Annotated in this window: 48 protein-coding genes and 1 riboswitch (1 of these 49 running past the window's edge); of the genes, 12 read left to right on the plus strand and 36 right to left on the minus strand. The window is 70.5% G+C overall.

Going from position 1 to position 57671, the window contains the following annotated elements; all coding sequences use genetic code 11:
* Positions 1–163: 163 nt before the first annotated feature.
* From VJN29_RS07010 to dnaE, 3 genes are read right to left on the minus strand one after another with little or no spacing between them, the layout of a single operon-like run.
* Positions 164–1087: a pseudouridine synthase gene (locus tag VJN29_RS07010; protein WP_324142904.1), complete on the minus strand. Its 924-nt coding sequence runs from the start codon at positions 1085–1087 to the stop codon at positions 164–166.
* On the minus strand, positions 1088–2191 hold the full coding sequence (locus VJN29_RS07015; protein WP_324142905.1) for a winged helix DNA-binding domain-containing protein: 1104 nt from the start codon (positions 2189–2191) through the stop codon (positions 1088–1090).
* A 31-nt stretch (positions 2192–2222) separates the two neighbouring features.
* Positions 2223–5816 carry a DNA polymerase III subunit alpha gene (gene dnaE / locus VJN29_RS07020; RefSeq protein WP_324142906.1) on the minus strand — a complete coding sequence of 1198 codons (3594 nt, stop codon included), beginning with the start codon at positions 5814–5816 and terminating at the stop codon, positions 2223–2225.
* A gap of 165 nt (positions 5817–5981) precedes the next feature.
* On the opposite strand from dnaE, the gene VJN29_RS07025 reads away from it, so the two are divergent.
* The 3 genes from VJN29_RS07025 to VJN29_RS07035 all read left to right on the plus strand — a co-directional run bounded on the left by VJN29_RS07025 (position 5982) and on the right by VJN29_RS07035 (position 8148).
* A complete protein-coding gene (locus tag VJN29_RS07025) occupies positions 5982–6548 on the plus strand; it encodes an RNA polymerase sigma factor (protein WP_324142907.1) in 567 nt (188 codons plus the stop codon).
* Complete coding sequence (locus VJN29_RS07030) at positions 6541–7347, plus strand: hypothetical protein (protein ID WP_324142908.1); 807 nt, start codon at positions 6541–6543, stop codon at positions 7345–7347. The genes VJN29_RS07025 and VJN29_RS07030 overlap by 8 nt, the downstream gene beginning before the upstream one ends.
* Positions 7348–7416: 69 nt before the next feature.
* Positions 7417–8148, plus strand: coding sequence for a hypothetical protein (locus VJN29_RS07035; RefSeq protein ID WP_324142909.1), 732 nt, complete (start codon positions 7417–7419; stop codon positions 8146–8148).
* A gap of 10 nt (positions 8149–8158) precedes the next feature.
* On the opposite strand, the gene VJN29_RS07040 is transcribed toward VJN29_RS07035, so the two are convergent.
* From VJN29_RS07040 to VJN29_RS07050, 3 genes are all read right to left on the minus strand, one after another.
* Positions 8159–9091, minus strand: coding sequence for an RluA family pseudouridine synthase (locus VJN29_RS07040; protein ID WP_324142910.1), 933 nt, complete (start codon positions 9089–9091; stop codon positions 8159–8161).
* The gene (locus VJN29_RS07045; RefSeq protein ID WP_324142911.1) at positions 9084–9689 is read right to left on the minus strand and encodes a signal peptidase II; all 606 of its coding nucleotides are present in this window, start codon (positions 9687–9689) and stop codon (positions 9084–9086) included. The genes VJN29_RS07040 and VJN29_RS07045 overlap by 8 nt, the downstream gene beginning before the upstream one ends.
* 74 nt (positions 9690–9763) lie before the next feature.
* Complete coding sequence (locus VJN29_RS07050; protein ID WP_324142912.1) at positions 9764–10228, minus strand: TraR/DksA family transcriptional regulator; 465 nt, start codon at positions 10226–10228, stop codon at positions 9764–9766.
* Here VJN29_RS07050 and VJN29_RS07055 point away from each other — a divergent pair.
* Entirely contained in the window at positions 10218–10895 is a 678-nt protein-coding gene (locus VJN29_RS07055; RefSeq protein WP_324142913.1) for a hypothetical protein, read from the plus strand. The genes VJN29_RS07050 and VJN29_RS07055 overlap by 11 nt on opposite strands.
* A gap of 123 nt (positions 10896–11018) precedes the next feature.
* Here VJN29_RS07055 and VJN29_RS07060 read toward each other — a convergent pair whose 3' ends face one another.
* The 18 genes from VJN29_RS07060 to mraZ all read right to left on the minus strand — a co-directional run bounded on the left by VJN29_RS07060 (position 11019) and on the right by mraZ (position 31445).
* A complete protein-coding gene (locus VJN29_RS07060; protein ID WP_324142914.1) occupies positions 11019–12146 on the minus strand; it encodes a DivIVA domain-containing protein in 1128 nt (375 codons plus the stop codon).
* Positions 12147–12331: 185 nt separating this feature from the next.
* Positions 12332–12616 carry a YggT family protein gene (locus tag VJN29_RS07065; RefSeq protein ID WP_324142915.1) on the minus strand — a complete coding sequence of 95 codons (285 nt, stop codon included), beginning with the start codon at positions 12614–12616 and terminating at the stop codon, positions 12332–12334.
* An 89-nt stretch (positions 12617–12705) separates the two neighbouring features.
* Positions 12706–13179 (minus strand): cell division protein SepF, encoded by a 474-nt coding sequence (locus tag VJN29_RS07070; RefSeq protein WP_324142916.1) that lies wholly within the window; start codon positions 13177–13179, stop codon positions 12706–12708.
* 38 nt (positions 13180–13217) lie between these two features.
* On the minus strand, positions 13218–13952 hold the full coding sequence (locus VJN29_RS07075) for a YggS family pyridoxal phosphate-dependent enzyme (protein ID WP_324142917.1): 735 nt from the start codon (positions 13950–13952) through the stop codon (positions 13218–13220).
* On the minus strand, positions 13949–14698 hold the full coding sequence (pgeF, locus tag VJN29_RS07080) for a peptidoglycan editing factor PgeF (protein ID WP_324142918.1): 750 nt from the start codon (positions 14696–14698) through the stop codon (positions 13949–13951). Before pgeF ends, VJN29_RS07075 begins: the two co-directional genes overlap by 4 nt.
* A gap of 175 nt (positions 14699–14873) precedes the next feature.
* Positions 14874–16175, minus strand: a complete 1302-nt coding sequence (gene ftsZ, locus VJN29_RS07085) for a cell division protein FtsZ (RefSeq protein ID WP_324142919.1) — start codon at positions 16173–16175, stop codon at positions 14874–14876.
* Between the two features lie 317 nt (positions 16176–16492).
* A complete protein-coding gene (locus VJN29_RS07090) occupies positions 16493–17266 on the minus strand; it encodes a cell division protein FtsQ/DivIB (protein ID WP_324142920.1) in 774 nt (257 codons plus the stop codon).
* Positions 17263–18729 (minus strand): UDP-N-acetylmuramate--L-alanine ligase, encoded by a 1467-nt coding sequence (murC, locus tag VJN29_RS07095; RefSeq protein WP_324142921.1) that lies wholly within the window; start codon positions 18727–18729, stop codon positions 17263–17265. Before murC ends, VJN29_RS07090 begins: the two co-directional genes overlap by 4 nt.
* The gene (gene murG / locus VJN29_RS07100; protein ID WP_324142922.1) at positions 18726–19832 is read right to left on the minus strand and encodes an undecaprenyldiphospho-muramoylpentapeptide beta-N-acetylglucosaminyltransferase; all 1107 of its coding nucleotides are present in this window, start codon (positions 19830–19832) and stop codon (positions 18726–18728) included. The genes murC and murG overlap by 4 nt, the downstream gene beginning before the upstream one ends.
* The gene (ftsW, locus tag VJN29_RS07105; RefSeq protein WP_324142923.1) at positions 19829–21181 is read right to left on the minus strand and encodes a putative lipid II flippase FtsW; all 1353 of its coding nucleotides are present in this window, start codon (positions 21179–21181) and stop codon (positions 19829–19831) included. Before ftsW ends, murG begins: the two co-directional genes overlap by 4 nt.
* 5 nt (positions 21182–21186) lie before the next feature.
* Positions 21187–22677, minus strand: a complete 1491-nt coding sequence (gene murD, locus VJN29_RS07110) for a UDP-N-acetylmuramoyl-L-alanine--D-glutamate ligase (protein WP_324142924.1) — start codon at positions 22675–22677, stop codon at positions 21187–21189.
* Entirely contained in the window at positions 22674–23756 is a 1083-nt protein-coding gene (mraY, locus tag VJN29_RS07115; protein WP_324142925.1) for a phospho-N-acetylmuramoyl-pentapeptide-transferase, read from the minus strand. The genes murD and mraY overlap by 4 nt, the downstream gene beginning before the upstream one ends.
* Positions 23753–25204 (minus strand): UDP-N-acetylmuramoyl-tripeptide--D-alanyl-D-alanine ligase, encoded by a 1452-nt coding sequence (locus VJN29_RS07120; protein ID WP_324142926.1) that lies wholly within the window; start codon positions 25202–25204, stop codon positions 23753–23755. The genes mraY and VJN29_RS07120 overlap by 4 nt, the downstream gene beginning before the upstream one ends.
* Entirely contained in the window at positions 25201–26853 is a 1653-nt protein-coding gene (locus VJN29_RS07125; protein ID WP_324142927.1) for a UDP-N-acetylmuramoyl-L-alanyl-D-glutamate--2,6-diaminopimelate ligase, read from the minus strand. The genes VJN29_RS07120 and VJN29_RS07125 overlap by 4 nt, the downstream gene beginning before the upstream one ends.
* A gap of 11 nt (positions 26854–26864) precedes the next feature.
* Complete coding sequence (locus tag VJN29_RS07130) at positions 26865–28721, minus strand: penicillin-binding protein 2 (RefSeq protein WP_324142928.1); 1857 nt, start codon at positions 28719–28721, stop codon at positions 26865–26867.
* A gap of 279 nt (positions 28722–29000) precedes the next feature.
* Positions 29001–29585, minus strand: a complete 585-nt coding sequence (locus VJN29_RS07135) for a hypothetical protein (RefSeq protein ID WP_324142929.1) — start codon at positions 29583–29585, stop codon at positions 29001–29003.
* The gene (gene rsmH, locus VJN29_RS07140; protein WP_324142930.1) at positions 29582–30682 is read right to left on the minus strand and encodes a 16S rRNA (cytosine(1402)-N(4))-methyltransferase RsmH; all 1101 of its coding nucleotides are present in this window, start codon (positions 30680–30682) and stop codon (positions 29582–29584) included. The genes VJN29_RS07135 and rsmH overlap by 4 nt, the downstream gene beginning before the upstream one ends.
* A gap of 331 nt (positions 30683–31013) precedes the next feature.
* Complete coding sequence (mraZ, locus tag VJN29_RS07145) at positions 31014–31445, minus strand: division/cell wall cluster transcriptional repressor MraZ (protein WP_324142931.1); 432 nt, start codon at positions 31443–31445, stop codon at positions 31014–31016.
* A 527-nt stretch (positions 31446–31972) separates the two neighbouring features.
* On the opposite strand from mraZ, the gene VJN29_RS07150 reads away from it, so the two are divergent.
* From VJN29_RS07150 to VJN29_RS07160, 3 genes are read left to right on the plus strand one after another with little or no spacing between them, the layout of a single operon-like run.
* Complete coding sequence (locus VJN29_RS07150; protein ID WP_324142932.1) at positions 31973–32956, plus strand: AAA family ATPase; 984 nt, start codon at positions 31973–31975, stop codon at positions 32954–32956.
* Positions 32957–32963: 7 nt separating this feature from the next.
* Positions 32964–34244 carry a DUF58 domain-containing protein gene (locus tag VJN29_RS07155; protein ID WP_324142933.1) on the plus strand — a complete coding sequence of 427 codons (1281 nt, stop codon included), beginning with the start codon at positions 32964–32966 and terminating at the stop codon, positions 34242–34244.
* Entirely contained in the window at positions 34241–36541 is a 2301-nt protein-coding gene (locus tag VJN29_RS07160) for a DUF3488 and transglutaminase-like domain-containing protein (RefSeq protein ID WP_324142934.1), read from the plus strand. The genes VJN29_RS07155 and VJN29_RS07160 overlap by 4 nt, the downstream gene beginning before the upstream one ends.
* Positions 36542–36803: 262 nt before the next feature.
* Here the strand turns inward: VJN29_RS07160 and VJN29_RS07165 are convergent, their stop codons facing one another.
* The 6 genes from VJN29_RS07165 to VJN29_RS07190 form a co-directional block, all read right to left on the minus strand.
* Positions 36804–38627: an RNA polymerase sigma factor gene (locus VJN29_RS07165; RefSeq protein WP_324142935.1), complete on the minus strand. Its 1824-nt coding sequence runs from the start codon at positions 38625–38627 to the stop codon at positions 36804–36806.
* Between the two features lie 396 nt (positions 38628–39023).
* Positions 39024–39422, minus strand: a complete 399-nt coding sequence (locus VJN29_RS07170; protein ID WP_324142936.1) for a universal stress protein — start codon at positions 39420–39422, stop codon at positions 39024–39026.
* Between the two features lie 92 nt (positions 39423–39514).
* Positions 39515–40747 (minus strand): homoserine O-acetyltransferase MetX, encoded by a 1233-nt coding sequence (gene metX / locus VJN29_RS07175; RefSeq protein WP_324142973.1) that lies wholly within the window; start codon positions 40745–40747, stop codon positions 39515–39517.
* A 19-nt stretch (positions 40748–40766) separates the two neighbouring features.
* Positions 40767–40879: riboswitch (SAM riboswitch) on the minus strand.
* Between the two features lie 84 nt (positions 40880–40963).
* A complete protein-coding gene (locus VJN29_RS07180; protein WP_324142937.1) occupies positions 40964–42115 on the minus strand; it encodes a DUF4192 domain-containing protein in 1152 nt (383 codons plus the stop codon).
* Positions 42116–42218: 103 nt separating this feature from the next.
* A complete protein-coding gene (locus tag VJN29_RS07185) occupies positions 42219–42782 on the minus strand; it encodes a YkvA family protein (RefSeq protein ID WP_324142938.1) in 564 nt (187 codons plus the stop codon).
* On the minus strand, positions 42772–43539 hold the full coding sequence (locus VJN29_RS07190; RefSeq protein WP_324142939.1) for an EcsC family protein: 768 nt from the start codon (positions 43537–43539) through the stop codon (positions 42772–42774). The genes VJN29_RS07185 and VJN29_RS07190 overlap by 11 nt, the downstream gene beginning before the upstream one ends.
* Before the next feature lie 189 nt (positions 43540–43728).
* Here VJN29_RS07190 and VJN29_RS07195 point away from each other — a divergent pair, with 189 nt between their 5' ends.
* Together VJN29_RS07195 and VJN29_RS07200 are read left to right on the plus strand one after the other, a co-directional pair.
* On the plus strand, positions 43729–44877 hold the full coding sequence (locus VJN29_RS07195) for a MalY/PatB family protein (RefSeq protein WP_324142940.1): 1149 nt from the start codon (positions 43729–43731) through the stop codon (positions 44875–44877).
* A 4-nt stretch (positions 44878–44881) separates the two neighbouring features.
* On the plus strand, positions 44882–46651 hold the full coding sequence (locus tag VJN29_RS07200) for a DNA polymerase (RefSeq protein WP_324142941.1): 1770 nt from the start codon (positions 44882–44884) through the stop codon (positions 46649–46651).
* 149 nt (positions 46652–46800) lie between these two features.
* On the opposite strand, the gene VJN29_RS07205 is transcribed toward VJN29_RS07200, so the two are convergent.
* Both VJN29_RS07205 and hrpA read right to left on the minus strand, forming a co-directional pair.
* Positions 46801–47751, minus strand: a complete 951-nt coding sequence (locus tag VJN29_RS07205) for a PAC2 family protein (RefSeq protein WP_324142942.1) — start codon at positions 47749–47751, stop codon at positions 46801–46803.
* A gap of 156 nt (positions 47752–47907) precedes the next feature.
* Positions 47908–51915 (minus strand): ATP-dependent RNA helicase HrpA, encoded by a 4008-nt coding sequence (gene hrpA / locus VJN29_RS07210; RefSeq protein ID WP_324142943.1) that lies wholly within the window; start codon positions 51913–51915, stop codon positions 47908–47910.
* Between the two features lie 111 nt (positions 51916–52026).
* On the opposite strand from hrpA, the gene VJN29_RS07215 reads away from it, so the two are divergent.
* Positions 52027–52668 (plus strand): hypothetical protein, encoded by a 642-nt coding sequence (locus VJN29_RS07215; protein WP_324142944.1) that lies wholly within the window; start codon positions 52027–52029, stop codon positions 52666–52668.
* Positions 52669–52680: 12 nt separating this feature from the next.
* On the opposite strand, the gene VJN29_RS07220 is transcribed toward VJN29_RS07215, so the two are convergent.
* From VJN29_RS07220 to VJN29_RS07230, 3 genes are read right to left on the minus strand one after another with little or no spacing between them, the layout of a single operon-like run.
* Complete coding sequence (locus tag VJN29_RS07220; protein WP_324142945.1) at positions 52681–53910, minus strand: lipid II:glycine glycyltransferase FemX; 1230 nt, start codon at positions 53908–53910, stop codon at positions 52681–52683.
* 5 nt (positions 53911–53915) lie between these two features.
* Positions 53916–54341: a hypothetical protein gene (locus tag VJN29_RS07225; protein ID WP_324142946.1), complete on the minus strand. Its 426-nt coding sequence runs from the start codon at positions 54339–54341 to the stop codon at positions 53916–53918.
* Positions 54334–54696: a hypothetical protein gene (locus VJN29_RS07230; protein WP_324142947.1), complete on the minus strand. Its 363-nt coding sequence runs from the start codon at positions 54694–54696 to the stop codon at positions 54334–54336. Before VJN29_RS07230 ends, VJN29_RS07225 begins: the two co-directional genes overlap by 8 nt.
* 93 nt (positions 54697–54789) lie before the next feature.
* On the opposite strand from VJN29_RS07230, the gene VJN29_RS07235 reads away from it, so the two are divergent.
* Positions 54790–56244, plus strand: coding sequence for an ADP-ribosylglycohydrolase family protein (locus VJN29_RS07235; protein ID WP_324142948.1), 1455 nt, complete (start codon positions 54790–54792; stop codon positions 56242–56244).
* 83 nt (positions 56245–56327) lie between these two features.
* On the opposite strand, the gene VJN29_RS07240 is transcribed toward VJN29_RS07235, so the two are convergent.
* Positions 56328–56918 (minus strand): DoxX family protein, encoded by a 591-nt coding sequence (locus VJN29_RS07240; RefSeq protein ID WP_324142949.1) that lies wholly within the window; start codon positions 56916–56918, stop codon positions 56328–56330.
* A 146-nt stretch (positions 56919–57064) separates the two neighbouring features.
* Here VJN29_RS07240 and VJN29_RS07245 point away from each other — a divergent pair, with 146 nt between their 5' ends.
* On the plus strand, positions 57065–57671 hold the 5' portion of the coding sequence (locus VJN29_RS07245) for a VOC family protein (RefSeq protein ID WP_324142950.1). 89 nt of this gene lie beyond the right edge of the window; the window shows 607 of its 696 coding nt (coding positions 1–607); it begins with the start codon at positions 57065–57067; the stop codon falls past the right edge of the window.

Below are 57671 nucleotides of genomic sequence, written 5' to 3' on the forward strand. Positions count from 1 at the left end.
AGGCCCACGGCACATACCGCGGCTACTCGGCGCCGGAGACGACGGTGCTGCTGCATGTCTTCCCCTCTCGACGGGCACGGAGTTGCCCGGATCCACCGCGAATCTAGCCGGGGAGACGGGAGCAAGGGGCCCGAACGCGGACTATCTTTGCGCGCGTTCACGTTCAGCCCGGCCAGGCCGCGAGGCGCCTGCGCGTCTCGAAGCGCCGGCGGGTGCCGTCGATCGGGTCGTCGAACGCGAGCACCGCGGCAAGCAGCTGGAGCGGCTCGGAGAAGTCGCCGTCGGGCACCTCCCGCTCGACCGGGTACAGGGCGTCGCCGACGATGGGGATGCCCAGGCCCCACAGCTGGCAGCGCAGCTGGTGGGTCCGACCGGTCCGCGGCGTCAGCCGGTAGAGCCCCAGCCCGTCCCCATCGGACACCAGCTCGACCAGCGTCTCCGAGTTCGGTTCGGCACCGGGCACCTCCCGTGCCTGGTGCCTGCCGTGCTCCTTGACGACGTGGCTCCGCCTCACGAGTGGCAGGTCCAGGTCGTCGCGGACGGGCGCGACGGCGAGGTACTGCTTGTGCACCCGGCCCTCCGCGAAGACGCGCTGGTAGGCACCGCGCCAGCGCTGCTCCGTCGTGAACATGAGCACACCCGCAGTGGGCCGGTCGAGCCGGTGCGCCGGGGTCAGCCGATCGTGACCGGTGAGCACCCGCGTCCGGGCCAGCGCCGACTGCGCCACGTGCCGGCCCCGGGGCATCGTCGACATGAAGTGCGGCTTGTCCACCACCACGAGCCGGTCGTCCGTGTGGAGCACGTCGACGGGGAAGGGCACCTCGACCTCGTCCGGAAGGTCGCGATGGGTCCAGCAGACCGACCGCGGCACGAACGGAGCGTCCGCCGGGATCGGCCGGCCCCGGGCGTCGACGAACTTCCCCGCCGCCAGCTTGGCGTCCACCTCGGCGGGAGTCAGCCCCCGCAGCCGCTCGACGAGGTGGTCGCGCAGCGTCTCCCACGGCCCGCCCTGCGGCAGCCGGATCCGCTGCGCGTCGACGCCGTGCCGCGGCGGGAGCGGCGACGCAGGAATGCCGCCACGTGCCACTCAGTCCCCCTCGACGCGCAGCTCGACGTCGCGACCGAGGAAGCGGCCGTATGCCGCTGAGCTCGCTTCCAGCCCACGCAGCGCCTTCGCCGTCAGTCGGGTCAACGGCGTGACGTCGAGCGCGACGGTGCCCTTGCCCTCCTGCCGCCTCCAGACGCCGGCAACCTCGCCGTCGACGACGACCGTCGGCTGGAAGACCAGGTTGCGCCCGGGCACGACGTGGGCGACGTGCTCGTCCGGCAGCGTGACGTCACGCGACTTGTAGCCGAGCAGGAACTCGTCCCACTGCGGCAACAGGTGGACGCCACCCGGCCCATCGACAGCTGCCGTGGCGGCGGCGTGGCTGACCCAGGTCTGGCCACCCACGTCCTCCCGAGTGATGCGATCGCCGATGAGCTCGAGGGCCTCACGGACGAACGCGAGCGTCCCCCCGATCCAGCCGGCGATGTCCTTCTCGGTCACCGGGCCATGGCTGCGGACATAGCGCTCGATGATGGTGGTCATCGCTTGCTCACGGGACGGTTTGCGGCTGAGGGGAACCCACTGATCGATGAGCACGAAGGTCGGCTGCCTCCCCGCGAGCGGACCTTGGCAGAGCAGTCCCGTCATGCAGTGGTGGCCGACGAGATGATAGGTCCGCTGCCCGGCCGGGTCGATGCCGTGGTCGGCGAGCAGCGAGAGGACGTCCGGTCGGCTCATCGGCTCGCCGAGGTGCTCCTCGAAGATGACTCCTGCCCTCTCGACGTCGTCCTGCGTGATGCCGAGCTGGGCGTAGCGCGGGCCCAGGGAGGCGAGCACCCGTGGCGCGAGGAGCTCACACATCCACCGGGCATCCTCGGCCGGGACCCAGTGGATCGTCCCACGCATCGGCCAGGTCCGGACGATCTGCCTGTCGACGACGGCCTGCTCGATCTCCACCAGCGTCAGGCCGGAGCGCACCCCGATCGACCACACGCCACTCGAGTAGTCCTGTGCCTGAAGAGCGCCCATCCAACGGGCCACGGACAGCGCCGGCACGGGCGCCGCGGCGGTACCCAGCGCCGGCATGAGGCCCAGCGCGGCCATCCGAGCGCGACGCAACCGCCTTCGGTCGCCGACCTTCACCGTGGGACCCAGCTCAGCGGCATACGGCGTCCTAGCCGAGGACGGCGGCGCCGAAGGTCGCCTTGAGGTCGCCGAAGAGCGCCGACGTCGCGTTGACCCGCAGTCCGTCGTCGAGGGTCATGAGCACGGACCGACCCGGCTGGGTCAGCTTCACGTGGACCTCCGTCGCGCCGGGGTGCTCCCGGAGGATCTCCTTGAGCCGCTCGGCACGGGCCGCGGTCACCTGACCCAGCGGGAGGGTGAGCACGACCGGCCCGCGCGGGCCCTCCTTGATGTCGGGGAGCGTCAGCTCCTGGGCGAAGATCGAGATCGAGTCGTCACGCGCGCTGACCCTCCCCTTGACCGCGCAGACGGTGTCCTGGGCCAGCATCGTGGAGTACGTCAGGTAGGCGGACGGGAAGAACAGGCACTCGATGGCTCCGTCGAGGTCCTCGACCGTGGCGATGGCCCACAGGTCGCCCTTCTTCGTCCGCTTGAGCTGGAGCCCGGTGATGAGCCCGGCGACGGTCACCGGCGTGCCATCGGGCTTGGGGTCGTCGCCGGTCAGCGAGGCGATCGAGGTGTCGGCGTGCGTCTGCAGGATGTGCTCGATGCCGAAGAGCGGGTGGTCGGAGACGTAGAGGCCCAGCATCTCCCGCTCGAACGAAAGGAGGGTGGACTTGTCCCACTCGCCCACCGGGACGGGCGGCAGGCCGTCGAAGGCGCCCCCTCCCCCGGACCCTCCCGACCGGTCGTCCAGGGCGAAGGCGCCGAAGAGGCTGTCCTGGCCGATGGCCTCCTGCTTCTTCACCTCGACGAGCGCATCGATGTAGCGCTCGTGGACCTCGACCATCCCGCGTCTGCTCTCGCCGAGCGAGTCGAAGGCGCCGCTCTTGATGAGTGACTCGATGGTCCGCTTGTTGCAGACCACTGCCGGCACCTTGGACAGGAAGTCCTTGAAGGACCCGAAGGCGCCCTTCTCCTCCCGGGCCCGGATGATCGCCTCGACGACCGGCAGGCCGACGTTGCGGATCGCCGCGAGACCGAAGCGGATGTCGGTGCCGACGGCGGCGAAGTTGGCGACCGACTGGTTGACGTCGGGCGGTAGCACCTTGATGCCCATGTGACGGCACTCGCCCAGGTACAGCGCCGACTTGTCCTTGTCGTCGCGCACGCTCGTCAGCAGCGCGGCCATGTACTCAGCCGGGTAGTTCGCCTTGAGGTAGGCCGTCCAGTAGGACACGAGACCGTAGGCCGCCGTGTGCGCCTTGTTGAATGCGTAGTCCGAGAACGGGACGAGCACTCCCCACAGAGCCGCGATCGAGGCCTCGTTGAAGCCGTTGGCCTTCATCCCCTCCGAGAAGGGGACGTACTCGGCGTCGAGGACCTCCTTCTTCTTCTTGCCCATCGCGCGACGAAGCAGGTCGGCGTTGCCGAGCGTGTAGCCGGCAAGCTTCTGCGCGATGGACATGACCTGCTCCTGGTAGACGCACAACCCGTAGGTGTCCTTGAGGATCGGCTCGAGCGCGTCGATCATCTCGGGCTGGAGCTTGCCCTTGAGCTGCGGGTCGAGCGGGACGATCTCCTGCTTGCCGTTCTTGCGCAGGGCGAAGTTCGTATGGGCGTTGACCCCCATCGGGCCCGGCCGATAGAGCGCGAGAGCGGCCGAGATGTCCTCGAAGTTGTCCGGCTGCATGAGCCGCAGCAGCGAACGCATACCCCCGCCGTCGAGCTGGAAGACACCCAGGGTGTCGCCACGACCGAGCAGGTCGTAGGTCGCCGGGTCGCTCATGTCCTTGGACAGCGTGTCGAGGTCGATGTCCTCGTCGCGGTTGTCCTTGATGTTGGCGATGGCGTCATCGAGGATCGTGAGGTTGCGCAGCCCGAGGAAGTCCATCTTGACCAGGCCGAGGGACTCGCAGCTCGGGTAGTCGAACTGGGTGATGACCTGGCCGTCCTGGAGGCGCTTCATGATCGGGATGACGTCCAGGAGCGGCTCGCTGCTCATGATGACGCCAGCCGCGTGGACCCCCCACTGCCGCTTCAGTCCCTCAAGGCCCTTGGCCGTGTCGACGACCTCCTCGAGGTGTCGCTCCGCCTCCACGAGGGCGCGGAACTCCCCGCCCTCGTTGTAGCGATCGTGCTCCGGGTTGTAGATGCCGGAAAGGGGGACGCCCTTGCCCATGACGTCCGGCGGCATGGCCTTGGTCAGCTGCTCGCCGACGCTGAACGGGTGGCCCATCACGCGGGCGGCGTCCTTGACCGCCTGCTTGGCCTTGATGGTGCCGTAGGTGACGATCTGGGCGACGCGCTCCTCGCCGTACTTCTCGGTGACGTACCTGATCACCTCGCCGCGCCGGCGCTCGTCGAAGTCGACGTCGAAGTCGGGCATCGACATGCGCTCGGGGTTGAGGAACCGCTCGAAGATCAGGCCGTGCGGGATCGGGTCGAGGTCCGTGATCCCGAGGGCGTAGGCGCACATCGACCCGGCACCCGAGCCACGGCCGGGCCCCACCCGGATGCCGTTGCGCTTGGCCCAGTTGATGAAGTCGGCGACGACGAGGAAGTAGCTGGCATACCCCTTCGAGACGATGACGTCCTCCTCGAAGGCCGCCTGCTTGCGCGCGTAGTCGGGGACGCCGTCAGGGAAGCGACGCTGCAGTCCGCCCTCGACCTCCTTGATGAACCACGACGTGTCGTCCTCGCCCTCGGGCACGGGGAAGCGGGGCATGTAGCGGCCCTCGCCCTCGGTGAAGGACACGTCGCACCGCTCGGCGATGAGCAGCGTGTTGTCGCAGGCCTCCGGCAGCTCGCGCCAGAGGTGGCGCATCTCCTGCGGCGACTTGAGGTAGAAGTCGTAGGCGTCGAACTTGAACCGGCCCGGGTCCATCAGGGTCGATCCGGACTGGACACAGAGCAGTGCTGCGTGGGCCTTGGCGTCCTCTGGCCTCGTGTAGTGCAGGTCGTTCGTCGCCAGGAGGGGCAGCCCGAGGTCCCGAGCGAGCCGGAGGAGGTCCTTCTGCACCCGACGCTCGATCTCGAGGCCGTGGTCCATCAGCTCGACGAAGACGTTCTCCCGCCCGAAGAGGTCGCGCAGCTCGCCCGCCACCGCGCGCGCCTCGTCATACCTCCCGAAGCGCAGCTTGGTCTGGATCTCGCTCGAGGGGCACCCGGTCGTGACGATCAGGCCCTTGCCGTAGGTGGCGAGCAGCTCACGGTCGATGCGGGGCCACTTCGTGTACACCTGGTCGAGGGAGGCGATCGAGCTCATCCGGAACAGGTTGTGCATGCCCTCGGTCGACTCGGCGAGCATCGTCATGTGGGTGTAGGCGCCGCCGCCGGAGATGTCGTCGCGACCGCCATCGCCCCAGCTGACCTTCGTCCGGTCCGTGCGATGGGTGCCAGGGGTGATGTAGGCCTCGACGCCGATGATCGGCTTGACGCCGGTGCCCTGCGCCTTCTTCCAGAACTCGTAGGCACCGAACACGTAGCCGTGGTCGGTCGTCGCGAGCGCGGGCATACCCATCCGCGCCGCCTCCGAGAAGAGGTCGGTGATCCGGGCCGCTCCGTCGAGCATCGAGTACTCCGTGTGCACGTGCAGGTGCACGAAGTTCTGGTCTGGCCTCGGAGCGGATTGGGTCGACATCGGGGTTGAGTCTAAGCCTCGGCGGGGACACTCCCCGGGCGTGTCGCAGCGGGTGTCGCCCGCTGTTCCGTCGGCGCCGCGCGGGCGGCCGGACCGGTGGCTTCGGCGAGCATGGAACCGACCCGGGGCCGACGGTGTACAAGTGGTTGCGGGACCACTGCCCGCGTGGGAGGAGCCATCGAGAAGGACCGGGAGAGCGAGATCCTGGCCCGGGTGCGCGCCGGGGAGCGGGCTGCGTACGCCGAGCTGGTGGTGACGCACGCCCCGCTCGCCAAGCGCGTCGCCGTCTTGGCCGGGGCCGGCCGCGACGCGGACGACGTCGTCCAGGAGGCATTCGTGAAGGCGTACCGGTCATTGACCTCGCAGGCCACCTTCCGCGACGGCTCGAGCTTTCGGCCGTGGCTGCTGCGGATCGTGGTCAACGAGACGCACAACCAGCGACGCGGCTCGGGCCGGAGGGCCGAGCGGGAGCGGCGAGCCGGGTGGCTCGACGCCCGGTCGCTCACGGTGCCGGACCCGGCCGAGTCGGCGCTGTCGGCCGCGCGGCGACGTGCCCTGCTCGACGCCGTGTCCGGGCTCCCAGCCGACCAACGCGATGTCGTCACCTGCCGGTACCTGCTCGAGCTGTCGGAGGCGGAGACCTCGCAGGTCCTCGACCTCCCCGCGGGAACGGTCAAGTCCCGGCTGCATCGCGCCCTGAGCGCCTTGAAGGAGGTGATGGCCGATGCCTGACCAGCTCGATGCCCTCGAGCGGGAGCTCATCGCCCTCGGCCATGACCTCGCGCCCGACCCGCCGCCGGACGGCTTGGTGGCGGCCGTGCTCGCCCGGATCGCCCATGACGACCCCGACGACCCCGTCGCCGAGCCGGCGAAGCGGCGCCCGCCAGAGCGCCGACCTTCCGAGCGAAGCCGCCCGATGCGCCGCCTGGCCTGGGCCATCGCAGCGATGGTCGTCGCCGTCGTCGCGCTCGTCCCCCCGGTCCGGGCCGCTGTCATGGAGCTGCTCCACATCGGAGGGATCGTCGTCCGCGAGGAACCCGGGCCACGTCCCCTGCCGTCGACGCCCGGTCTCGGCGAGCGCCCAACCCCTGGCGAGGGCGCGACCTCGGTCCCCCTCGACGAGGCGAGGCGGGTGCTCGGATCCGACTTCGGGGTCCCGGGGGCGCTCGGGCCGCCGGCCACCGTGTCGGTGTCGCACGAGGGACGGGTAGCGGAGCTGACCTGGGGGGAGGGCGCGGCGGTGACCCGGCTCGACGTCTTCGCCGGGTCTCCTGACTGGGGCTATCTGAAGCGCGTCTGGAGTGCCGTCACCCCGACCGGAGTCAACGGTCGCGACGCCGTGTGGCTGGGCGCCACCCACGAGATCGAGTGGGTTGATCGGCGCGGGGTGACGCAGACGGCGCCACCCAGGCTCGCCGGTCCGACCCTCGTCTGGGTCACGAGTGCCCCGGATGGACGCGACCTGACCTATCGCCTCGAGGGTCCGTCGACCCTGGCCACTGCGCTGGACATCGCCACGACTGTCCCCTGAGCGGACGGAACCACTCCGGCCCGGGCGGTGTAACGAGGACACCGCTCACGACCATCGAAGGAGCACCCCATGCGCAGGTTCATCGTCCTCGTCATCGCCGCACTGGCTGGCCTCGTGCTACTTCCGGCAACCCCTGCCAGCGCAGGTGGACCGACCTCCGTCCTCGTGGTCGACAACCAGGGGAGGCACGCTGCTGGCGCGCTGACGGGCAGTTCCACCTACCACTCCCTGGCCCGGGCGTTGGACATCGAGAACCCGCCGGACGGCCAGCCCAGTCCGGAGGACGGCTTCATGGCGGGCTCGATCCGCCTCACCTGGATGATCCATGACGTTCAGCCCTGGCGCGTGGACGCGCTGACGATCGAGGGTTCGGACGTCTGGGTGAGCACGCTGCTCATGCAGGGCGGCGAGAGCCTCTTATCGGGCGCCGAGGCCCCAGCCCGGGCGGTCAGGCATCGACCCGCGAACACCGCCCTGCTCCTGTCGGCCCTGGAGGATCTCGGAGTCCTGGGCGGCGGTGCGGTCGAGCCGCCCGCGTCCCAGACGCGTTCGACCGCCTCCGTGACCGCTTTGGCCGCGCCACCGGAGCCGGCCAGCACCGGTGTGCCGCCGGCAGCGCTGGCCGTCAGCGCGGCGCTCTCGCTCGTCCTCGGCGCGCTGGTGGGCCGGTCGTGGCCACGTCGACGGGGACCATCTCCGGCTGGAGTGGAGGCGACCCCGGTGGCGCGGGCGACCGCGGGTGCGAGCCCAGCGGCATACGCCACGGGGAGGGAGCATCTCAAAGGTTTCACCCTCCGCTAGAGGGTGACCCTCAGAGGGTGGCGATGGCGTCGAGAGCCCGCTGGAGATCCTCCGGGTACGCGCTCTCGAAGTGGACGTAGGCACCCGTGCCAGGGTGCTCGAAGCCGAGTCCGACGGCATGCAGCCACTGCCGGTCCAGCGCCAGCTTTCTCGCCAGGGCGGGGTCTGCGCCGTAGAGCGGGTCGCCACAGCACGGGTGCTTGATCGCCGCCACGTGAACCCTGATCTGGTGCGTGCGTCCCGTCTCGAGATGGATGTCGAGCAGGCTCGCGTGGCGGAAGGCCTCGATGACCTCGTAGTGGGTGACCGACGGCTTGCCGCTGCGCATCACCGCGAACTTGTACTCGTGGCCGGGGTGCCGCCCGATCGGCGCGTCGATGGTGCCGACGAGCGGATCAGGCAGTCCCTGGACCAGGGCGTGGTAGTTCTTGTCGACCGCCCGCGTCCGGAAGGCCTGCTTGAGCCGTGAATAGGCGTGCTCGCTCTTTGCCACGACCATCAGGCCGCTGGTGCCGACGTCGAGTCGGCTGACGATGCCTTGCCGCTCCGGCGCCCCGGACGTCGAGATCCGGTATCCCGCAGCGGCCAGCCCGCCGACGACGTCCGGGCCGGTCCAGCCCACGCTCGGATGGGCCGCGACCCCGACCGGCTTGTCGACCACGACGAGGTCGTCATCGTCGTGGACGATCCGCATCCCGGGCACCGGTTCGGCCACGACCTTGAGGCTGGGGCTGTCGGCGGGAGCGGGGAGGGACACCTCCAGCATCGCCCCGGGCGCGAGCCGGTCGGACTTGCCCGCCACCTTGCCGTCGACGACGACGAGCCCCTCACCTGCGAGGTCGGCGGCGCGCGTACGGGAGAGCCCGAAGAGACGCGCCACCCCGGCATCGACCCGCTCGCCGCCCAGGCCCTCGGGGACGAGGACGGTCCGGATGTCAGTCATCCGACTGCTTCCCCAGCTCTTCGCTCACCTCTCGCTCGTCCGGCTCCCGTGGGTCGGCGGCTGCTGATGCCGGCTTCTTGTCGCGACGCCCGTCGACGCCCAACCCGAGCAGGGCGAGCGCGATGATGAGCAGAGCGGCGCCCACGATCCAGATGTCCGCGACGTTGCCGATGAACCACCCGTTGTAGTCGAGGAAGTCGACGACATGACCCTCGCCGCCACCTGGCGGACGGACGAAACGGTCCGTCAGGTTGCCCAGCGCACTGCCGAGGAGCAGGCCCAGGGCCAGCGCCCAGGCCCGGGAGCCGAGGTCCTTCGACACGTACACGATGGCCAACAGCACGACCACGGCGATGATCGTCATGACCCACGTGTTGCCGGCGCCGAGCGAGAGCGCCGCCCCCGGGTTGCCGATGAGCTTGAGCTGGATGATGTCCCCGAGGAAGGGCCGCGGCTGGCCGTCCGCGAGGACGTCGAGGGCGATGAGCTTGCTGATCTGGTCGCTGGCGTAGGCGAGGACCGCGACCACGACGAGAAGGGCGAAGAGCCGCCTCCGGCGCGCGGCAGGCGGGTGCTTGGGCGGGTCTTCGTTCTCCACGGGTCCTGGAACTGCGGTGAGGGAGGACACGGCATCGACGCCCACTCGGGGCGTCGACGGTGTCTCGCTGGGGGTCAGTGGCGGGCCTGCTTCTCCTGGCATGTCATGCACAGGGTCGCACGAGGACGGGCCTGGAGTCGAAGTTTGCCGATCGGGTTCCCGCAGTTCTCGCAGATGCCGTACGTGCCCGCCTCGAGCTGCTCGAGCGCATGCTCGGCCTGGGCGAGCCCGGCCCGGGAGTTCGCGGCCAGGGCGATCTCATGAACGCGCTCGGCCGTCTTGGCGCCGGCGTCCGCCTGGTCGTCGCCCGCTCCGTCGCTCGACGCGCGAAGCAGGTCATCGAGCTCCTGCTCGGCGAGCTCGAGCTCCTGCCGGTGCACCTGGATCTCCTCGAGGAGGATGGCGCGGACCTCCTTGATCTCTGCCTCGCTCCACGGGCTCTCGTCGTCCTTGACCCGGAGGCGTTCGGCGAGCCGGCCCGCGCGGGCTGGAGTGGTGCTCCCGGCTGCGGACGTCGACTTGGCGCTCGTGCTCTTCACTGATGCTGCCCTCTTCATCGGTGTGGACCTGGTGTCTGCCGACCGCCTGGAGGGGGCAGCCGCTGCTGCGGAAGTCGGGGTGGCCTTCTTGGTGGCGGCCTTCTTCACCGTGGTCTTCGCGGTGGTTGTCTTCTTCGCGGTAGTTGTCTTCTTCGCGGTGGCCTTCTTCGCGGTTGTCTTCTTCGCGGTTGTCTTCTCGGCCGCTGTCCTTGTGGCTGTCGCCTTCTTGCTCGGGGTCGCCTTGGTCGCGGCCTTCTTGCCCGGGGCCGCCTTGGTCGCGGCCTTCCTGCCCGGCGCCGCCTTGGTGGCGACGGCCTTGCTGGTCGGAGCCGGCCTGCCGGTCGCCGCCTTCGTGGCCGTCGTCCTCGTGGCTGCGCTCTTCGTGCCGGTGGCACCGTTTCCGGCGGTGGCCTTCTTTGCCGGGGTCTTCTTCCCGGCCTTCGGTGTCGCCGCCTTCGTTGAAGTGGCCTTCTTGATCGCAGGGGCAGCACGCTTGGTGCCGGCCGCACGCTTGGCCGACGATGTGGTGGCGGCGGTCGTCCTTGCCGGCGCTGCTTTCGTCGCAGGAGTCGTCGGGGCGCCCGCCCTCGCCGGTGCCTTCCTCGGTGCTGCCATGTGGTCCTCCGTCGCTGGGGCCTTCCACCTTGACAAGTGCCGCCGACAATAGGCGTCAACGAGCCCACAGACAAACGTGAAACGCACAACTCGCCGTTGGGGTTCGATCGTGAGACAACGAACGGCCGCCCGGGTCCATCGGGCGGCCGTTCCGCTGCTGAGGTGGTGGGCTCGTTCAGCCCTGGGCGCTGCCCGTCTTGGCAGCGTCCTGGACGCTGCCCTCCAAGTCGTGCAGCTGGCCCTCGATGTAGGACTTGAGGTTGGTGCGGTAGTTGCGCTCGAAACCGCGCAGCTCCTCGATCTTGCGGTCGAGTGCCGTCTTCTGCCGCTCGAGGTCCTCCAGAAGCGCTGCCTTCTTCTGCTGCGCCTCCGCGACCATTCCGGTCGACCGCTCGCGGGCCTCGGTCAGCATCTCATCGCGCTTCGCCGTGGCTTCCGAGATGATCTTGTCGCGCTGGCTCGTCGCCTCGGCGAGCATCTGCTCGCGCTGGGCTGTCGCGGACGCCGTCATCTCCGCCGCCTTGCGAGTCAACTCGTCATGCTGGGTCTGAGCGGTGGAGATGAGCTCACGGTGACGCGCCTCCGCCTCGCCGACGAGCTGGTTGCGACGGGCCTCACCTGCCGCCACGTGTTCATCGTGCAGCCTCTGGGCGAGCGCGATGACGCCGGCCGCATCCGCGCTGCTGGTTGCTCCCTCTGTCGCGGGCGCGCTCTCCGACTCGGCACGCAGCCGCGACGCCTGCTGCTCTGCGGCCCGAGCGGCCTCCTCGGCCGCCTTCGTCTGCTCGCGGGCCCTGGCCAGCTTCCCCTCGGCGTCGGCAACCTGGGTGCTGAGGGCGTTCAGCTTCGACTGGGCGTCGTTGAGCGCCTTCTCGTCGACGGCGGACCTCGCAGCCGCCTCGGCCCGCTCCGCGTCCGCCTTGGCCCGCTCGATGCGCTCCCGCGCCGCCCGCTCGGCGGCATCCGCCTCGGCCTTCGCCTTCGCAGCCCGGTCCGACGCGGCCTTGAAGGCCCGCTCAGCGTCCTGGATCTTCGCCGTGAGCGCTCCGAGCTTGGCATCGTCACCCGGACGCCCCACCGGTGGCATCGCCTGCGTCGGGCCGTCGCTCCGGACGGCCGGCTGGTTCTTGCTCGCGCGGCAGTCGTTGAGCTGCTTCAGGTAGTCGTCACGCTGCTCGATGAGCGAACGCATCTCCGCCACGATCTCATCGAGGAAGTCGTCGACGTCCCGCTCCTCGTAACCACGTCGGAACTGCGTGGTCTGGAAGTGCTTGTTCAGCACCTGCTCCGGCGTAAGCGCCATGTGTCACCTCGATACAGACGTAATGGTCAGGGGTCAACCTATCTAACGAACCGGTCACGACCCAAAGCCACATGATGCCACTCACAGATCAGCACCCGGTGCAGCCGCGCCACTCTCGTTTCGTGGCCCCGGCATCGTGGCACAGATCCCTGAGACCTGCGCCCGGCCGTGTGCCCGGACCTGCCTCAGAAGAAGCTCGGAACGTTGAGAGCGAACGAGGTCAGCAGCATGAGGACGAGGAAGCTGAGGTCGAGTCGCACGCCACCCAGGGTGGGTGAGGGAATCACTTTTCGCAGCGCCTTGAGCGGCGGGTCGGTGACGGTGTAGACAGCCTCGGCAAGCACCAGGACGAGGCCGTTGGGCCGCCAGGAGCGCGAGAGAACCTGCACCCATTCGAGCACGAAGCGGGCGATGAGAGCGACGAAGAAGGTGAAGACCACCACGCCGTAGATGGTCCAGATCAGGTCCATGCGCTCAGTGTCCCTGATGAGGTGGCGCCGTCAGAAATCGGGTCCTCCGGCTCACCGGCGGCAGGGCCCGAAGTGGTGAGACAGCTGGGTCAGCTCTGGTTGAAGAAGCCACGCGTGGAGGTGGGCTGGATCTCGGGCTCGTCGGCAGCGATCTCGACGTGTGACGGTGAGAGCAAGAACACCTTCGAGGTGACCCGCTCGATGGTGCCGTGGAGGCCGAACACGAGGCCGGCGGCGAAGTCGACGAGCCGTTTGGCGTCCGCATCGTCCATGTCGCTCAGGTTCATGATGACCGGCACCTGGTCCCGGAACCACTCGCCGATGTTCTTCGCCTCGTTGTACGTACGCGGGTGGATGGTCGTGATCCGGTTGAGGCGGTGGACCTCGGGCTCGTTCACGACCGCGGCCACGGCGCGCTTCGTCGGCAGCGGGGTCACCGCCGCCGTGTGATCAGAATCGGCCTCGAAGCGATCCTGGTCGTCGTAGTCGTCATAACGATCGTGACGCGGGTCCTCTTCGCTGAGTCCCAGGTACACCATCGTCTTGCGCAGTGCCCCTGCCATGCCCACTCCCAAGCCTCGGGTTACCGTTGCCCTCGACGTTACAGAAGTGACGGGCGTGAGCCGAGGATTGCGGTTCCGACACGCAGGTGTGTCGCTCCGTGCCGGATGGCCGCCTCGAGGTCTCCGCTCATGCCCGCCGACACCCAGTCGGCGCCGGGATGGACGGCCCGTATGCCGCTCGCCACCTCCCGAAGAAGGGCGAAGCTGTCGTCGGAGTCGGCTTCCATGGGAGCGACCGCCATGACGCCCTTGAGGACGAGACCCGCCCTGTCGACGACGGCTGCGGCGAGCCTCGGCACGTCGGCTGGGAGCGCCCCTCCGCGACCGGTGTCGCCGTCGAGGCTGACCTGGATGAGGACCGAGAGCGGTCGGCCGCGCTCCATCGCACCCGCCGACAGCCCGCGGAGCAGCTTGACCCGGTCGACGGAGTGGACGACGTCGGCATAACCCGCGACGTGGCGAGCCTTGTTGGACTGAAGACGTCCGACGAAGTGCAGCTCGAGACCGGCGTCCCCGCGGAGCGCTGCCCGCACCGCCGCGATCTTCGCCCCGGCCTCCTGGTCCTTGTTCTCGCCGATGGCCCGGACACCGAGCTCGTGGAGCAGGAGGACATCGCTCGCTGGGAAGAACTTGGTGACGACCACGAGGGTGGTCTCGGCCGGGTCTCGTCCCGCCGACTCACAGGCGCCGCTGATCCGATCGCGGACCGACGCGAGGGCGGTCGCCAGCTCGGTGCGGCGTGCTTCAGTGGCCTGCTGGGTCGCCTCGCTCACGCGACGCGCTCCGCGCGCAGCATGATCACGCCCGCGAAGCGACCGGTGACCCCGTCGCGACGGTACGAGTAGAGCTCCTCGTCCTCACGCGTGCAGCCCGCCACCCGCTCGACCGGCACCTCGAGTCTGGTCAGCTGCTCGATGACTCCGGCCGCCACGTCGATCGCCGGGGTGCCGGCCCACGACGTCGCCACGGAGGTGGGGGCGACGGCCGCCGCCGCCCGCACCAGCTCCTGGGGAACCTCGTAGCACCGGCCACACACGGACGGGCCGACGATCGCCGAGATCCGCTCCGCCCCAAGGGAATGCATCGTGTCGATGGCCCGTGGCACGATCCCGTCGAGCAAGCCGGGCCGACCTGCGTGCACCGCGCCGACGACGCCGGCGTGGACGTCGTGAAGCAGCACAGGGACGCAGTCGGCGACGAGCACGGCCAGGGCCAGCCTCGACGTGGCAGAGACGATCCCGTCGGCCCGGGGCGCCGCCCCGGCCCACGGGCCCTTGACCTCGACGACGACGGTCCCGTGCACCTGGTTGATGAACAGGAGACGATCTCGAGTCACGCCCAGCGAGGCGGCCAGGGCAGCCCGGTTGGCCTCGACGGTCCCACGCTCGTCGCCGACGTGCCCCCCGAGGTTCAGGCCGGAGTACGGCGACTCGCCCGTGCCCGCGGCACGTCCGGTGAACGCCACCTCGATGACCGGGCCCCCTTCGACGCCGAGGACCGTCGATCGCCAGTAGAACACTGACCCAACCTACCTTCCCCGTGAATGCTTCCCGCTCAGTGACCAAGGCTGACCAAGGCTGACCAAGGCTGACCAAGACCCGGTTGCGCTGGAAGGGAGCTCAGCGGCATACGGAATCGGTTCCTGCCTCACACGGCTGCGGGACCCGGCCACCGCCGGGTCCCGCAGCCGGAGGTCACTTGAGGAAGTCCGGCACGTCGAGGTCGTCGCTCTCCTCGAAGGTGGCCTGACGGGGCGGCTGTTGGGTCGGCAGCTGCTGTGCATGTCCCGGCACCGGCGAGACGGGCTGCTGTGGGCGGGCGTGGTTGACCGGTTGGTACGTCGGAGCCTGGGGCTGAGGTTGCACTGGAACATGAGCCGGCTCAGCCACCGCCGGGGGCTGTGTCGGTTGCGGCGCGGGGGTGGTCGGGACCGAGACCGGCGCAGCGTGGTGGTTGTTCTGCGCCGGCTGAGGCGTGAGGGGGCGCTGGCCCGACGCCTGTCCCAGCACCTGCCCCAGGGCTCGGTCGTCCTGGCGCTTCGTCGGTCCGCCGCCGTCGAAGCCGGCGGCGATGACGGTCACCCGCACCTCGTCGCCGAGCGCGTCGTCGATGACGGCACCGAAGATGATGTTGGCCTCCGGGTGCGCGGCCTCCTGGACGAGCCGCGCGGCCTCGTTGATCTCGAAGAGGCCGAGGTCACTGCCGCCCTGCACGGACAGCAGCACTCCGTGCGCCCCGTCGATGGAGGCCTCGAGCAGCGGCGAGCTGATGGCGAGCTCGGCCGCCTGGACGGCCCGGTCCTCGCCGCGGGCGGACCCGATGCCCATCAGTGCCGATCCTGCGCCCTGCATGACCGACTTGACGTCCGCGAAGTCGAGGTTGATCAGGCCCGGCGTCGTGATGAGGTCGGTGATGCCCTGGACACCGGACAGCAGCACCTGGTCGGCGGACCGGAAGGCGTCCATCATCGACACGTTGCGGTCGCTGATCGACAGCAGCCGGTCATTGGGGATGACGATCAGCGTGTCGACGTCCTCGCGCAGCGACGCGATGCCGGCCTCGGCCTGGTTCGCCCGGCGGCGCCCCTCGAACGTGAACGGACGGGTCACGACGCCGATGGTGAGGGCACCGAGACCACGCGCGATTCGGGCCACGACCGGGGCGCCGCCCGTCCCGGTGCCGCCACCCTCGCCCGCGGTCACGAAGACCATGTCGGCGCCCTTGAGCACCTCCTCGATCTCCTCCGCATGGTCCTCCGCCGCCTTCTTGCCCACCTCGGGATCGGCGCCCGCGCCGAGGCCACGGGTCAGCTCGCGACCGACGTCGAGCTTGACGTCTGCGTCACTCATGAGCAGTGCCTGCGCGTCGGTGTTGATCGCGATGAACTCGACACCCTTGAGGCCGACCTCGATCATGCGGTTGATGGCATTGACCCCACCGCCGCCGATGCCGACGACCTTGATGACGGCCAAGTAGTTCTGCGGTGCTGCTGCCACGAGAGTGGGCCTTCCTGGAGGTGGTGCAAGGTGCTGCCGTGCTGGGTGGTCCTGGGTGCGGGCCGACACCCTGTCGGCACCCGGACCGGTTGTGGAGCTGGTGTGGAGCTGGTGTGGACCGTGCCGAGCCGGTAGCCCTCAAACCTTAAACGTTGACCTAAAGGTTACGGTTTGGTCACGAACCAGTGCCCTGACGGTATGACGAGGGCCAAGGCGGTTCAACCCACCACGCCGTGTGGCGACGGGGCGATTGTCACAATGCCGCTGGCGTTCCGGAGCGCGTCCGTGGGGTGGCTCGTGGTGCCGGCGCGGTGGTGTCACCGGGTCACCGGCGCCTCGGGGACCGAGACGTCGATGGTCCGGCCGGGCTCGGCCATGAGGACGGCCACGAGCTTTGCCTTGACCGCCGCGTCGTCCGGCCCGCCCCAGAGCACGGTCCGTCGGCCGTCCTTCGTCTCCAGGGTGAGCTCCACCCGATCACCTCGGGCCAGGGCCACGTCGGTCACGGCCTCGCGCAGTCCGCGGTCGAGTGCGGCGAGGGCCTGGAGGACGGCCCTGACCCCCTCCGGCCCGGCGGCACCGGTCGTCGACGAGACGAGCGGCAGCCCGTCGGGCACCTCGGCCACGGTGCGGAACGCGACGCCGTCGCGGTCGTAGAGCTCGAGCGCTCCGGAGCTGCCGCGGACCGCCAGGACGGCGACCCGCGGAGTCACCTCGATGACGACGCTGTGCGGGAGGCGCCGGGCGACCGAGACATCCACCCAGCGGCGGTCCTGTTCGAGCCGGTTCGTCGCGGCGCGAGTGTCGACGCGCATCAGGGGGCCGCCCAGGGACACGGCTGCGACCTCGCGCACCACTCGGGCCTCCGACGACCCGACCCCCCTGACGTCGACCCGCTCCGCGAGGAGCAACGAGCTGAACCACCCGAGCCAAACGGCCCCTCCAGCGAGCAGCACCACAACGGTGGCCACGAGGGCGACGAGCCATGGCCGACGCCGCGCCCGGGCGGCTCGACGCTCGAACCGCCTTCGGGCAGAGGCGAGCCCGCGGCCATAGCCGGGACGTCGGCGTGAGCGGGTCAGCTGCTTCACGGGGGACCACCGCCGAGGAGTCGCAGCACCTCCGGCCCGATCATCGTCACGTCGCCCGCGCCAACCGTGAGGACGAGGTCGCCGGGTCGGGCCAGTCCGACCACGACGCCGGGTACGTCCGACCACGACGGGACGTAGTGGACCTCCGCATCGGCACGCGCGTGCGAGACGGCATCCGCGACGAGCTGGCCGGAGACGCCCGGCACCGGGTCCTCCCGCGCCGCGTAGACGTCCATGACGACGACGATGTCCGCCGCCGCGAGGCCAAGACCCAGCTCGCTGGCGAAGTCCAGGGTGCGGCTGTACAGGTGCGGCTGGAACACCACGATGAGCCGCCCCGGAGGCTCGACGAGCCGGACCGCCGTCTCGACGACCGCGGCGACCTTGCCCGCGTTGTGGGCATAGTCGTCGACGACGACGACGCCACCCTCCTCGCCCTTCGGCTCGAACCGACGCCGCGTGCCGGTGAACGACGCAAGGCCGGCAAGCACCCCGGCGGGGTCCTGACCGAGGCCGTGGACGGCGGCCGCATACGCGGCCACGGCGTTGAGGGCGTTGTGACGGCCCGGGATGCCGAGGTTGAGCCGGTGCTCGACGCCCCCGTCGACAAGGGTCGCGGCCGACGTGAGGCCGTCCTGCCCGTGGTCGCGCAGGACGACGTCGGCATCGGGGTCGAAGCCGTAGGTGAGCACGCGGATGCCGCCGGATCTGGCGCGCGCTGCCAGGGCCACCGCGCCCGCGTCATCGGCGCACGTGACGAGGAGGCCGCCCGGCCGCGTCGTGCGGACGAACGCGTCGTACGCCGCCTGCACCACGGTGAAGCTGCCGTAGAAGTCGAGGTGGTCGGGCTGGACGTTGGTGACGATGGCGACGTCCGGGCGGTAGACGAGGAACGAGCCGTCACTCTCGTCCGCCTCGACGACGAAGACGTCGTCCGTCCCCTGGTGTGCGTTGGTCCCGTGCCGGGCGAGCTCGCCGCCCACAGCGAAGGACGGGTCGAGGCCACACCCCTGGAGCGCGACCGCCAACAAGGACGTCGTCGTCGTCTTGCCGTTGGCGCCCGCCACTGCGAGCCGCCGCTGCCCGTGCATCAGGCTCGCCAGGGCCTGGGCACGGTGGAGGACCCGAGCGCCCCGGGCGCGAGCAGCGATCAGCTCGACGTTGTCGTCCCGGATCGAGGAGGACATGACGACCGTCTGGGCCCCAGCCTGGTGCTGCTCATCGAAGCCGACCCAGACCGTGGCGCCCTCGCTCGCCAGCGACGTCAGCACCGGGACGTCCTTGGCATCGCTGCCCGACACCTCGATCCCGCGAGCGAGCATGATGCGAGCGACCCCGGACATCCCGGCGCCTCCGATGGCGAGGAAGTGGACCCGTCCGAGCTCGTCAGCCCTCGGGACCTGGGCGGAGAAGTCGAACCTCGCTGCGGCAAAAGGCTGCTCAACCGTGGGCTGATCGGTCATCGACGGGAGCCCCAGGCCTCGTCGACGAGGTCGGCGAGGGCCTCGTCCGCAGCACGCTCCCCCAGCCGGGCCGCCGCCTGCGTCATGCGAGCAAGCTGCTCGTCGTCGGTGGCGAGCGGGAGCACGTGCGCCTGCACCCACTCGGGCGTCATTGCCGCGTCCTCGACGAGGATCCCGCCGCCGGCGGCCACCACCTCACTGGCATTGAGGCGCTGCTCTCCGTTGCCGATCGGCAGTGGCACGTAGACGGCGGGCAGGCCCACGGCAGTGAGCTCGCACACCGTGTTGGCACCTGATCGGGCCACGACGAGGCCTGCCGCGGCGTAGGCGAGCTCCATCTGGTCGGCGTAGGGGACGACGCGGTAGGGAGCGCCGACATCGGGCACCTCGGGCGTGAAGTCCTTGCCGAGCCCCGTGAGGTGCAGGACCTGGACGCCGGCCCGGCTCAGCCGCTCGGCGGAGGCCGCGAACGCGTCGTTGATCCGCTGCGCCCCCAGTGAGCCGCCGGTGACGAGCACGGTGGGCCGGTCGGCCTCGAGCCGGAAGTGGTCGAGGGCCTCCGGCCGAGTCGCCGCGCGGTCCAGTTGGGTGATCTCGCGACGCAGCGGCATCCCGATGCGCCGCGCCCCCGGGAGCCGGGTCCGCGAGAACGTGGTCGCGACGTACGGCGTCCACCGGGCGCCGAGACGGTTGGCGAGACCGGCGCGGGCGTTCTGCTCATGGATGACGATCGGGATCCGGCGCCGGCGGGCGGCGAGATAGGCGGGCGTGCTGACGTAGCCGCCGAACCCGACGACGACCTCGGCCCGGGTCTCGTCGATGGCCCGTCCGGCTGCCGCCACCGCTTCCTTGAGCCGGCCGGGCAGCCGCAGCAGGTCCGTACTCGGCCGACGAGGCAGCGGGACCTTTGGCACGTAGCGCAGGTCGAAGCCGCGAGCCGGCACCAGCCGTGCCTCGAGGCCGACCTGGGTGCCGAGCGCGGTGACCGTGATACCCCGGTGTCGGCGCACCAGGGCGTCGGCGAGAGCCAGCAGCGGCGAGACGTGGCCGGCGCTGCCTCCCCCGGCGAGCAGGACGGAGGTGGGCGAGGACACGGCGATCACCGGTTTCTGCGACGGGTCGGACGGGAGGGTCGCCGGGAGGGAAGGATGCTGAGCGTCCGCTTGATGACCCCGGGACGGGCGGCGAGCAGGGTCCGGCAGCCTGGCTCACTGCGCGCGAAGGAGAGCAGCATGCCAAGGGCGAGCAGCGTGGTGACGAGCGAGGAACCCCCAGCAGACACGAGTGGGAGTGGGACGCCGACCACGGGAAACAGCCCGATGACCGAGCCGATGTTGATGGTGGCCTGGCCGATGAGCCAGGCCATGATCCCGGCGGAGGCGACCCGGATGAAGCGGTCCTGCGTCCGCGTGACGAGCCGGTAGCAGGCCCAGGCGAGCACGCCGAAGAGGACGAGGACCAGGAGGGTGCCGGGCAGCCCCAGCTCCTCACCGATGATGGCGAAGATGAAGTCGTTGTGGGCCTCCGAGAGCCACTTCCACTTCTCCTTGGAGCCGCCGAGGCCGACGCCCCACCAGCCGCCGTCGGCGAGGGCGTAGAGCCCGTGGACGGACTGCCCACACCAGCCGTCCGGGTCGGTCTGGCAGGTCGGGTCCAGCCAGTTGCTGATGCGTGTCGTGCGGTTGCTGCTGGACGTGACGAGGAAGACGATGCCCGCAAGGAGGCCGGCACCACCGACGACGAAGAGCCGTTTGGGCGCGCCCGCGACGAAGAGGACGGCAACGACGATGAGCCCCATGACGAGGCCCGTCCCGAGGTCATTCCCCCCGAGGACGAGCGCGAGGACGACCGCGCTGATCGGCAGGACGTACGGCAGGACGGCGTGGAGCCAGTTGCCGACGAGGCTGCCCTTGTTGGCGAAGATCGCGGCCCCGGTGAGGACGAGGGCGATCTTGGCGAACTCCGACGGCTGGATCTGGATGAACCCGAGGTCGAGCCAGTTGAGGTTGCCCTGCACCTCGACGCCGAGGGCGGGCACGAAGACGGCCGCCTGGAGCCCGACGGCCCCGACGAGGGACACGCCGGCCAGGCGTCGCCACCACCGGACCGGCCACCGGGCCGCCCATGCCGCCACGGCGGCGCCGACCACGGCGAAGAGCAGCTGTCTCACGAAGTCGGTGTAGAACGCCTCGTCGGCGAGGAGCGCCTCGACGCTGGACGCGGAGAACACCATGATGAGGCCGAACACGACGAGTGTCGTGGTGACCCCGAGCAACAGGTAGTACGTCGTGAGCGGCGACTCGAGCTTGCCGAAGTGCAGGAGCGACGGGCCGGCATCGGCCTCAGCCGCCCCACCCCTCCCCCGGCCTGCGGCGGCTCGCTCGGCAGGTCTCTTCGCCGTCCGGTGCGGCGGCCTGGTGCCGGCGCCCGCCGCTCGTCGGCCAGTGGTCACCGAGCTCACAGGTCACCACCGCTCCCCTCCACGAGCCGCCGGACGGCCGCCTCGAAGGCGTCGCCACGCGCGCTGTAGTTGGTGAACATGTCCATAGACGCGGCCGCCGGAGCGAGCAGGACCACGTCACCGGGCTGCGCGAGGCGCGCGGCCTGCGTGACGACGAGGTCCATGACCCCAGTGTCCGTGTCGGGGACGTCCACGACCGGCACATCCGGTGCGTGTCGGGCCAGTGCCTGGGCGAGCTTGGCCCGGTCGGCGCCGATGAGCACCACGCCACGCAGCCGTGAGGCAACCTCCTCGACGAGGCTGTCGACGTCGGCGCCCTTGAGCAGCCCACCCGCGATCCAGATGACGCTGTCGAACGACGTGAGGGCCGCAGCGGCGGCGTGCGCGTTGGTCGCCTTGGAGTCGTTGACCCACCGCACCCCGCGCAGCGTGGCGATCTCCGCGATCCGGTGCCGGTCGGGCCGGAAGGCGCGTAGCCCGTCACGCACCGCCAGCGGTCCCACACCGTAGGCCCGGGCGAGCGCCGCGGCGGCCAACGCGTTGGCGAGGTAGTGGGGCGGCACCGACGATGCGTCGCCTCGCAGGTCGTCCATGGTGCACAGCTCCGCCGCCGCGTGCTGTCGCTGCTCGACGAAGGCCCGATCGGCGAGCACGTCGTCGACGACCCCGATCATGGACGGCGCCGGGATCCCCGTCGTGAAGCCGATGGCCCGGCAGCCCTCGACGACCTCGGCCTCCATGACGAGCTGCTCCGTCTGGATGTCGGCGACGTTGTAGACGCAGGCGAGGTGGGTGTTGTCGTAGACCTTGCCCTTCGCTCGCAGGTACTCGGCGTAGGAGCCGTGCCAGTCGAGATGGTCGGGGGCGACGTTGAGCACCGCTGAGGCAACCGCGGAGACCGATCGCTGCCAGTGCAGCTGGAAGCTGGACAGCTCGACCGCGAGCACGTCGTAGGGCTCGGGGTGCAGGACCGCCTCGAGGATCGGCGTGCCGACGTTGCCGGCCGACGTCGCGCGCAGGCCGGACGACCGCAGGATCGAGGCGAGCATGTTGACGGTCGTCGTCTTGCCGTTCGTGCCGGTGACGGTGAGCCAGGGAGCCGCGCCCTCTAGGGCACGCATCCGCCAGGCCAGCTCGACTTCGCCCCAGATCGGCACCCCGCGGGTGGTTGCCGCGAGCATCAGGGGGTCGTGTGGCGGCACGCCGGGAGAGGTCACCACGAGCTGCGTGTCCTCGGGCGGCTCGCTCAGGTGCTGCGGCCCGAGCCGGACGTCGACGCCCAGGATGTCGAGGATGGCGGCTCGCTCGCTGATCACGTCCGTGACGTCGCGGGACACCGCCGTGACCGCCGCTCCCCGCTCGGCGAGTGCGTCGGCGGCAGCGAACCCGGACACGCCGAGACCGACGACGAGGACGCGCAGGCCGGACCAGTCTGCATCTCGATGCGTGAGTCCGTGCCGGGGCTCGTAGGCGGGATCGAAGCTCATTGCGTCCCCACCACCCACTCCGCGTAGAAGACACCGAGCCCGAGGGCGACGAACAGGCCCGCGATGATCCAGAACCGGACGACGACGGTGACCTCGTGCCAGCCCACCATCTCGAAATGATGGTGCAGCGGCGCCATCCGCAACACCCGTTTGCCGGTCGTCTTGAACGAGATCACCTGGGCCATCACGGACAGCACCTCGAGGACGAAGAGGCCGCCGAGGATGATGATGAGCAGCTGGGTGCGAGTCGTGATGGCAAGGCCGGCGAGCGCTCCGCCGAGGGCGAGCGAGCCCGTGTCACCCATGAAGATCTTGGCCGGGGTCGCGTTCCACCAGAGGAAGCCGAAGCACGCTCCCATGCCCGCCGCAGCCACGAGCGCGAGGTCGTGCGAGTCGCGCACCTCGTAGCACTTGATGCCCGGGTTGGTCTGGCAGTTCTGGTTGAAGGTCCACAGGCTGATGAGGACATAGGCACCGAACACCATCGTCGAGACCCCGGTGGCGAGGCCGTCGAGGCCGTCGGTGAGGTTCACGCCGTTCGACGTGCCGGCGATCATGAGGTTGGCATAGATGACGAAGAGGATCATCCCGATGAGCGTGCCCGCGAAGGCCAGGTTGATGTTCGTGTCGCGGACGAAGGAGATGAACGGCGAGGCGGGCGTCCGGTACTGGTCGTTGGGGAACTGCAGCGCGAGAACCGCGAAGATGACGCCGACGAGGGTCTGGCCGAGCAGCTTCTCGCGTGACCGCAGCCCGAGACTGCGCTGCTTGGAGATCTTGATGAAGTCGTCGAGGAAGCCGACGATGCCGAGTCCCGTCATGAGGAACAGGACGAGCATGCCGCTCGCGGTGAGGGGCGTGAGCGTGACCAGGTGCGCGGCTGCGTATGCGCCGAGGGTGGCGGCCAGGATGACCGCCCCTCCCATGGTCGGGGTGCCACGCTTGGTGTGATGCGTGGTCGGCCCGTCGTCGCGGACGAACTGGCCGTAGCCGCGTCGCACGAGGAACTTGATGAACAGTGGGGTGCCCAGGAGGGAGAAGATCAGTGAGAACGCGGCCGCCGCAAGGACACCCTTCACGGCGCCACCGTCCTCTCGTCTCGCTCGTCGGGCCGGTCGTCCACGGCGGCAACAGCGCCTTCAGCACCGACGGTGCGCCCGCCCTCAGCCCACTCGCCGGTGGCGGCGAGCCGGTCACCGAGCCACCGTAGCCCGCTGTCGCGGCTCGACTTGAGCAACACGACATCGCCGGGCTGCAGGCGTGCCTCGAGGAACTCGTGGGCAGCGTCGACGTCCGGGAGCCATTCGGCGGCGCCGTACGCCCGTGCCCCCTCGCCGACCGCCACGACGTGGTCGACACCCAGCCCGGCGGCATACGACCCGATGGCGGAGTGCTCCCGGTCACTGTCCGGCCCGAGCTCGAGCATTCCGCCGACCACGGCCCACCGCGCTCCCGACGTCGAGATGACGGCGAGCGCGTCGAGCGCTGCACGCATCGAGTCAGGGTTGGCGTTGTAGGCGTCGTTGACGACGACGACACCGTCTGGGCGCTCGGTGATCTCCATCCTCCAGCGGCTCACCGGCGTCGCCGCGGAGAGCGCAGCCGCCACCCGGTCGAGCGACATCCCGAGCTCCAGTGCCGCCGCCGCCACCGCGAGTGAGTTTGCGACGTGGTGGGCACCGCTGAGCTGCAAGGACACTCGCGCGCGCCCTTCCAGGGCGATGAGGTCGTATGCCGCTCTGCCCAGCTTGTCGACGGACACGTCCTCCGCGCGCACCTCCGCATGAGGCGAGAGACCGACGAGCTGCACGCGCGACCGCAGGTCGCCTGCCATCGCGGCGACGACGGGATCGTCGGCGTTGAGGATGGACAGGCCGTCCGGTGGCACCGCCTTGGGCAGCTCGGACTTGGCGAGCGCGATGTTGGCGCGCGAGCCGAACTCCCCGACGTGCGCGGTGCCGACGTTGAGGACGATCGCGACGTGCGGCGGGGCGATGCGGGTGAGGTACTCGACGTGACCGATCCCGCGGGCGCCCATCTCCACGACGAGGTAGCGCGTGGCGGGCGTGATGCGGCAGACGGTGAGGGGCACCCCGATCTCGCCGTTGAGCGAGTTCAGCGGCGCCACCGTCTCGCCTGCGGTGGACAGGACGGAGGCCAGCAGGTCCTTCGTCGTCGTCTTTCCGGACGAGCCGGTGATCCCGACGATGCGCACGCCGGGCGCCCGGTCGACCACACCTCGGCCGAGTCGCCCGAACGCGGTCTGGACGTCGTCGACGACGATGGTGGGCACGCGCTCGATGGGCCGCGAGCCGAGCACCGCCACCGCTCCGGCCGCCACGGCGGCGGGGGCGTAGTCGTGACCGTCAGCGAACTCCCCGACCCGGGCGACGTAGAGGCTGCCCGGTCCGCACTCCCGGGAGTCGGTGGTCACGACGCCGTGGACGACCACGGCGGCCGGGTCATCGCAGCCGTGGAGCTCGCCGCCCGTCACCTCGACGAGCTCCGCCAGGTTGAGTGGGATCACCGGGCTCCTCCCACGACGGCGGCACTGAGCGCCGACCGCACGGCGTCCCGGTCATCGAACGGGTGCTTCACCCCGTGGATCTCCTGTCCCTTCTCGTGGCCCTTGCCGAGGACGACGACGGTGTCCACCGCGCCTGAGCCGCTGGAGCCGATCGAGCCGCGGACGGCCATCGCGACCGCCTCGTTGATGGCCTGGGTCCTGGAGCCACCGTCGAGCACCTCGGTCGCCCTCGCACCGCCCTCGCGGACGACCCGTTGGGCACCGGCCAGAACGGCCTCTCGAATCGTCGCGGGATCCTCGGAGCGCGGGTTGTCGTCGGTCACGATGACGACGTCCGCTCGCTTCCCCGCCGCCACTCCCATGGCCTCTCGCTTGCTGCGGTCCCGGTCACCACCGGCCCCGAGGACGGCGATGAGCCGACCCGAGGTGGAGGGCCGCAATGCCGTCAGGGCAGCGTCGATGGCGTCGGGGGTGTGGGCGAAGTCGACGATGCAGCGAGGCTCGCCACCGCCGCCCTCCGAGACGACCTCCATCCGGCCGGGGACCACGGGGGGCACAGCCAGAGCTGCCTGGACGTGGTCCGGCTCGAACCCGAGGCGCATCAGGGCGACGGCCGCGATCGCCGTGTTGGCGATGTTGAAGGAACCGGGCAGGTGGGACACCAGGTCGAGCGAGACATCGCCTGACCGGTTGTACAGCCGGAACGCGCCACGCTGCGCCGCGCCCGGGCCGGCGGCTGGTCCTGGACCAGGTGCCCCATCGGGCCGGGTCGCGGCGACCGCCCAGTCTGCGTCAGGGCCGTCAGAGCCCGTCGTCGTCAGCGTCGTCACGGGCACGGTGGCTCGATCGAGCAGAAGGCACCCCCACTCGTCGTCGATGCAGACGACTCCTGCGACGCACCGCTCGGGCGTGAAGAGGCTGGCCTTCGCCTCGAAGTAGTCATCCATCGAGTGGTGGTAGTCGAGATGGTCCTGCGAGAGGTTGGTGAACAGGGCCACGTCATAGACGACGCCATCGACCCGGTGCTGGTGCAGCGCATGGCTCGACACCTCCATGACGCACGTGTCGGCTCCTCGCTCCCTCATCACCGCGAGGAAGGCGTGGAGATCGGGTGACTCGGGGGTGGTGAAGGCGGAGTCCAGGCGCTCCTCACCGATGCGGGTCTCGACGGTGCCGATGAGGCCGGTCCGGCGACCGAGCGCCCGAAGGGCCGACTCGAGGAGGTAGGCCGTCGTCGTCTTGCCGTTGGTGCCGGTGATCCCGATCATCGTCAGGTCTGAGCCAGGGTCGCCGTAGACGGTCGCGGCGATGCGACCGAGGCGGGCCCGCGGGCTGTCGCTGACGAGGACCGGGATGTTGAGTGCCCCGTGCTCCTCGATCGCGGCCGCCCCTGCATCGTCGGTGACCACGGCGACGGCGCCGAGCCGCACGGCGTCAGCCGCGAACCGGGCCCCATGGACATGGTGCCCCGGGAGGGCGGCATAGAGGTCGCCCGGCCGGATCGCCCGGCTGTCCAGCGAGACGCCCGTGACCAGGAGGTCCGGAGGGACGTCGGTGGCTCGCTGGGCTGGGCGGAGGCCTCCGCTAGGCCCGGCGAGGACGCGCAGGGACACGCCCGACGTCGAGGGTCGGATCAGGTCAGGTGACACGTCAGCCCAACTTACAGGCCATCCCGGCGGGCCCGAGCGTCGCTCAGCACGTCGGGGTCGTTCGCCGAGAGGCCGTGGTCCGCCCACACGTGGTACTCGAGGTCCGATGGCGCGCTCCACGGCGTGTTCTCCCGCTGGAGGAGATAGGTCATCACCTGGTTGAAGACCGGGCCGGCCAAGGCCCCGCCGAACATTCCCGCCTGCGGTTTGTGGATGAACACCGCGACGACATATCTGGGCTTCTCGGCCGGGGCGTAGCCGATGAACGACGCGGTGAAGCCGTTGTAGCGGCCGAGCTTGTCGTCGTAGCGATCGGCGGTACCGGTCTTCCCGGCCACGCGATAGCCCTTGATCCTGGCGTCAGCGGCCGTGCCGTTCTCGCCCGTGACCTCCTCGAGCATCCGGCTCAGCTGGGTGGCGGTGCGTTCCGACACCACCCGGGTGCCCTGCCCCGAAGGGGCCGGGACGTAGGTGCCGCTGTCGTTGTACGTGCCCTCGACCAGGGAAAGCGGCATCCGGATCCCGCCGTTGGCCACCGTCGCGAACACGCTGGCCGCCTGGACCGCCGTGAGGGCGTATCCCTGGCCGAAGAGCACGGTGTACCGCTGCGGGGCGTTCCAGTCGCTCGCCTTGGCGAGCTGGCCGCTCGACTCCCCCGCGAAGCCCACCTCGGTCTTCTCGCCGACGCCGAACTTCCGGTACAGCTGCTCCAGCGCCGTTGCCGGGACTCGCTCTCCGACGAGGATCGTGCCGAGGTTCGACGACTTGGCGATGACGCCGGTCGCTGTCAGGTGCTCGGTCCCGTGGTTCTCGTGGTCCTTGAACTTCATCCCCGCCCGCGGCAGCCGATTCGGGACGATGACGCCGGTGTCTGGCGTGACCACGCCGTGCTCCAGCGCGGCGGCCATCGTCATGAGCTTCCCGGTCGATCCGGGCTCGAAGGCGTCTTCGAAGGCGTGGTTGCGCAGGGCCGCCGTGGAGGCCGATGACAGGTCATTGGGGTCGAACGCCGGGTAGCTGGCGGCGGCGCGGATCTTGCCTGTCGCCAGTTCGAGGACGATCGCCGTGCCCGTCTCGGCCTTGACGGCGGTCACCTGCTTGGCGAGCGCGTTCTGTGCGTACCACTGGATGTCGGAGTCGATGGTGAGCCTGACGTTGCGGCCGTCCACCGCCGGTCGGTCGACCCGCTGGGAGCCGGGGATGACCGCGCCGTTCTGCGCCCGCTCGGCCACGGTCGTGCCTGACGTGCCGGCCAGCGTCCCGTCGAGCATGAGCTCGACGCCGCCCCCCGCCGTCTGGTCTGCCGCGTTGACGTAGCCGACGAGCTGCCCCAGCGCCATCGACGTCGGGTAGAGGCGCTTGGCCGTGCGTTCCGCCGCGATCCCGGGCACCCCGACGGCCTGGATCTGGCGCCAGTCGCTCGGGGTGACGTCCTTCTTGACGATGACGTATCGGGTGTTCGGCTGGGTGAAGAGAGCCGTGAGGCGGGAGACGTCGAGGCCGAGCCTCGGCGCCAGGTCGACCGCCGCCTGGTTCACGCCCTGCCACCCACACTCTCCGTTGACCTTGACGTAGCACTGGATCGCCACCGGGTCGGCGGCGATCGTGAAGCGCTCGACGCTGTCGGCCAGGACCTGGCCCTTGGTGTCGAGGATCTGCCCACGCATCGCCGGGGTGTGCAGCTTGATCAGGCGCTTGGACAGTGCCGCGGCCTGCGTCGCAGAGGCGTCGAAGGCCTGGATCCGCAACAGCTGCGCGGCGAACACGCTGAAGAGGAAGAGCACGGCGACGAGCATGGCCCGTGCCCGGGCGCGCGGGTTGGCCACTGCGATGTGCAGGCGGCGTCGCCGGCGCGGTCCAGAAGGCACTCGGTCACGTCTCGGCGCCGGGCCGCGACCGCGCGGACTCGGGGTGGCGGGACCCGTGGTGTGCTTGGGGGCCCGGCTGCGCGGTTGAGGGTTGTGCGGTTCACGGTTGTGCGGTTCAGGGCTGCGCCGCGCTTGGCGCGGTGCCGAGGTGCGAACGCGGTCCGATGTCCGGGTGGCGGCACCGCGCCCCTGGCCGGTCCGACCTGCGGGAGCCGGGCGACCCGAGCGACCAGGAGCCCCGGCGGACCCGGATGCTGGTCCTCGAGAGTTGGCCACGGTTCACCTCGTCCGCGTGGTCTGAGTCGGGGTGGCGGTCGGAGTGGCGGTCGGGGTGGCGGTCGGGGTGGCGGTCGGGGTGGCGGTCGGTGTGGCGGGCGTGGTGACGGTCGGCGCGGCGGCCGGGGTCGCCCTGGGCTTGGCGACCGGGGTGGGACTGGTCACGACCGGAAAGGCGAGGGACCGGCTCGCCGGGTGCGCGGTCCCCGAGACCTTGCCGGTCGCGATGTCGATGTGAGCACGTTCATTGGACCGCACCAGACCCAGCCGGCTCGCCTTCTCGGCCAGCGCGCCGCTCGCGGACGCACTCTCGATCTGCTCCTGGAGGTTGCCGGCGGCCTCGCCGAGGAGCGCCGACTCGCGCTGGAGCTCGCCGAGCTCGATCGAGCCCTTCGCCAAGGCCGTGTTGAGCACGAGCAGGGCGATGAGTCCGGTCACGAGCAGCGTGACGCAGATGGCCGCGAAGGCGCCACTGCCCGTCGTCGTGATGCGGGCGGGGATGACTCGCAGCGGTGCCCGCGCCGGACCGCGCCGCGGGGCACGCGCCGGGGACCGGAGCGGCCTGGCGGTCGCGGTGGCCTGGCTCATCGGACGGCTCCTCTCCTGGGTGCACGCCGGCTCGTGGCGGCGCGGCTCGCGGTTGTCTGGCTGGCTGTTGTCCGGCTGGCTGTTGTCCGGCTCGGTGCTGCCTGGCTCTGGAGGGCCGTGGCCGCCGTCGCGCCGGTGTCTCGGATCCGTTCGACGGCCCGGAGCTTGGCGGAGGCGGCCCGCGGGTTCGCGAGGACCTCGGCATCGTCGGGCTGCTCGGCTCCACGCGTGAGGGCGCGGAGGTAGGGGGCATGCTCCGGCAGCTCGACGGGAAGGCCGGGCGGCGCGCTCGAGGTCGTACCTGCAGCGATCGCGCGTTTGGTCAGGCGGTCCTCCAGCGAGTGGAACGACAGAGCCGCCATGCGCCCGCCGACGCCGAGGACGTCGATGGCGGCCGACACCGCGCGTTCCCAGCCGCCGAGCTCGTCGTTGACCTCGATCCGCAGGGCCTGGAACGTCCGCTTGGCCGGGTGGCCGCTCTGGCGCTGAGACGCAACGGGGATGACTCGGCGGAGCAGCTCGACGAGTCGTGCCGACGTCGTGAACGGCGCCGTCGCGCGCTCCCGGACGACCGCCGCCGCGATCTTTCGGGCGAAGCGCTCCTCGCCGTAGTCGCGCAGGATGCGGGTCAGCTCTTCCACCGGGTACTCGTTGAGGACGTTCGCCGCCGTCGGCCCACTCGTCTGGTCCATCCGCATGTCGAGCGGTGCGTCGGCGCGGTAGGCGAAGCCGCGGTCCTCCTCGTCGAGCTGCAGCGAGCTGACCCCGAGGTCGAACACGATCCCGTCGACGTGCTGCAGGCCAGCGGCCAGGATGACCCGGGCGATCTGGTCGTTCGTCGCGTGGACCGCCGTGAAGCGGTCCCCGAACCCAGCGAGCCGCTCGCCCGCGAGCTCGAGCGCCTCCCGGTCGCGGTCGATGCCGATGACGCGGCACTGCGGGAACCGCTCGAGCACGCCCTCGGCGTGACCGCCCATGCCGAGTGTCCCGTCCACGTGGACGGCTCCGTCGTGCGACAGGGCCGGCGCCAGGAGATCGAGGATCCGGTCGCGCATGATCGGGACGTGGCGTTCCTGCGCCTGTCCTCGGTCGGTCATGCTCGTCCCTCTCTCGCGTGCCCCTCAGCGCGGGAAGCGCGGTGGTGGCTGGTGCTCCCGGTGGTTCTGTGGTTCGAATGGTGCTGGTGTGACTGGTGGGCAATGACGGGGCGCTCTGCGAGTGGAGGGAGGGAGCCGAGCGTCCTTGGTGGCTGTGGCCTGGTGGCTGTGGCGTGGCGACTGTGGCGTGGCGACTGTGGCGTGGCGACTCTGCGGTGGCGACCTGGGCGCTGGTCCCCATCCGCATCCCCGCCCGGGACGGGGGAAGTCGCCTCGGGAGCGGAGCGGCTGGAGGCCGGCACACAGGTCTGCAGGAAGGTCGGTCGCGCGCTCAGAAGAGTCCGGGGATCACCTCCTCCTCGGTCTCGGCGAAGCTCTGCTCCGTCTCCGCGAGGTAGGCGTTCCACGCCACGCTGTCCCAGACCTCGAGCCGCGAGCCGGCACCGATCACGGTGACCTCGCGGTCGAGTCCCGCGTACTCACGCAGCTTGGCCGGGATGGTGAAGCGGCCCTGCTTGTCCGGGACCTCGTCCGACGCCCCGGACAGGAAGACGCGGCTGTAGTCCCGCGCCTTCCGGCTGGACGTGGGCGCCTGGCGCATCTGCTCGGCCACCGTGACGAACTCGTCCATGGGAAAGATGAAGAGGCAGCGCTCCTGCCCCCGCGTCACGACCAGGCCGCCCGCCATGCGGTCGCGGTACTTCGCGGGCAGGAACAGTCGGCCCTTGTCGTCGAGCCGGGGCGTGTGCGTTCCGAGAAACACAGGTCCGCCACCTCCCCTACGTCGACCCGTCGGCGTCCCCACTGCCTTCCTTGGTGCTCCACCATACTCCACTTTCCCCCACGGTCAACGACTCCGACGGCTTGTGGAGGGACTTCTTGGCCTCGTTTTCGCACGTCAGAGGCGGTGGAGTGAAGTGGAGGCGTATGCCGCTGTGCTCGCCCCGCGGGGACGGAACCGTGCGCGCGGGGCCAGCTCAGCGGCATACGGCAGGGCTGTCTGGAGGTCTGTACCGTGCTCATGGAGGCGACGGCAGCGATTTTCCGGACGCCCGCAACGACTCGGGGGGACACTGGTGGAGGAAAGTGGTGCACTCGTCGACACCGGTGGGTCGAAACGTCTCCATCCGGTCACGACCGCCCGCTCACTTCCGACGCCGCGGCCTGATGGGAGAAGATCACGTGACGTCCACGTCGCCTCACGCAGACGATGGTGCCTGGCCAGGTGGACACGACTCGGGAGCGCGCCGGACCATGGAGGGCTCCCATCTGGGACAGACGGAGGACAGCGTGACGACAGACACCACCGGTACGGAGACGACCGAGGACCTCGACCTCGTCAGGAAGGTGGCGGATCGGCTCTTCGGGGCGATGACGCGAGTCATCGAGGGCAAGCCGGAGGTCGTGCGCACCACCATCACCGTCCTGTTCGCGAGTGGACACCTGCTCATCGAGGACGTGCCCGGCGTCGGCAAGACGCTGCTCGCCAAGACCTTGGCCAGGTCCATCGACGCGTCGGTCCGACGCATCCAGTTCACGCCCGACCTGCTGCCGAGCGACGTGACCGGCGTCAGCATCTTCAACCAGGACGCGCGGCGGTTCGAGTTCCGTCCGGGCGCCATCTTCGCCAACGTCGTCGTCGGTGACGAGATCAACCGAGCCTCGCCGAAGACCCAGTCCGCCCTCCTCGAGTCGATGGAGGAGCGGCAGGTCACGGTCGACGGCACGACGTACCCCCTCAAGGCGCCGTTCATCGTCATGGCGACCCAGAACCCGATCGAGATGGAGGGCACCTATCCCCTCCCCGAGGCCCAGCGCGACCGCTTCATGGCCCGGATCTCGATGGGTTACCCGGCACCCCGGGCAGAGCTGACCCTGCTCGACAGCCACAGCGCCCAGTCACCGCTCGAGCACCTCAGTGCGGTCACGGATGCCGCCACGATCAACCGCGTCGTGGCGGCCGTGACGCAGGTGCATGCCAGCCCTGCCGTGCGGCAGTACATCGTCGACCTCGTCACTCGGTCGCGCTCCACGACCGCGTTGCGCCTCGGGGCCTCGCCGCGTGCGGGACTGCACCTGCTCCGGGCAGCCCGGGCCCAAGCCGCCCTGGAGGGACGCGACCACGTCATCCCGGACGACGTGCAGTCGCTTGCCGTCGCTGTGCTCTCCCACCGGCTCATGCCCTCCAGCGAGACCCAGCTCGCCCGACGGACGACCGCCGAGGTCGTCACCGACCTGCTGCGTCAGGTGCCGGTGCCGTCCCGCACCAGGTGAGGTCGAGATGCGTTCGCTTCGAGGACTGCTGACGACGAGGGGACGCGCCTTCGTCGGGGCGGGTCTCACGCTTTCGCTCGCGGGGATCATCTTCGGTTTCCGGGACCTCACCCGTTTCGGCGTCCTGCTCGTGGCGCTGCCCTACATCAGCGCGCTCCTCGTGCGCACGCGCCAGACGCGCATGCGCATCGAGCGGCACCTCTCGCCGGACCGGATCACCGTGGGGCAGGACGCGCACGTCGCCCTGGCCTTCGAGAACGTCTCGACGACCACGACGCCCGTCTTCCTCGCGGAGGAGCGACTCGACTACGTCCTCGGCGACCGACCGCGGTTCATCGTCGGTCGCATCCCGCCCGGACGGGTCCGGATCATCGACTACACCGTCCGGTCGCACCTGCGCGGGCGTCATCACCTCGGACCGCTTGCCGTGCAGGTCCAGGATCCGTTCGGCCTCGCCACGCGCAACGCGGTCCTGGAGGGAACAGCCGACCTCGTCATCCTGCCGCAGGTCCACCCGCTGTCCGCCAGCCGGCAGCCGAGCTCCGGCGTGGGGTCCGAAGGCGAGCTCGCCCACCTCATCGCGCTGCACGGCGAGGACGACGTGACCATCCGGGAGTACCGCGACGGCGACGACCTGCGCCGGATCCACTGGCCGGCCACGGCGCGCACCGGCGACCTCATGGTTCGCCAGGAGGACCGGCCGGCCCAGCGACGCGCCGTCGTGCTGCTCGACCCCCGTCCTGACGCCCACGGCGGCAGCGGTGCCACCGGCTCGTTCGAGTGGGCCGTGTCGGCCTGCGCGTCCATCGCCGCACATCTGTGCGAGTCGGGGTATGCCGTTCACCTGGTCTGCCCGGAGACGGTCGACAGCGGGCGGGTCGCCGATCCCCTCCAGATCGACGAGATCCTCGACGTCCTGGCCATCACGGCGCTCCGTCCCAAGTCGACCGATGACCTGCTGCTGCGCGCGGCGCAGGGACTCGCTGCCACGGGCGGGTTCGTCGTCGCGATCGTCGGTCCGCGCGGTCACGAGGTGACGGGCCGGCTGGCCAGCCTGCGCCAGCCCGGCACGAGCGGTCTGGCCCTGGTCCTGGACTCCCGCGCGTTCGGGCGGACCCCCGCGACGTCGGATGGCCGCCCCGGCGGCATCGTCGGGCCGGACCCGGTCGAGCCCCACGTGGACGCCCTCCGGCTCGCTGGCTGGCGCGCGATCCCCGTCGGGCGCGACGACGTCGTCCCGCACGCGTGGGCGGTGCTCACCGCCGCAACCGTGGGAGGCATGCGATGACGCGACGCCGTTGGCGGATCACCGTCCTGGCTGCGCTGGCGACGCTCGCGGCCGTCTATCCCATCACCAGCCTGTTCACCAGTGCGAGATGGCTCCCGAACGCGATGCTCGTGATCGGCCTGACCGCCGCCCTCGGGCTGCTGCTCCGAGGACTGACGCGGTCCCGGCTGCTCATCGTGCTGGTCCAGCTCGTTGTCGTCCTCTACGTCGTGCTGTTCCGCTTCACGGGCGACACGTTCAGCTACGGCATCCCAACGGCAGCGACCGTCGAGCTGGCCAACTCGCTCGGGCTCGATGCGATCGAGACGATCCAGCGCAGCTCCGCCCCAGCGCCGCTCACTGAGGGGGTCGCCTTCTACCTCGTCGCCGCCGTCGCACTCATCGCCGTCCTCGTCGACGCGATGGCGGCGACCTGGCGCGCACCCGCAGCCGCAGGACTCCCCCTGCTGACGGCCTACCTCATCACCGCCGCCAACGGCAACGCCGCCTCCGCGGTGCGCTACTTCATCGTGCCGGTCGTGCTCTGGCTCATCATGCTGCACACGACGGCCCGGGCGACCTTCGGCCGGTGGAGCACGACGAGCGTCAGTGACGTGACGGGAGGCGAGTCGAGCTCCGACAACGCGTCGGCCATGCGCGCGCTGACTGGGGGCGCGGCCAAGCTCGGCGCCCTCGCCGTCGTCGCCGCCCTGTTCGTGCCCATTCTCGTGCCGCACTTCCCGCCGCGTTACCTGACGGACGGTCTCGGTCGCTCGACGGGCTCCGGCGGGGTGGGAACGGTCGGCTTCAACGACACGATCGACCTGCGCAACAGTCTGGTGAACAGCGACGAGACCGCGATCCTCCGGTACACCTCGACCGGGCCGGCCAACGTTCCGCTCCGCGCGCTCGCCACCTCGTTCTACTCCCGGGGGGAGTGGCGAGTCGCCGGGCGGGTTGGGCAGGGCCCCGACCGACCCGTGCCCCTCCCACCGCAGTCGGACCGCCGCGAGTACATCATGACCGTGAGCAACAACGTCCTGAAGGCGCCACGGCTCGCCGCGCCGTATCCGGTGGTGACTCCGGCCATCGAGGGGACCGCCTTCAGGATCGACCCGGTGACGCGGGACATCCGGGTGGAGCGCACGGTTGAGTCGTACCAGGTCACCTATGCCGACGTGAACCCGCCGGTCACGAAGCTGCGCGCTGCCGAGACCCCCACGTCACCGGACATCCTCGCCGACGACCTCGCGATCCCCGATGTCGCGGCCGAGCTGGTCCGCAGCTGGTCCGACGAGGTCACCGCGGGAGCGAGCAACGACTACGACCGAGCCGTCGCGATCCAGGCACATCTGCGCGACACCACGCAGTACACCTACAGCCTCGATCTCGGCGAGCCACCCACCGACGACAGTGGCCAGGAGCTCGACCCGATCACGGCGTTCCACCAGACCCGCCGCGGCTACTGCACGCAGTTCGCGACGGCGATGATCATGTTGGCCCGGGCGCAAGGGATCCCGGCCCGGATGGCCATCGGCTTCATCCCCGGTACCCGCGAGGGCAGCTCCAACATCGTCCGGGCCTCGGATGCGCACGCCTGGCCCGAGCTGTACTTCGAGGGCTCCGGCTGGTTGCGGTTCGAGCCGACCGCCTCACGATCCGGGCCGCCGGCCTACTCGGTCCCGGGTCTCGTCGCGCCGGGGTCCGACCAGACGACAGCCCCGACCGGGGCTGCAGGGACGGCTACCCCGACGAGGACCGAGCGGCCGTTCCAGGAGGGCGAGGCCGGTACATCCACGACGACGTCCTGGGTCGAGCAATGGCTGACCGGCACCAACCTCGTCATCCTCATCATCGTTCTGGTCGTGGTGCTCGGCACGTTCCTCATGCCGCTCACCGCCTGGATCACGCGCAGCCTGCGCCGACGGCGCGCCGCTACGCGCCAGGAGCTCGTCGAGATCGAGTGGGACGCCCTGATGTCGCACTTCGACGACCTCGGCCTGTCCGCGCCACCGGGAGCGACGCTGCGGTCTGCCCGCGAGCGCTACATCACCGACGCTCACCTCGACGACGCACACGCATCGGCCATGCGCCGGGTCACGGCAACCCTCGAACGGGCCCGCTATGACCGACCGGACCGGACCACTCCGGAGCAGACGGAGGGCCTCCACCGGGACATCCGCTCGATTCGTCGACAGGTGTCGGGCACCCGCTCGTGGACGACCCGGGTCAGGTCCTTCCTGTGGCCCACCGAGGGCGTGTCGGTGTGGCGTGGGCTGGGCGGACGGCTCGAACGGATCCTGCGCCGACGCGGGTAGGGCCGTACCACGGCGGCGTCCAGGACAGGCGCTCGTGCCAGACCTCGGGGACCTTCGCCTTCTCGCGACCACAGCTACACCGAGTGGGACGCCGTCCGGGTTCTCGCCGCGGACTTCCTCAGGCTGCTCTCCACGACCCCGACGAGTGAAGAAGCGGGCCAGGCGCCGCGATGAGCGCCTGACCCGCACCGATCGTCGCGTGGCCGGCGATCAAGAGAGGCGATCAGTCGAGGTGGTCAGTCGAGGTGGTCAGTCGAAGTGGTCAGTCGAGGTAGTCACGGAGCACTTGGCTGCGGCTGGGATGGCGCAGCTTGCTCATCGTCTTCGACTCGATCTGACGGATCCGCTCACGCGTGACCCCGTAGACCTTCCCGATCTCGTCCAGGGTCTTCGGCTGGCCGTCTGTGAGCCCGAAGCGCATCGAGACGACGCCCGCCTCTCGCTCGGACAGCGTGTCGAGCACGGAGTGCAGCTGCTCCTGGAGCAGGGTGAAGCTGACTGCGTCAGCCGGAACCACGGCCTCGGAGTCCTCGATGAGGTCACCGAACTCCGAGTCACCGTCCTCGCCGAGGGGGGTGTGCAACGAGATCGGCTCACGACCGTACTTCTGCACCTCGACGACCTTCTCCGGCGTCATGTCGAGCTCCTTGGCCAGCTCCTCCGGCGTGGGCTCGCGCCCGAGGTCCTGGAGCATCTGCCGCTGCACGCGCGCGAGCTTGTTGATGACCTCGACCATGTGGACCGGGATGCGAATGGTCCTGGCCTGGTCGGCCATGGCGCGGGTGATCGCCTGCCGGATCCACCACGTCGCGTACGTGGAGAACTTGTAGCCCTTGGTGTAGTCGAACTTCTCGACCGCCCGGATCAGGCCGAGGTTGCCCTCCTGGATCAGGTCGAGGAACAGCATGCCCCGACCGGTGTACCGCTTGGCGAGCGACACGACGAGGCGCAGGTTGGCCTCGAGGAGGTGGTTCTTGGCCTTCTTCCCGTCCTGCGCGATCCACCAGAGCTCACGCTTGACCTTCATGTCCAGCTTCTCGCCCGAGTTCAGCTTCTCCTCGGCGAACAGGCCGGCCTCGATCCGCTTGGCGAGCTCGACCTCCTGCTCGGCGTTGAGCAGCGCGACCTTGCCTATCTGCTTGAGGTAGTCCTTCACGGGGTCGGCCGTGGCGCCGGCGGTCACCACCTGCTGGGCAGGGGCGTCGTCCTCGTCGTCGTCCCGGATGACGAATCCCGACTCCTCCTCGGCCTCCTGGGCCTCGGGCTGGGCCCCGGCTGCGGCGACGACCTTCTCGTCGTCCTCCTCCGTCTCGGACTCCGGCTCAGGCTCGGGCTCGGACTCCTTCTCGGTCTCGGCGACCTCATCCGGGCTGTCCGCCTCGGTGAGCTCAACGTCCTCGAGCTCGCTCTCGACGGCTTCCACCGGCTCGGCGTCCTCGATCTGCTCCACGTCGGCAGCGGTCCCGTCGGCGTTCGCAGCCTCTCCGTCCGCCCCGGCGGTGCTGCTGGCGGCTGTGCTCTTGGCGACCGTGGACGCCTTCTTGGCCGCCGACTTCTTCGCAGGGCTGGCCGCGGCCTTCGTGACCCCTGCGTTGGTCGTCGCCTTCTTGGCAGTCGTTGCCTTCGCCGTTGCCTTGGTCGTTGCCTTGGGCGCTGCCTTCGTCGTCGACTTGGCGGCGACCTTGCCAGCCTCGGCGCCGGCGCCCTTCGAGGCTTCACCCTTCTTCGCCGGTTTGGCGTTCGCATCTGCCTCGCTCGTGCTTGGCTTGGCGTCGCCGGCGGCACCCGCCGCGGCCGAGCGAGTCCTGCTCGCCGACTTTGTCGTCCTGCTGGTTGTGGTCGGGGTCGCGGTCTTCGCGGCCGCGGCGGTCGTCTTGCGAGCGGTTGCCACAGTGCCTCCCTTGCTGCCTCTGCGGGTGTTGGTTTCCAGTGCCGCGGCGTCCACGACGATCTCGACCTCATTCGCCTCGAGAGTCTTGAGGACCGGCTTCATCTGCCTCAGGTCGAGCTGGGCTTCCACCTGCGCCTGGGCGATCTCCGAGCCAGTGACCCTTCCCGTGGCGCGGCCCTTGACGAGCAGCTGCATGATCGCGTCGTTCTGGAATGCTTTCGGAAGCGTGGTGGGGGTTGCAGCTGGGGTTGCCTTCGGCACGGAGGACGTCACCTTTCGGTCGCACGGGAGGTCGTCGTTCTGCTGCCCGGCGCTGGGGCATGCATCATCAACGAACGAGGATGGGGATTCGCTCCGGAAGGGCTTGGCCTGTCGGAGTCGACTCCTCCGTCGATCTCTCAGTGCGCCTCGTGCGATCCGGCTCAGTCGACATTATAAAACGCCGAGGGGGGCGGCGCGTAAACGTGTTCACCGCCGACCCCTCCGGTCGAGTGCCGATGTGCGTAGCAGGCGCTGTTCGCGCTTGTCATGAGTGACGTCGTCCGTGCTCATCGACGCTCGGGCACGTCCTCGGCGCCCGGTCGCCCGCGCTCAGTCAGCCTTGACCGCAAGCACCGGGCAGCTGGCGTCGAGCAGGATGCGCTGGGCGTTGGAGCCGAGGATGAGCTTGCCAACCGGGCTGCGGCGACGCAGTCCGATGACGATGAAGTCGGCCTTCTCCTGCTCGGCGACGGAGATCAGGTCCTCGGCCGGGTCATTGCCGCGGACGAGCTGTCGCACCTCGTGCTCGAGGCCCCTCTCCTCCAGGACTCCCTTGATGCGGTCCAGCTCGCTCTCGAACCGGGCTGCCTCGTCGGCATCGAAGTCCCTGCCACCTCGATGCGAACTGATGACGACGAGCTTGGTGCCGCGCAGCACGCACTCTTCGGCCGCTCGCTTCAGTGCGGCGCGACCTTCCTTGGTCGCGACGTATCCAACGACAATGGCCACTTTGCCCGGACCTCCTTGGGACGGAAATGTCTGTGCTCGGACGCTACCCGAAAAAGGGCGGTGCAGGCGGGCTCTCCCGAGGCGCGTCGAGGTCAGCTGGTGGTGACTTCTCCCACGCCGGCATCCGCCGCCAGCGCCGCCCGGATGATCTCACCGACCTGGTCGTCCTCGATGAGGAATCCGTCATGGCCGTACGGCGAGCGGATGTGCGCACGCACCGACGTCGGCAGCAGGCCGTGCAGCTCGTCCGAGAGCCGGGGCGGGTAGAGCCGGTCGGTGTCGACCGACGCGATGGTGCACACTGCCTTGACTCGGGTGAGCGCCGCGGGCACCCCACCACGGTCCCGGCCGACATCGTGGGAGTTCATGGCCTCGGTGAGCACCAGGTAGGAGTTGGCGTCGAAGCGCCGGGCCAGCTTGCCGGCGTGGTGGTCGAGATAGCTCTCGACCGCGTAGCGGCCGCGGTCGCCGGACCGCAGCGGGTCCTCACCCAGCTGGGGGCCGCGGCCGAAGCGCTCGCCGAGCTCGGACTCGGTGCGATAGGTGATGTGCGCGATCCGACGTGCAAGACCCAGGCCCGCCTCGGGTGACCGACCGGTGCGGTAGTAGTCGCCACCGGCGTAGTCCGGGTCCTGCTGGATGGCGAGCAGCTGCGGCTGGCACCAGGCGATCTGGTCCGCGGTCGCGTAGGCCGTGCTGGCGAGCACGATGCTGCGGTCCACGCGCTCGGGATGGGTGACCGCCCATTCGATGGCCCGCATGCCGCCCATCGACCCGCCGACGACGGCGGCCAGACGCCTGACGCCCAGGTGCTCGAGCAGGCGAGCCTCGACGTCCACCTGGTCACGAATCGTCACGTAGGGGAAGCGGCTGCCCCATTCCCGCCCGTCCGGTGCGATGCTCGACGGGCCCGTAGTGCCCTGGCAGCCGCCGAGGACGTTGGCGGCGACGACGAAGCACGAGTCAGTGTCGATGGGCCGGCCCGGGCCGATGAGGCCGGGCCACCACCCCGGCGACGGGTGACCATCGCCGGCCGGGCCGTCGACGTGGCTGTCCCCCGTCAGGGCGTGCTCGATGAGCACGACGTTGTCACACGACGCGTTGAGCGTGCCCCACGTCTCGTAGGCGACCGTCACGTCACCGATCGTGCCCCCTCGCTCCAGACCCACCTCGCCGATCTCAGCAAACCTGCGCGACCCCATCGGATCGCCAGGGAGCCAGGCTCCCCCCAACCGGGCATGCGCCGGGGGCGCGGCGAAGCCGTTGCGGACACCTCCATGCCAACGCCGCGTGCGTCGGGTCGCGGTGTGATGGCTGTCTGTCATCGTCAAGGTCGGCTCCCTGTGCTCGCGCTTGCACGCACCGGGCTGGTGCGGCCAGGTCCTCACCCGGGGCACCCCACCGCGAAGGAGGGTTGCCGACCAGCGAGCCGGGGCTTTGCGCTGGTACTCGTGACCTGGCCCAACTGTACGTCAAGCCGTGCCCGACGGACTCCTGCTCGTCCACGGTGTGAACACCGGCAGGAAGCGGTCTCTCGCCTGTCAGGCGGCGGGCATCCGCAGACCGTGGTCGAGGCTGAGCCGCATCAGCCGAGCCAACTTGTGGTCCGGCTCGATCTCGAGGGCGACGTCGATGCACATGCCGGCCTTCGTGCCGTCGCCCCGCCACCAGGCGTGGGAGGCCGCGATCGTCAGCACCGGTGCCGCGAACCGGGCCGGCGTGGCCCGGCAGAGGGCCTCGAGGGTGTGCTCGACCTGGCGCTCGTCGCACGGGAGGTCGTCGACGCCAGGGCCAGAGTCACAGTCCGCCGGATCCTCGACGTCCTGACCCGACCGGCCTCCGGGCGTGTCGAGAGCCTCCAGGCGCCGCCGCAGCCGGTCATCGAACACGTCGGGCTGCAGCCATCCCGGGCACAGCCAGGCGATGAGCGCGTCGCGCACCTCCTTGTCGTCGAGCGGTCCGACAACCGCTGGTAGCAGCGTGTCAAGGTCGACTGGCTCGCCGCCGTCCAGCAGCCGGCCCCATGCGGCGAAGCACTCGTCGGCGAGGACGTCCCACCGGGTGGGACGATCGGACGGCGCCTCCTCGGAACACAGGTCCACTCCCTCGTGCTCGACCCACCGCAGGGACCGGGTTCGCAGTGCCGCGTGGTAGCTGCGTCGCCATTGCTCGATGGCCTGCCCCACATCCGAGCCGAGGTCGCCTGTCTCTGCCGCCGGCCGGACGAGGGACTCCATGGCCTCGCGGTCGGCAAGGACGGCTCGACCGAGAGCCACGTAGCCGGCGACGGCAGGCACGTCGGCGGGCGATGGGAGGTCCTTGCCCTCGTCCGGGCAGTCGTCGGCCCTGAGGCAGTACCACCGTCCGTCGCGCACCACGAGGTCTTCGGTCACCGGGATGCCGGCCAGCCCCAGCGCCGCTCCGAGGGCGGCGGCAAGGGGCCGTGCCTCCCCGGAACGGCTCTCGTACGAGACCAGCGCGACTGCCGTCGCCCCCTCCCGTCGGATCGTCTCGGTCAGCTGGGCGGCCGCCTCCGCGGCATGCGGGCTGCCGACGACGTCGATCCGGGCCACCAGGCCGACGGCCCGGTCCCGAAGGCAGATGACGACGACACTTCGCTCAGGTTGGAACCCGAGGTGGAACGGGACGATGGTGACCAGCTCGGCCGGTCCGGAGACTGAGATCCTCTGCATGCCCCCGACACTGGTGGCCGGGAGCGCGCCGCGACAGCGGCTGCTACCCGCCTGTGGACGGGACTCGACTCGCGTCGGGGATGTGGACGCGCCGTGCGGCGCCTCAGCGCTCCAGTCGCTTGCGGACCGTCTCGAGCACGTAGTTCGTCGCAGCCTGCCTGGCCTCGCCACCGAGGCGGGGTCCCGCCCCGGTGGCCGGGACGTCGGCACGATCGGGACTCGCGCTGCCGCTCTGAACCCTGCGTCCGCCACCTGTCCCGGTGGCACTCCGGTCAGCGCTCGTGTGCACGACACCCCCTCGAACCGTCCGAGCGGAGCTGCGAGCAGAGCCGCCCAGACCCTCGCCGGCCTCCCAGGCGAGGAACCGGTCAGTCTCCTCCACCAGCGTGTTGATCGCCCACGAGATGACGACCGCGTCATCGACGGTACCGAGCACGGGAAGCACCGCCTCGGGCACCAGGTCCACCGGCGACACGATGTAGGCCACCGCGCCGGCGAGCAACCCCAGACGACCCCGCGTCGCGCCGACATAGCGGCCACTGAGGGTCGCCCGGACCAGTCTCGGGACCGCCTGCAACCGGCTCGCGAGACTCGGCGCGCCTGGCCTGGTTGACGCGCGGACCAGCGAGGCGACGGTCGCGATGAGCTTGAGACGGTTACCGGCCATACGTCGCCACCGCGGGGAACTCCCGGCCAGCCTGACTGGCGATCTGGGTCAACATGTACGCGTCGACGCCGCCGCCGATGAGACCGCCGATGACCGGCACCGCACGACCGAGCTTCGCGATGATGCCCGAGCCGAGGCGGCCGAGCAGTCGGAACGCGATTGCCTTGTTGAGCACCATGAGCGCGGGCGCCGGGAGCCGTTCGAGCGCGACGGCCGAGAGCTTGCCCCCGGCCGCGAAGACCCCCGCCTTCTTCAGCAGGTCGTCGCTGTCGGCGCCCGCCAGCGTGAGCAGGACGGCCGACCGGATCTCCGGTTGGTCGATGTCGTAACCGCGGAGCCGAGCCGTCGCGGCGGTCATCCGCGTGCCGAGCAGGTAGAACTCCAGGACGTTCGCGGGCAGGGCGACCGCCATGGTGAAGAACCCGCCGAACCCGGTGGCGAAGCCAGCGGCCAGCCCGAGACGGCGGTGCTGGCGATGGACCATCCGGATGGCCTGGTCGGGATCACCACCGGCATCCTTCAGGGCCCGGTCCGCCACCGTGTGTGCGGAGTCGAAGGGCCCCTTCCCGTCGATGCCGACGTCGAGCAGCCGCTCCAGGAGCCGGGTGGCGGCGCCGGTCAGGCCACCCTCGTCGGTGCCCCTCGCCCGCTCGAGCGCGCTGCCACCCGGCCCTTGCTCGGCAACCTCCCGCACCGAAGCTGCGGTGCGGTCCGACGCTTCGCGCGCCTCGTCCTTGCCCCATCCGAAAATGCCCACGTGGCTCCTCTCCCTGAGACGGCTCGTCTCGTCGACCAAGGGCGTCCATCCCTGTCCACCAAGGTCCGGACCCGGCTGACGTTACGCGATCAGAGGCGCGGACGAGAGAATTGGCGACCCCTCCTTCCTTACCCCCTACCCCCCGTTCCTCACCTGGAGACGTCGGTGTGCTCTCCTAGGCTCGTGACCATGACGGAACGCATCCTCCGGGCCCCGGCGCACGAGCTGAGGCGTTCTCACACCAGCCTCAAGTGGCGCGCGCACCCGAGCGACGTGCTGCCGCTCTGGGTGGCGGAGATGGACTGTGAACCGTGCCCCGCCGTCGTCACGGCCGTGTCCGGCGCGATGCGCCGCGGCGACACCGGTTACCCCTGGACGGCCGACTTCACTGAGGCGTTCACGAGTTTCGCTGCGACCCAGTGGAACTGGCACGTGGACCCGCGGACGGGTGTTGTCGTGGCCGACGTCCTCAGCGGCATCGCCCGCCTCCTCGAGACTCTGACTGACCACGCGGCGCCGGTCGTCCTGAGCTCGCCCGTCTACAACGCCTTCTTCACCGTCATCGACTCCTTGGGGCGCAAGCCCCTCGATGCGCCGCTCACGCCGGACGGCCGCCTCGACCCCGAGTCCCTCGCGGACGCGTTCGCGCAGGCGACCACGGGGGGCGCCCGGGCCGCCTACCTGCTGTCCAACCCGCACAATCCCACCGGCACGGTGCACACGTCCGAGGAGCTGGAGACGCTGGCCCGCCTCGCGGACCGCCACGGCGTCACCGTCATCTCCGACGAGATCCATGCCGCCCTGGTGTACGGAGCCGACTCCTTCACGCCCTACCTCACCGTCCCTGCTGCCGAACGCGGCATCACGGTGACATCCGCCTCCAAGGCGTGGAACCTCGCCGGTCTCAAGGCCGGCCTCATCGTCCCTGGACCCGAGGCACGCGCTGCGGTCGGCCGCCTCCACCGCTTCGTCACGTTAGGCGCGAGCCATCTCGGCGTCATCGCGCACACCGCGGCCTGGACCGGAGGCGTCGACTGGGTCCAGCGCCTCGTCCAGGAGCTCGACGCCAACCGCCGCCTGCTCGCCGAGCTCGTCGCCGACCAGCTTCCCGGGGTGCGCCTGCGGCTGCCCGAGGCGACCTACCTCGCCTGGCTCGACTGCGGGGCGCTCGACCTCGGTGACGACCCGTCGGTCCGGTTCCGGGAGCGTGGACGGGTCGCCCTCTCCGAGGGTCCGAGCTTCGGCGAGGGCGGTCGCGGCTGCGTTCGGCTCAACTTCGCCACGTCCCCCGAGATCCTGCGTGAGGCCGTTGGTCGGATGGCCGCTTCCCTTGACTGACCAGGTGCCTGGGCGGCCTGCCGGCCCAGCGCTCGTCGCGCTCGTCGTGGGCACCAACGAGGCGTATGCCGCTGGGCTCGGGCTGGACGAGCCGTGGCCGCTGGCCGATGTGGCGTCCCAGGTCGCCCGGCTGGTCGAGTCGGTCAACCCTCGCTGGGTGGTCTGGTCGGCTGCCAACGGGCTTCGCGGTGTCGTCGCCGCCGGAGTGGAGGTTCCCCGGACGTGGGACCTCGCCGAGGCCCATCGCCTGCTGCACGGCGGCTGGTGGGCCACGCCCGGCCACGTCCTCGCCGGCTGCCGTGGACTGCCTGCACAGGACGTCCCCCTCCCCCGGCGGGCTCGGCGCGCTGGCTTCGATGCCGACCTCTTCGACGTGTCCGGGTCGGGGTCGGACGACCTGCTCACGGGCACGGGGCAGCTGCGAGCCGACGCCCTGGAGGGCTGGGCATCCAGCCCCGACCGCGTGGCAGCCCTTGCCCATCTGGCCCTGGAGTGCCAACGAGACCAGGACGACTCGATGCGGCGCACGGCCGGGCCGGCCGCCAAGCGGCTGGTCCCGACGGTGTGGTCCGAGTCCGCGGCGGCCGTCCTCTGCCTGGAGCTCGAGCGGGACGGCCTGCCCGTCGACCGTCAGGCGGCCGAGGACCTCATCGGGGCCGCCGCCGGGCCGCGACCCCTGGACGACACGGACGCCGCGCGGATCCGTGCGCTGCGCGACCACGTGGTCCTGCGCCACGCATCGGGCCGCGAACGGACCGACCTGCGCAACCCAGCCCAGGTCCGCGACCTGCTCTCATCCGTCGGCGTCGACGTGCCCAGCACCCGGGCCTGGCTCCTCGAGCCGTACCGGCACAGCCACCCGCTCGTCGACGCGCTCCTGACGTGGCGCAAGGACGAGCGGATCGCGACGACGTACGGTTACCGCTGGCTCGACGAGCACGTCGGCGAGGACGACCGCCTCCGTGGGTCGTGGACCGCGTGCGACGGGGCGGCCGGACGGATGACCGCGCAGAACGGCCTGCACAACCTGCCTGCCGCGCTCCGCCCCGCGATCTGCGCGCGACCTGGGCACGTGTTCGTTCGCGCCGACCTCGGACAGGTCGAGCCCCGGGTCCTCGCGGTCGTCAGCGGCGACCGGGCCTTCGCCGAGGCAACCCGCAGCGACGACCTCTACGCACCGGTGGCGGCCAAGCTGCGCGTCGAGCGCCCGGTCGCGAAGGTGGCCGTGCTGGCCGCGATGTACGGCCAGCGCTCCGGTGCGGCGGGCGAGGCACTCGAGGATCTCGAGCGCGCCTACCCGGTCGCGATGGGCCTGCTCGACCGCGCCTACGCCGACGGCGTGGCCCGACGCCCCCTGCGCACCTACGGCGGCCGCCTGATTCCCTTCACCGCGGCGGCTCTTCGTGCTGGCGATCCGGCCACGGAAGGCCAGGATGCGGCAGGGGACGAGCCCAGCGGCATACGGCGGGATGGTGCTGCCGACGCGGCCCGGGGACGCTACGCGCGCAACGCGATCATCCAGGGGTCGGCGGCGGAGCTCTTCAAGACGTGGGCGGCAACGGTGCGCCATGAGGTCCGCCCGCTTGGCGGCCAGATCGTGCTGTGCCTGCATGACGAGCTCCTCGTCCACGTGCCGCTGGCGCGGGCCGAGGAGGCGCGACGCAGCGTGGAGGAGGCGCTTGCCCGAGCGTCACGGACGTGGGCGGGGACTGAGCAGGTGCGCTTCGTCGCCGACACGACCGTCATCCGCCGATGGAGCGAGGCCAAGGAGTGACCTGTTCGCCATGACGTATCACCTGACCGATCCGAACGAGATCCTGCTCGGCTCGCACCAGCCCTCGGCGTTGTGTTGCAAGGGAGCGCGGTCGAACGCACCTGATGCACGGCACTGACGGGGCCGACCCCGGGGTCGCCAGGGGCGGCTCAGCCCGTCGGGCCGTCCTCGCCGTCCGTCTCATCGCCGTCGTCGGCGACATCCTTGAGGAAGGCCTCGAACTCGGCGCCGATCTCGTCGGCCGTCGGCAGGTCGGACAGGTCAGTGGCGAGCAGGCTCCGGTGGCGACGGCCCTCCAGGAACGAGTCGTACTGCTGCTCGAGAGCTCGGACGACTGCCAGAATCTCGTCGGACTGCTCCATCTGGCGAGCGATCTCGGCACGGTCGCGGCCTGCGGCGGCAGCGAGCGCCGTCGTGTCCAGATCGAGGCCGGTGGCCGCGATGACGCGCTGCAACCCGAGGAGCCCCGCATCGGCGAACTCGCTCTGGCCGAGGTAGTGCGGCACGTGCACGGCGAAGCCGATTGCGTCGCGTCCGGCCTCGCCGAGGCGCAGCTCGAGCAGGGCCGAGAAGCTGGCCGGGACCTGGACGGTGCCGAAGGACGTCTCGTTGCCCGACAGCAGCCGCGGGTTCGTGCCGTGCGTGGTGAAGCCGAGGGGGCGTGTGTGCGGCACGGCCATGGGGATGCCGTGGACGCTCACGGTGAGCTCCACCTCGAGCGCTCGGATCAGGATCATGACGGCCTCGGCCATCCGCGCCCACTGGTAGTCGGGCTCCGGCCCCGCGAGGAGCAGGAAGGGCACTCCGTCGCGGTCGCGTACCCGGTACAACAGGAGGCTCGGATCCGCGTAGCTCTCCCAGTGGTCCCGGTCGAAGACCATGGGCGGTCGGCGCCCGCGGTAGTCGAGCAGCTGGTCGACGTCGAACGATGCGATGACGCGGGACTCGTGCGTCTCCAGGAGGTGCTCGGTGAGCAGGCGCTGGGTGTGGCCGGCGTCGACGAACCCGCCCAGCGCAAGCACGAGCACCGATGCGTGCGTGTCCTCGGCGGACAGCGAGACATCAGTCTCGAACTGGAAGAGCTCAGTGGGGTCTTGCACGGGAGGGCCTTTCGTCATGGCGGTTCATCGGGTCCAACGCGGCTCGTGGCGCCATGATTCCCCATCGGGAGGCGTCCCGAAGGGCCGCCGCCATCGCCCGATCGAGTGAACGGCCCTTGGGCCCAGAAGTTGTTCACTCGATGTGTGGGGTGGTCGTCAGGGCGTGAGCCGGGCGAGGGCCTTGAGGATCCGCTGCGGCGACACGCTGTGGGCGGTCCCCAGGGACTGGGCGAAGAGGGACACCCGCAGCTCCTCGATCATCCAGCCGATCTCCGCGACCTCCGCCGCGCCGCGCTGGGACGGGCGCAGGGCCTGCAGCAGGTCGGCGTACCGCCCCTCGACGAGGTCGACCTGGTCGAGGGCCTGGGCGTCACGGGCAAGGTTGGCGGGCGCCTTGTCGAGTCGGTACGCCGCCGCGCGGAGATAGCGGTCGAGGTCCGGAAGCCGCGACCTGCCGGTGTCGGCCACGAAGCCCGGACGGATCAGCTCGCGCAGCTGGGCCCGCACGTCGGCGAGCAGCGGCCGGATCGCCGGATTCGTCGAGCGGTCGAGCTCGGCGAGCCGGTTGGTCAGGGTGAGGTGACGAGCGAGGATCGGCTCGACGAGGCCGACGACCTGGACCACGCGGGCTGTCGTGTGCGTGCGAACAGCCGAGAGTGCCCACTCGAAGTCCTCACGAGTCCGTATGCCGCTGGGCTCGCTCGGTCGTGCGTCGCCCCCTCCCGTCGTGGATCCACTCAACGCCGCGGGCGCGCGCACGACCTCCTCACTGATCGAGTCGACGGCAGCTGCGAGGCAGTCGTCGAGCAGGGCCGGGACGCTCCCGTGCGGGTTGTGGCCGAGGGCGAGCTTCTGGGCATTGGTCAGGCGCGCGAGGATCTGCTGCCACGGCGGGTTGATGCCGAGGAGCAGGAGTCGTCGGACGCCGAGCCGGTGCTCCGCCTCCGCCTCCGCTCGGGTCGGCAGGACCCGCAGGTCGACCGCGGCACCCGTGTCCACGAGGGCTGGGTAGCCCTGGACGCCGGAGCGGCCCTCGAAGACCTCCGGCACCCGATCGACGTCCCAGCTCGTCAGGCCCGTGCGCTCCAGGCCGGTGCTCGCCGCCCGGACCTGCCGGCGCAGCTGGGGGGTCGCTGACTCGCGGACGGACTCGAGGTCCTTTCCCGTCGCGATGGGCGCGCCGTCGGGCGAGTCGACGCTGAACGTCACCCGCAGGTGGCTGGGGACGCGGTCCCAGTCGAAGTCGTCGGGGTCGACCGGAACCCCGGCGCGGCGACGGAGTGCCCTCGCCAGCGCGTCGACCAATGGTCCCTCAGCCGGGTCGAGCTCCGGCACGACGGCACGCGCGTGGTCGGGTGCAGGCACCAGGTGGCGGCGAGTCGTCTTGGGCAACGACCGGATCAGCGCCGTGACGAGCTCCTCCCGGAAGCCGGGCACCTGCCAGTCGAAGCCGTCAGCGGTCACCCGGTTGAGGCGCTCGACGGGGATGTGGACGGTGGCGCCGTCGAGGTCGGAGCCGGGGTCGAACTGGTAGGTGACATCGAGGTCGAGGTCACCCTGGCGCCACGTCGTCGGGTACTCCTCCACACCGAGTGCCCCCCCGCCGTCCCGCAGGAGGAGGTCCTCGGTGAAGGTCAGCAGGTCCGGTGTCTGTCGCCCGGCCTTCTTCCACCACGTGTCGAAGTGCCGGCCGGACACCACGTCTGCGGGAATCCGCTTGTCGTAGAAAGCGACCAGCACACTGTCATCGACCACGAGGTCACGCCGGCGCGTCCGCGCCTCGAGTTGACCGATGCGCTCGAGGAGATCGGCGTTCTCGGTGAGGAAGGCGTGCTCCGTGTGCCAGTCGCCCTCGACCAGGGCGTGGCGGATGAACAGGTCACGAGCCAGCTCCGGATCGACCTTCGCCAGACCGACCGTGCGGCCCACGACGAGCGGCACGCCGTAGAGCGTCACCCGCTCGGTGGCGACGGCCGAGCCGCGGCGGCCGGACCAGCGTGGCTCGGAGTAGTTCCGCTTGACGAGGTGGGCGCCGAGCTCCTCCGCCCAGGCCGGGTCGATGCGCGCGGTGACCCGGGCCCAGAGCCGCGTCGTCTCGACGAGCTCCTCCGCCATGACGAACTGCGGCTGCTTGCGGAAGAGCGCCGAGCCGGGGCTGATGCCGAAACGCGCGCCCCGGGCACCGAGGTACTCCCGGCGCTGCTCGTCGCGGACTCCGACGTGCGACAGGAGGCCGGCGAGCAGGGCCTGGTGGATCGCGTCGCCGTCCACCTCTCCCGCACCGGTGCGGACGCTCCCCCGCGACACGTCGAGGCCGGTCTGCTTGGCGGTCTGCTTCAGCTGGGCGTGCAGGTCCTGCCACTCGCGCACGCGCAGGTAGTGGAGGAACTCGGCCTTGCACATCCGCCGGAAGGCGCTCGAGCTGAGGGCGCGCTGCTGCTCCTTGAGGTGGGCCCAGAGCTTGAGCCAGGACAGGAAGTCGCTCGTCTCGTCGGCGAACCGCTTGTGGGCGGCGTTGGCCACCTCCTGCTTGTCCTGGGGCCGCTCGCGCGGGTCCTGGATCGAGAGCGCGGCGACGATGACGAGCACTTCGCGGAGCACCCCGCGGCGGTCCGCCTCGATGACCATCCGCGCGTGCCGGGGATCGATGGGCAGCGCCGCGATCGTCCGGCCGTATGCCGTGAGCCTGCGTCCCGGACGTCGCCGCCCCTTCCCGGCGGGCTGGGTGTCGTCCTCGGGTGCGAAGGCCTGGAGCTCCTCGAGGAGGCGGATGCCATCGGTGACCTGTCGGCTGTCCGGCGGGTCGAGGAAGGGGAACCGGGCGATGTCGCCGAGCCCGAGTGAGGTCATCTGGAGGATGACCGAGGCCAGGTTGGTCCGCAGGATCTCGGGGTCGGTGAACTCGGGCCGGCCCTCGTAGTCGGCCTCGGAGTAGAGGCGGATGGCGATACCGTCCGAGACGCGCCCGCAGCGGCCGGACCGTTGGTTCGCCGAGGCCTGGCTGACCGGCTCGATGGGCAGTCGCTGGACCTTGGTGCGCTGGCTGTAGCGCGAGATGCGGGCCGTGCCCGTGTCGATGACGTAGCGGATGCCCGGCACGGTGAGCGAGGTCTCGGCGACGTTGGTCGCGAGGATGATCCGCCGGCCGGTGTGCGGCCGGAAGACTCGATGCTGCTCGGCGGAGGAGAGCCGGGCATAGAGCGGCACCACCTCCGTGACGGGCAGCTTCATCCCGTTCAGCGCGTCTGCCGCGTCGCGGATCTCCCGCTCGCCGGAGAGGAACACGAGAATGTCGCTGTTCCGGCCGGAGTGTCGCTCCGTCCACAGCTCCTCGACCGCCTCGCAGACGCCCGTGATCAGGTCCTTCTCGTCGTCCTCCGGACGGTCGGGGTCGACGAGCGGGCGATAGCGGATCTCGACGGGATACGTCCGTCCGGACACCTGGATGATCGGAGCCGGCTCACCGGTCGCCGGGTCGGCGAAGTGCCGGGCGAACTTCTCCGGGTCGATCGTCGCGGAGGTGATGACGACCTTGAGGTCGGGGCGGCGCGGCAGCAGCTGCTTGAGGTAACCGAGGATGAAGTCGATGTTGAGGCTGCGCTCATGCGCCTCGTCGATGATGATCGTGTCGTAGCGCCGCAGCTCCCGGTCCCGCTGCAGCTCCGCCAGGAGGATGCCGTCGGTCATGACCTTGACGAGCGTGTCCCGGCTCGACTGGTCGGTGAACCGGACCTGGTAGCCCACGGTGGTCCCCAGCTCCACGGCCAGCTCGTCGGAGAGCCGCTCGGCGACGGCCCGGGCCGCGATCCGGCGCGGCTGCGTGTGGCCGATGACGCCGTCGAGCCCACGACCGAGCTCGAGGCAGATCTTCGGCAGCTGCGTGGTCTTGCCCGAGCCCGTCTCGCCCGCGACGACGACGACCTGGTGGTCCCTGATCGCCTCGGCGATGTCGTCGCGCCGGTCGACGACCGGGAGGTGCTCCGGGTAGCTGATCGGGGGGACCAACCCAGCCCGAGCGGCCCGGCGGGTTTCGCGCTGTTCCGGGCTCAGCGGCATACGGCCCCGTGATCCCCCGGCACCCGGCGAGCGGCGCCGCGCTCCCCCGCCCCGACGGCGCCCCTCGACCTGCCCACGCGGGGTCGCGGTGGGACGGTCCTCGGGCATGGGCGACAGGATATGCGGGCAGCAGGTGCGGTCCGAACCGGTTCGGGGCGGAACCCGGCGCCTCGGCGTAGGGTCTGACCGGGTGAAGCATGGTGTCTGAGAGGGGCACGGATGACCACGAGGCCGGCGGCTCCCGACCCGCAGCGCGACCGCCACGTCGCCTTCCCGGATGAGGCGCCGGCACCAGGCCTGCCGCCCACCGCATGGGCGCCTGATCCCCGGACCCGCGTCCCCGGACCTCCTCCGTCGCACCGCGGGCCGCGTCGGCGTCGGAGCAACGCGGGGTGGTGGGTGGTCGCGGCGTTCTTCGCCCTGCCGGTCCTGGGGAGTGCGGTGGACAGCACCGGCTTGCCGAGCGACGAGTTCGGTCGGCACCAGCCCGCCGAGCACTGGCAGGGGCCTTCGGACCTCGAGGTCCGCATGCTTGAGGGTCGGGTCGTTGCAGGAGTCGAGCCACTCGGCCCGACGTACGCCGTCCCATCCGGGACGACGGCGTTCCGGGTGGAGGTGGCCGGGGCGGACGCGCGGGGGTCGCTCCAGGTGATCGGCGCGAACACCGACTTCCCCGTCGAGGAGCATGCGCTGCCCTTCGCCGTCGAGGTGGAGACGGACGCCGCCGAGGCATTCCAGTGGGTCTCCGCGCACAGCGCCTACCCGGACCGCGTGATCCAGTGCCGGATCTATGCCGGCGATAACCTCGTCGCCATCGAGACCGGGCACGGCGTCGCCGAGTGCGCGCTCCCGCCCAGTTGACGGAGCCGGTGCCTAGACGTCGGCGTCCGGGGTGGCGTTGGCACCGGCCCGACGGTTGTTGATGGCGACGCGCAGCGCCATCGCCTTCTCGAAGGCCGTGTGCCAGAAGCGGTTCAGGACCAGCTCCCGCTCACCGACGAGCTCGATGACGTCGGCGCCGGCGCCGAGCTTGAACAGGAGCAGGCCGATGAGCGGCGACGTGGCGCCCAGCGACGTGTTGAAGCCTCGGAGGTCGTAGGCCGTGCAGCCCGCGTCGATCGCGTCCTGGATCGCCTGCCACTGGAGCGCATTGCTCGCCCGCGCGTCCCGGTTGCGGCTCGTCGACCCGCCGTAGAGGTAGGAGGCCCGGTCGCCGACCCGCACCACGAGCGCCGAGGCGAGCACGTCCTCGTCGACGTGCGCCTCGTAGATGCGGCCGGTGACCTGCTCGCCGCCCGCTGAGCCCTCCGAGAAGGAGCGGACCATCTGCTCGAAGTACCACTTCGCCCGTGGGACGAAGTGGTCACGCTCGGCTGTCTCGGCGTAGAGGTCGTGGAACGTCGCGACGCCGTCGACGCCGACGGACCGGACCTCTACTCCCGCCTTGTCTGCCTTCTTGATGTTGCGGCGCCACTGCTGGTTCATCGACTTGAGGGCGGCCTCGCTGCTTCGTCCCTCGAGGTCGATGACACAGAGGTAACGGGGTTGCCCGACTGCGGCAGAGCTCCCCCAGCCGATGGGCCGCCAGCGATGCCGGTCGAGCCACGTCTCGATGCGGCGCGCGATGGGGTTGTCGATCGTGGGCGGAAGCGTCGTGAACGACATCAGTCCGCCCTCGCCGATCTGCTTCTTGACGACGTCGGGCTGCCACGAGCGTGACACCACGGGGAAGCCGAGCCGCAGGGCGAACGCTCCCGCCGACGTCGCCCAGGCGACGAGCGGGTCGATCCACGCGCCGGGGTCCGCCGCCACGGCGTCCCACGGCAGCGCCGGCCCTTCCGGAAGGTACGCGAACGAGCGCCGCAGGCGAGGAAGATTGCGGGACAGCACGAGACCAGCGCCGACGCGGGCTCCCGTCGCGTCGAACCAGCCGAGGTGGACGGAGGTCCAGTCCGGCTTGGTTCGTGCCCATGCGGGCGTCTGCAGGAAGCTGCCGCCGAGCTCGACCAGGGTCGCCTGGGCCTCCTCAGCAGTGATCGGCCGGACCGTGAGTGGGCCGCTGGGCAGGCTCGGCTCGGTCTGCTCGCTCGAGGCGTCATCCATGGCGGTCACCCTATCGACGCCGTCCGGCGCTCCCGGTTGCGGCGGATCCACAGCAGGCCGAGCACGGGCAGGATGAGCGGCACGTAGCCGTAGCCCTGGCCGAAGTGGGACCACACCGTCTTGTCCGGGAAGGCGTCCGGAGCCGCGTAGGAGATGGCGCCGACGACGAGGACGCCGATGAGCTCGATGACGATGGCGACGGAGGCGATGCGGACCGACGTGCGATCACCCCGCGCCAGACCGAGGGTGGCCACGATGTAGATCAGGGCTGCCACTGCCGAGAGGAGGTAGGAGACCGGGGCCCGCTCGAAGTACTCGACGATCTGCAGGACGCTGCGGCCGGTCGCGGCGAGGGCGAGCAGCCCGTAGAGCGCGACGATGAGACGTCCGGGTCCCCGTCCGGTGTGCAGGGCCGGGGCGGGGTCAGGCATTGAGGCTCCAGATCTGCTGGACGCGGGCGATGAGGATGGCGACGACCACCGCTCCCCCGAGCACCACGGCCATGGACCACTGGGTCTTCTCCTTGATCGCGATGTAGATCGTGACGGGGAGGATGACGAGGACGGTGAACAGGTAGGCGACGAACGTCGCTCTCTCGGAGCCGTCCCCGATCGCGCCGGCCTGCGTGAGGCCGTGGACGAGCTGCACCACGAGACCCAGCTCGATCGCGGCGCCCACGAGCAGGAGGAGGTCGTCGACCCGGCGCCTGCGCACCAGGTGGTGCCCTGCGATGAGGCCGAGCACTCCGGAGGCGACGAGGAGCGACACGGTCAGCGGGGCGAGCACCCCGGAATCCTACGGTGTGGGGCCAGAGGCCACCGAACCGGCCGGGCACCGTAGATTTCACCCTGACCGTGCCGTCGACGAAAGGGCCAGCCCATGGTCGCGCACCGACCGATCGCCCTCGACCGCGCCGCCGGTGTGCTCCTCGGTTGCGCGTGCGGGGATGCCTTGGGCGTGCCCTACGAGATGGCTGCGCCCCCTGTCGGCGAGGCGGTGATGAAGGGCGGTGGCCTCGGCCCCTACGAGCCGGGCGAGTGGAGCGACGACACGCAGATGACCCTGTGTGTCGCGGACGTCGCTGCTCGGGGTGTCGACCTGACCAGCGCCGAGGCCCTGGACGCCGTCGCGGACGCGTTCTCGGCGTGGCTCGTCGGTGGGGCGACTGACGTCGGCGCCCAGACCAGGACGGTTCTCCTGGATGCGGGGCGCCTCGAGGGCCGCCCCCATGAGCGACTGACGGCGGCCAGCCGGGCGCTCCACGAGCGCACCGGACTCACCGCCGGCAACGGCGCCCTGATGCGCACGTCGGTCGTCGGCATCTGGAACGTCGGTGATCGATCGGCAACCGCGCGGGCCGCCCGCTCCATCGCCGAGCTGACCCACGCCGACCCCCTGGCCGCGGACTCCTCGATCCTGTGGTCGGAGGCCATCCGCGTGGCGACCACCGAGGGGCGACTCGACCTGGGGGCGGGGCTGGACCTCGTCACTCCGGAGCACGCCGGGAGGTGGGCCCAGTGGATCGAGGAGGCGACCGGCGAGGACCCCGGGCGCTTCGTCAACAACGGCTTCACCGTGACCGCCCTCCAGGCGGCCTGGGCCGCGATCACGACGACCGATCGGGGCGATGCGTCAGCCATGCACCTGCAGCGTGGGCTGCAGGCTGCCGTGGGGGCTGGCCATGACACCGACACGGTTGCGGCGATCGCTGGCTCCCTCCTCGGGGCTCGCTACGGCGCCTCTGCGGTGCCCACGCAGTGGCGCCGGGTGGTCCACGGCTGGCCGGGCTACCGCGCCCATGACCTCGTCGAGATCGGCGTGTCCACGTGGTCCGGCGGTCGGACGCCCGGGACCTGGCCGTCGGTGGCGACGATGGCGGATCCGGCGATCCCGCAGCTCGGCCTGCCCCACCCGATCGACCCCGACATCGTCCTCGGCACGATGAGCGACCTCTCCCGCACCAAGGAGCTCGGGGTCCAGGCCGTCGTGTCGCTCTGCCCGCTCGGCCTGGAGGACATCCCAGCCGAGGGGATCCCGCACCGGGACCACCTCGAGGTCTGGATGAACGAGGACGACTCAGAGGACTTCAACCCCCACCTCGACTTCGTCCTCGACGACGTGTCCTCCGCCTTGCGCCAGTTCCGCGCCGAGGGCAAGCGAGTCCTGGTCCACTGCCGCGACGCGACGCACCGCACCCCGGCCGTGGCGCTGCGCTACGCGGTCGACCTTGGAGTGGTCCCGGAGCTGGCCGAGCGTTCGATCCTGCAGGCCTTGCCGGGCATCCGGGGAAGGGGTCGGCTCTGGCAGGTGGCCGCCCATGGCCTCACCGGCTGACGTCGGCCGGACACACGTGAGCGACCGCCCCCAGGGATAAGGGCGGTCGCTGTGGCAGGCCCGTCAGTCACGAGCCAAGTCGGTCACCGGAGGATGCCGTTGCCGACCTTCCGGCCCCACCACTTGCCGACACCCCAGGTGTCGCCCGCGTAGGTGGCGGCGACGACGATGAGGGCCAAGGCCTCGATCCAGTGGGAGTCGGTGATGGGGTTGGTCGCCCGCTCCTGGTAGAGCGGGAACTGCGCGAGGTACATGAAGAGCAGCAGCGCCGTGCCGGTCCAGGCGGCGATCTTGAGGCCCGCGCCCGTGAGGAGCGCGAGACCGATGCCGAACAGGCCGATCATGAACAGCCAGTCGGCCCAAGGCCCCGCGATGTTGGCGAAGAACTGCGCGAACGGGTTGTCCGTCTCTGCGCCGCCCTTCATGAAGCCCTGCGCCGGCGTGCCGCCATTGATCCAGGCGCGGTCGGACGGCGTGGAGAAGCCGAGGCCGAAGAGCTTGTCGACGAAGGCCCACATGAAGGTCCACCCCATGACGAGGCGCATGATGGCGAGGAAGCGGCGTGCCCAGGCGGAACGGACGATCTCCTCCTCGAACGTGACGATGCCGTCGGCGGGGTGCTTGGTGTCGACGTCGTGAATGCGACTGACGTCGTTGTGGTGGATGGTGGCCATGGATCTCATCTCCAGCTTTGTAGGTGATCCGGCAGGCCCTGTGCTGTCGGTACTACAGAGTGTAGTAGTTGACCCGTCACCTCTTTCAAGTGTGGCGGGTGTGATCTACGAGTCATTCCCCCAACGCCGTCGCCTACGGTGGGGGCATGGCTCTGGCGACCTACAAGGACCTCTGCATCGACGCGTCGGATGCACCCGCGCTCGCGGCCTTCTGGGCTTCCCTGCTCGGCTGGGAGTCGTACGTCCACGACGACGGCGACGCGAGCCTGCGCCGAGGCGGCCCGGCCAATGGGGTCGGCGAGGTGATGGTGTGGGTCAACGAGGTGCCCGAGCCGGTGACCGTGAAGAACCGCCTCCACATCGACCTCAACGCCACCTCGCTGGAGCCGGCGCTGGCTGCTGGCGCGGTCGTCGTGGACGACACCCAGCGCTGGACCGTGATGCGCGACCCGGACGGCCAGCTGTTCTGCGTCTTCGTGCGTGACCATCCGGTCGAGCGACCGTTCTACGAGCTCGTGTGGGACGTCACGGGCGGTGTCGACGAGTCCCGGCGGCTCGCCGACTGGTGGGGGCGGGTGCTCGGCGTCCCGGCCCAGCACGACTCGGAGTCGAGCTGGCTCGAGCACGTGCCCGGCACCCCCTTCGAGGTGATGGACTTCGGGCCGGTGCCGGAGGCCAAGACCACGAAGAACCGGGTACACATCGACGTGACCACGGCGGACGTCGACGGCCTCATCGCGGCCGGTGCGACCC

Origin of the sequence: Intrasporangium sp., assembly GCF_035280925.1 — a bacterium.
Taxonomy (GTDB): Bacteria; Actinomycetota; Actinomycetes; order Actinomycetales; family Dermatophilaceae; genus Intrasporangium.

Coding starts and splice junctions, on each gene's coding strand:
- dnaE (WP_324142906.1), bottom strand. CDS start 5,816: ATGTCGACCCAATCCGCTCCGAGGCCAGACCAGAACTTCGTGCACCTG.
- VJN29_RS07030 (WP_324142908.1), top strand. CDS start 6,541: ATGCCTGACCAGCTCGATGCCCTCGAGCGGGAGCTCATCGCCCTCGGC.
- VJN29_RS07035 (WP_324142909.1), top strand. CDS start 7,417: ATGCGCAGGTTCATCGTCCTCGTCATCGCCGCACTGGCTGGCCTCGTG.
- VJN29_RS07040 (WP_324142910.1), bottom strand. CDS start 9,091: ATGACTGACATCCGGACCGTCCTCGTCCCCGAGGGCCTGGGCGGCGAG.
- VJN29_RS07060 (WP_324142914.1), bottom strand. CDS start 12,146: ATGGCGCTTACGCCGGAGCAGGTGCTGAACAAGCACTTCCAGACCACG.
- VJN29_RS07065 (WP_324142915.1), bottom strand. CDS start 12,616: ATGGACCTGATCTGGACCATCTACGGCGTGGTGGTCTTCACCTTCTTC.
- VJN29_RS07070 (WP_324142916.1), bottom strand. CDS start 13,179: ATGGCAGGGGCACTGCGCAAGACGATGGTGTACCTGGGACTCAGCGAA.
- murC (WP_324142921.1), bottom strand. CDS start 18,729: ATGACCGATCAGCCCACGGTTGAGCAGCCTTTTGCCGCAGCGAGGTTC.
- murD (WP_324142924.1), bottom strand. CDS start 22,677: ATGAGCTTCGATCCCGCCTACGAGCCCCGGCACGGACTCACGCATCGA.
- VJN29_RS07135 (WP_324142929.1), bottom strand. CDS start 29,585: ATGAGCCAGGCCACCGCGACCGCCAGGCCGCTCCGGTCCCCGGCGCGT.
- rsmH (WP_324142930.1), bottom strand. CDS start 30,682: ATGACCGACCGAGGACAGGCGCAGGAACGCCACGTCCCGATCATGCGC.
- VJN29_RS07155 (WP_324142933.1), top strand. CDS start 32,964: ATGCGTTCGCTTCGAGGACTGCTGACGACGAGGGGACGCGCCTTCGTC.
- VJN29_RS07160 (WP_324142934.1), top strand. CDS start 34,241: ATGACGCGACGCCGTTGGCGGATCACCGTCCTGGCTGCGCTGGCGACG.
- VJN29_RS07165 (WP_324142935.1), bottom strand. CDS start 38,627: ATGCAGCTGCTCGTCAAGGGCCGCGCCACGGGAAGGGTCACTGGCTCG.
- metX (WP_324142973.1), bottom strand. CDS start 40,747: ATGACAGACAGCCATCACACCGCGACCCGACGCACGCGGCGTTGGCAT.
- VJN29_RS07180 (WP_324142937.1), bottom strand. CDS start 42,115: ATGCAGAGGATCTCAGTCTCCGGACCGGCCGAGCTGGTCACCATCGTC.
- VJN29_RS07185 (WP_324142938.1), bottom strand. CDS start 42,782: ATGGCCGGTAACCGTCTCAAGCTCATCGCGACCGTCGCCTCGCTGGTC.
- VJN29_RS07195 (WP_324142940.1), top strand. CDS start 43,729: ATGACGGAACGCATCCTCCGGGCCCCGGCGCACGAGCTGAGGCGTTCT.
- hrpA (WP_324142943.1), bottom strand. CDS start 51,915: ATGCCCGAGGACCGTCCCACCGCGACCCCGCGTGGGCAGGTCGAGGGG.
- VJN29_RS07215 (WP_324142944.1), top strand. CDS start 52,027: ATGACCACGAGGCCGGCGGCTCCCGACCCGCAGCGCGACCGCCACGTC.
- VJN29_RS07220 (WP_324142945.1), bottom strand. CDS start 53,910: ATGGATGACGCCTCGAGCGAGCAGACCGAGCCGAGCCTGCCCAGCGGC.
- VJN29_RS07225 (WP_324142946.1), bottom strand. CDS start 54,341: ATGCCTGACCCCGCCCCGGCCCTGCACACCGGACGGGGACCCGGACGT.
- VJN29_RS07235 (WP_324142948.1), top strand. CDS start 54,790: ATGGTCGCGCACCGACCGATCGCCCTCGACCGCGCCGCCGGTGTGCTC.
- VJN29_RS07240 (WP_324142949.1), bottom strand. CDS start 56,918: ATGGCCACCATCCACCACAACGACGTCAGTCGCATTCACGACGTCGAC.